This is a genomic window from Amycolatopsis melonis (assembly GCF_040064235.1).
GTDB classification, from domain to species: Bacteria; Actinomycetota; Actinomycetes; order Mycobacteriales; family Pseudonocardiaceae; genus Amycolatopsis; species Amycolatopsis melonis.
On the sequence record NZ_JBDZYD010000019.1, the window covers coordinates 117,844 to 175,514 of the forward strand.

A 57,671-nucleotide genomic window follows, 5' to 3' on the forward strand; every position below is an offset into this window, starting at 1 on the left:
CTGGGCGGCCAGATGCAGGGTGACCAGCGACGACGAGCACGCAGTGTCCACAGTGACCGCCGGGCCTTCGAGGCCGAAGGAGTAGGCGACGCGTCCGGAAAGGACACTGCCGGAGTTGCCGATGCCGACGAATCCCTCGACGCCTTCTGGCACCGTGGTCAGCCGCGCACCGTAGTCGTGGTACATCTGGCCCGCGAACACGCCGGTGCGGCTGCCGCGCAGCGTCCCAGGGTCGATCCCGGCGCTTTCGAACGCCTCCCACGACGTCTCCAGCAGCAGCCGCTGCTGCGGGTCCATGGCCAGCGCCTCGCGCGGGCTGATCCCGAAGAACGCCGCGTCGAATTCCGCTGCGTCGTAAAGGAAACCGCCCTCGCGGGTGTAGGTCGTGCCGGTGTTTCCGGGGTCGGGGTCGTAGCCGACGTCCCAGCCGCGGTCGGCCGGGAACTCGCCGATGCCGTCCCGGCCGTCGAGGACCAGCCGCCAGAGGTCGTCGGGCGAGGTGATCCCGCCCGGGTACCGGCAGCTCATGCCGACGATCGCGATCGGCTCATCGACGGCTTTCGCGATCTCCACGGCGGTTTCGGCGCGGTCGCCGGACAGCTCGGCCTCGAGGTGCGCGGCGAGCGCGGCGGGCGTGGCGTAGTCGAAGACGACGGTCGCCGCGAGCCGCAGCCCGGTGACGGTGTCGAGCCGGTTGCGCAGCTCGACCGCGGTCAGCGAGTCGAAACCGAGGTCGGAGAACGCCTGCCCGGGTTCGACCGCGGCGGCGGAGGAGTGCCCGAGCACGGCCGCGGACTCCTCGCGGACGAGGTCGAGCAGGTTCTCCGTGCGCCGCGCCTTCCGGATCGGCGCCCGGACCAGGCCGCGCAGGATGGGCGGAAGGTGCTCGCCCTGGGCACGCAGGCCGGCGTGGTCGAGCAGCACCGGCCACAGGACGGGCTCGGCGTGCGCGAGGGCGGCGTCGAACAGGTCGAGTCCGGTGGCGGTGTCGGTCGGGCGCAGGCCGGTGCGTTCGATGCGCCGCCGTTCGGCCGCGCCGAGCCCGGCGGCCATGCCGCCGTCGAGCCACGGTCCCCAGGCGAGCGACCGGGCGGGCTGCCCGTGCGCGACGCGGTGGGCGGCGAGGGCGTCGAGATAGGCGTTCGCGGCGGCGTACCCGGCCTGCCCGGCGCTGCCGAAGCCCCCGGCGACCGAGGAGAACAGCACGAGCGGCGTGTCCGGCAGGAGTTCGTGCAGGCACCGGGCAGCGTCGGCCTTCGGCCCGAGCACGGCGGCGAGGCGCTGCGGGGTCTGGTCGGCGAGCAGGCCGTCGTCGAGAACCCCGGCAGCGTGCACGACCGAGGTGACGGAGTGCTCGGCGAGCAGCGCGGCGACCGCGTCCCGATCGCCGACGTCACAGGCGGCGACGGTGACGCGGGTGCCGTTCCCGGTCAGCTCGGCGACGAGATCCTGGGCGCCCGGAGCGTCCAGTCCGCGTCGCGAGGTGAGTACGAGGTGCCGGTCGGGGGTGGCCAGCCGCCGCGCGACGGCCGCGCCGAGGGCGCCGGTGCCGCCGGTGATCAGGACGGTCCCGTCCAGGGTCAGGGGCGCACCCACGTCGGTGGCGCGGCCAAGCCGCGGAACGAGAACCCGGCCGCCCCGGACGGCGGCTTCGGGCTCGTCGGGCAGGGCGGGAAGCTCGTCGCCGGGCCCGAGATCGGCAAGGACGAACCGGCCGGGGTGCTCCTGCTGCGCGGTCCGCAGCAGGCCTCGCGCCGCGGCGGCGGCGAGGTCGGTGACGTCCTCACCGGGCCGCGTGGCCACGGCCCCGCGGGTGACGACGACCAGCCGGGAGCCGGTGTCCTCGGCGAGCCAGGCGTGCACCAGCCGAAGCGCCCTGGCGACGGCTTCGCGCAGCTCACAGGGCTCCCACTCGACTGCGACGACCGCGGGCCCCGAGCGCCCCAAGGTGGCCTTGGGTGCGCTCAGCGCACCCAAGGCGGCCTTCGGTGCATCCGGCGCACCCAGCGCGGCGTTCGGTGCGTCCAACGCACCCAATGCCACATTGGGGCGCTCTTGCCCGGCCGAGCCGGAGCCCGGAGCCTGGCCGGTGAGGTCCGCCAGTGCCCTGAAGGTGGCCTCCAGAGGCGTTTCGCTCGCCGGGACCCAGTCCAGGCGGTAGAGCGCGTGCGTCGGCGTCACCTGAGCCGCCGAAACCGGGCGCAGTGCCAGCGAACGCACGCTCGCCACGGCCCGGCCCGCCGCGTCAGCCAAGGTCAGGGCCACCGCGTCCGGGCCCGCCGGGGTCAGGCGGACCCGCAGCGACGATGCTCCCGGCGTCGTCAGGGAAACGCCCGTCCACGTGAACGGCAGGTGCGGGCCCTCGACGAAACCGCCGAGGCCGACTCCGTGCAACGCCGCGTCGAGCAGGGCCGGGTGCAGGCCGTAGCCCGCCGCCTCCGGTGCGTGGTCCGCGGGCAGGGCGACCTCGGCGAACACCGCCGCTCCCTGGCGCCAGGCCGCCTGCAGGCCCTGGAATGCCGGTCCGTAGCCGAAACCCTGCTCGGCCGCGCGGTCGTACAGGTCCTCCACCGGCACCGCGACCGCTCCCGCGGGCGGCCACTCCGTCAGGTCCTCCGCCGGTGCGGCGACCGAACCGACCGTGCCGGACGCGTGCAGTGTCCAACCGTCCCCATAGGACGAATGGATCGTCACCGGGCGGACGGTTCCGTCGAGCGGGCCGACCGTCACACGCAGGGCGGCTTCGCCGTCCAGCACCAGCGGCGCGCCGAGCGTCAGCTCCTCGACGACCGGGCAGCCCAGCTCGGCGCCCGCGCGCAGCGCCAGTTCCGCGAACGCCGCACCCGGCAGCAGCACCGTCCCGAGGACCTCGTGCTCGGCCAGCCACGGCGCCGTCCGCGCCGACAGCGCCGCGGTGAACACCGTGCCCGCCCCTGGCAGCTCGACTGCCGCTCCCAGCAGCGGGTGACCGGGCGCGGACTGCCCGAGTGCCGTCACGTCGCCCGCCGCCGGGCCGGCGTCGAGCCAGTAACGGCTGTGCTCGAACGCGTAGGCAGGCAGGTCGACCGGCGCCGACGGCCGGAAGACGTCCGCCCAGCGCGGCGAAACCCCGCGTACGTGCAGGCGGGCCACCGCGGTCAGCACCGCCGGGACCTCGGGACGGCCCGCGCGCAGCAGCGGCACGGCCCCGTCGACCAGCGCGGCCAGGACGGCGTCCGGGCCGATCTCGACGAACTCCGTGCAGCCCTGCTCACGCAGCCGGGTGACGGCGTCGGCGAACCGGACCGGCTCGCGCACCTGCCGCACCCAGTACTCCGGCGACAGCTCCCGCGATTCGTCCACAGTGGACACGAACGGCACTGCCGGTGACGCGCAGGCGAGACCGTCCAAAGCCGCGGCGAACGAGCCCAGCATCGGGTCCATCAACGCGGAGTGGAACGCGTGGCTGGTGTTGAGCCGCTTGGTCTTCGCGAACTTCGCGGCCACCGCCTCGACGGCCTCGGCGACACCGGACAGCACCACCGAGTCCGGCCCGTTGACCGCCGCGATCGACACGCCCTCCGGCAGCGGCAGGACGTCCTCTTCGGACGCCTGCACCGCGATCATCACCCCACCGGACGGCAGGGCCTGCATCAACCGGCCTCGCGCCTTGACCAGCGCGGCCGCGTCTTCGAGCGTGAGGATCCCGGCGGCGTGCGCGGCCGCGATCTCGCCGACCGAGTGCCCGGCCACGGCGCCGGGCCGGAGGCCCCACGACGCCAGCAGCCGGACCAGCGCCACCTCGACCGCGAAGATCTCCTGCTGCGCAAATTCGGTCTCCGCCGACCCCGACAGCTCCTTGACCCGCGGGTCCAGGTACCGGCACACCTCGTCGAAGGCCGCCGCGTAGGCCGGGAACGTCTCGTACAGCTCGCGACCCATCCCGGCCCGCTGTGAACCCTGCCCGGTGAACAGAAACGCGACCTTGCCACCCGCAGCCTGTCCGATGTGGACACCGAGCGCGGCCGAATCCGAGGCGATCGCGGACAGCCCGCGCAGCAACTCGTCCCGGTCGGTGCCGACGACGGCCGCCCGGTGGTCCAGGGCGGCGCGTCCGGTGGCCAGCGTCCGGGCCACAGCTTCGATCGGCTCGTCCGGCGCCGCCTCCAGCAGACGCCTCGCCTGCTCCCGCAACGCCGATTCACTCCGTGCCGAGAGCACCCACGGCACCGCGCTCCCCGAGCGCTCCAAGGCCACATTGGGGCGCTCGGGCTCCTCCAAGATCACGTGAGCGTTCGTCCCGCTGATCCCGAACGAGGACACCCCGGCCCGGCGCACCCGCGAACCGGCAGGCCACGGAACGGCCGAGGTCAGCAGCCGGACGTCGCCGGACGTCCAGTCGACGTGCGGGGTCGGCTCGTCGACGTGCAACGTCCGGGGCAGCTGCTCATGCCGCATTGCCTGCACCATCTTGATCACCCCGGCGACGCCCGCGGCCGCCTGCGTGTGCCCGAGGTTCGACTTGATCGACCCCAGCCACAGCGGCTCGGCCCGGTCCTGCCCGTAGGTCGCCAGCACGGCCTGCGCCTCGATCGGGTCACCGAGCCGCGTGCCGGTGCCGTGCGCCTCGACCGCGTCCACATCGGACGTCGAGAGCCCCGCGTTCGCCAGCGCGGACCGGATCACCCGCTGCTGCGACGGCCCGTTCGGCGCCGTGAGGCCGTTGGACGCGCCGTCGGAGTTGACCGCCGACCCGCGCACCACCGCCAGCACGCGATGCCCGTTGCGGCGGGCGTCCGACAGGCGCTCCAGGACGAGGACGCCGACGCCCTCGCCCCAGCCGGTGCCGTCGGCCGCGGCGGCGAACGACTTGCAGCGGCCGTCGGCCGCCAGGCCGCGCTGGCGCGAGAACTCGACGAACGTCGCCGGGGTCGCCATCACCGTCACGCCGCCGGCCAGCGCCAGCGAGCACTCGCCGGACCGCAACGCCTGCGCCGCCAGGTGCAACGCCACCAGCGACGACGAACACGCAGTGTCCACTGTGACCGCCGGGCCCTCCAGCCCGAACGAGTACGCGATCCGTCCGGAAAGGACACTGCCGGAGTTGCCGATGCCGAGGAACCCCTCGACGTCGGACGGCGCGGTGGTCAGGCGGGCGCCGTAGTCGTGGTACATCAGGCCCGCGAAGACGCCGGTCCGGCTGCCCCGCAGGGAGTCCGGCGCGATGCCCGCGTGCTCGAACGCCTCCCAGGACGACTCCAGCAGCAGCCGCTGCTGCGGGTCCATCGCGAGTGCCTCACGCGGGCTGATCCCGAACAGCGCCGCGTCGAACTCCGCCGCGTCGTAGAGGAAGCCGCCTTCGCGGGTGTAGGTCGTGCCCGCGTGCGCGGGGTCCGGGTCATAGCCCACGGTCCAGCCGCGGTCGGTCGGGAACTCGCCGATGCCGTCACGGCCATCCGCGACCAGCCGCCACAGGTCTTCGGGCGAGGCGATCCCGCCCGGGTAGCGGCAGCTCATGCCGACGATCGCGATCGGCTCGTCGGCCGCGACGACGGCCGCTGAGACCTCGGACACCGACGTGCCCAGCAGCTCGGCGCCGAGGTACGCGGCCAGCGCGTCCGCGCCGGGGTGGTCGAAGACCAGCGTCGACGGCAGCCGCAGCCCGGTCGCCTCGGCGAGCCGGTTGCGCAGCTCGACCGCGGTCAGCGAGTCGAACCCGAGGTCGCTGAACGCCTTCGTCGCGTCGACGCGCGCGCCCGGCTGGTGGCCGAGGACGGCCGCGGCTTCGGTCCGAACCAGCTCCAGCAGCAGTTCCTCCCGCTCGGCCGCGGGGACGGCGGCGAGCCGCTCGCCCAGCGACGACACCGGCCGGGCCCGCCGGGCCGGGGTCCGCACCAGGCCGCGCAGCAACGCCGGCACCGGGCCGGACCGGAAGGCGGCGAGGTCGAGCTGGACGGGCAGGGTCAGGGCCCGGTCGGCCGCCAGCGCCGCGTCGAACAGCGCGAGACCATCCTCAATGGACATTCCGGACGTGGCCATGCCGGTTTCCCAGGCGCCCCAGGCCAACGACGTGGCGGGCAGCCCGAGGGACCGGCGGTGCGCCGCCAGTGCGTCCAAAGTGGAGTTCGCCGCGGCATAGTTCGCCTGCCCGGCAGCACCGAAGACACCGGCGACCGAGGAGAACAGCACGAGATGGGCGTCCGGGGCGAGTTCGTGCAGCAGCCACGCGGCGTCCACTTTGGGCCGCAGCACGGCGGCGAGCCGCTCAGGGGTCAGCGCGGAAAGCACGCCGTCGTCGAGGACGCCGGCCGTGTGCACCACCGCATCGAGGCCGGGCAGCGAAGCCAGCAGCTCCGCGACGGCGTCGCGATCGGTGAAGTCGCAGGTCACAACCTCGATGCCGAGGTCGGCGAGCGCGGCCGCACCCGGGGCGGCCGGACCGCGGCGACCGGCGACGACGACGCGTCCGGCGCCCCGGTCCCGCAGGTGCCGGGCGAGGGCGGACCCGAGCGCGCCGGTGCCCCCGGTGACGAGGACGGTGTCCCAGGCCGGCGCCGCCGCGGCCGGGGCGGTGGCCCGGGCCAGGCGCGGCACGAAGACGCGGCCGTCGCGGACGGCGAACTGCGGCTCCCCCGCCGGGAACCGTGCCGGCGATGAGGCGGCGTCGACCAGTACGAACTGGTCCGGGTGCTCGGCCTGGGCGGAGCGCACGAGCCCCCACACGGCGGCACCGGCGAGGTCGGTCACGTCGTCCTCGACCGGGACCGCGCCACGGGTCACGACGACGAGACGCTCGTCGGGCTCGTGCGGCGCGGCAAGCCAGTCCTGCAGCGCGGCGAGCACCCGGGTGGTCGCGGCGTGGACCGCGGCGGGGTCCGTGCCGCCGTCCACGGTCAGGAACACCGGCCGGACGTCCTCGGCCGTCCCGCCGGGCGGCAGCTGCGGCCAGTCGACGGCGAACAGCGACTGCCGCGGCACGGCGACCGGCCGCACGGTCAGCGCTTCGACCGTCGCGACCAGCTGCCCGGCGTCGTCGGTGGCGGTGAGGGTGATCGTGTCCGGGCCGGTCGCCGAGAGCCGGACGCGCAGGGCCGACCGGCCGCGCGCGGGCACGGTCACGCCGGTCCAGCTGAACGGCACCCGGCCCGCGCCGGTGTCCGGCAGGACGCCGAGCGCCATCGCGTGCAGCGCGCTGTCGAGCAGCGCGGGGTGCAGGGCGAACTTCCCGGCGTCGTCCCCGGGCAGCGTGACCTCGGCGAAGACGTCGTCGCCGCGGCGCCAGGCCGCGCGCAGACCCTGGAACGCCGGGCCGTAGGCGAACCCGCGGTCGCCGAAGCGGGCGTAGAGGTCGTCGACGTCGACGGGTTCGGCGCCGGCGGGCGGCCACTCGGCCGGGCCCGCGGCGGGCCGGGTTCCGGTGGACAGCGTGCCGGTCGCGTGCCGGGTCCAGGGCTCGTCGAACGCCGAGCCCGCCGGGCGCGAGTAGATGCGCAGGGTGCGGGCGGGGTCGACGCTGAGCTGGATCTCGGCGCCGCCGTCCGGGAGGGTCAGCGGCGCTTCGAGGGTCAGCTCGTCGATGCGGTCGCAGCCGGCCTGCTCGGCCGCGCGCAGCGCCAGCTCGACGAACGCCGTGCCGGGCACCAGCGTCGAGCCGAGCACGACATGGTCGGTGAGCCACGGGTGCGAGCGCGGTGAAAGGACGCCGGTGCAAAGGAAACCGTCGCCGTCGGCCAGCGCCAGTGCGGCGCCCAGCAGCGGGTGGTCGGGGCGGGTGAGCCCCGCAGCGGAGACGTCGCCGGCCGCGGCGGGCGCGGCCAGCCAGAACCGCTCGTGCTCGAACGGGTAGTGCGGCAACGGAAGCCGCCGGGTGCCGCCGAAGAACGCCGGCCAGTCGACGGCCGTGCCGCGGACGTGCAGAGTCGCGAGCCCGCGGATCAGCGTGGCGGGCTCGGACCGGTCGGCCCGCAGCAGCGGGACGGCACCGTCGGTGAGCGGGGCCAGCACGGCGGCCGGGCCCAGTTCGGCGAACACCGTGACGCCCTGGGCACGCAGCCGCTCGACACCGTCGTGGAAGCGGACCGGTTCCCGCACCTGGCGGACCCAGTAACCCGCGTCCCAGGCTGCGTCGTCCTCCACAGTGGACACGCTCGGGATCGCCGGAGTGGCATAAGAAAGCCCGTCCAGGACCGCTCGGAACTCCGCGAGCATCGGGTACATCAGGGCCGAGTGGAACGCGTGGCTCGTGTTGAGGCGCTTGGTCTTCGCGAACTTCGCCGCCACCGCCTCGACCGCTTCGGCGACCCCGGACAGCACCACCGAGTCCGGGCCGTTCACCGCGGCCAGCGACACACCCTCCGGCAGCGGCAGAACGTCCTCTTCGGACGCCTGCACCGCGATCATGGCACCGCCTTCCGGCAGGGCCTGCATCAACCTGCCACGGGCCGCGACCAGTGCGCACGCGTCTTCGAGCGTGAGGACGCCGGCGACGTGCGCGGCCGCGATCTCGCCGACCGAGTGGCCGAGCAGGAAGTCCGGCCGCACCCCCCAGGATTCGAGCAGCCGGTAGAGGGCGACTTCGAGCGCGAAGATGCCCTGCTGGGCCAGCTCGGTGTCCGGCGAGCCGGACAGTTCCTTCACCCGCGGGTCGAGGTGCGCGCACACCGCGTCGAAGGCCGCCGCGTAGGCCGGGAACGTCTCGTACAGCTCGCGGCCCATCCCGGCCCGCTGCGAACCCTGGCCGGAGAACAGGAACGCGGTCTTGCCGCCGGGCTCGCCCTGGATGACGTCGAACTCGCGCAACGCCGTCCGCAGCATGTCGCCGGAGTCGGCGACCACGACGGCACGGTGCTCCAGACCACCCCGGGTGGCCAGCGCAGCACCCAGCTCCAGCAGATCGGCATCCACAGTGGACAACTGGAACGCCTGCTCCCGCAGTGCTTCCGCCGTCCGGGCGGACAGCAGGACCGGCGTGACCGGCAGGGGATTCAGCGCGGCCGGTTCGGGCGCCGGGGCCTGTTCCAGGATCACGTGGGCGTTGGTGCCGCTCATCCCGAACGACGACACGCCCGCGCGGCGCGGCCGCCCGGTCTCCGGCCACGGCGTCGTCTCGGTGAGCAGCCGGACGTTGCCTGCGGTCCAGTCGACGTGCGGGGTCGGCTCGTCGACGTGCAGGGTCTTCGGCAGGACGCCGTGGCGCAGCGCCTGGATCATCTTGATCACGCCGCCGACACCGGCGGCGGACTGGGCGTGCCCGATGTTCGACTTCAGCGACCCGAGCCACAGCGGCTGCTGCCGGTCGCGGCCGTAGGTCGCGAGGACGGCCTGCGCCTCGATCGGGTCGCCGAGGCGGGTGCCGGTGCCGTGTGCCTCGACGGCGTCCACATCGGACGGGGCGAGCCGGGCCCCGGCCAGCGCGTCGCGGATCACCCGCTGCTGCGACGGACCGTTCGGCGCGGTCAGGCCGCTGCTCGCGCCGTCCTGGTTGACCGCGGAGCCGCGGACGACGGCGAGCACTTCGTGCCCGTTGCGGCGGGCGTCGGACAGCCGTTCCAGCATCAGCAGGCCGACGCCTTCGGCCCAGCCGGTGCCGTCCGCGGCCGCGGCGAAGGACTTGCAGCGCCCGTCCGCGGCCAGCCCGCGCTGGCGGCTGAACTCGACGAACAGCGTCGGCGAGGCCAGCACCATGACGCCGCCGGCGAGCGCAAGCGAGCACTCGCCCGCGCGCAGCGCCTGCGCGGCCAGGTGCAGCGCGACCAGCGACGACGAGCACGCCGTGTCGATCGTGACGGCCGGGCCCTCCAGCCCGAACTGGTAGGCGAGGCGGCCGGAGATGACGCTGCCCGCGTTGCCCGTCAGCAGGTGGCCTTCGAGGCCTTCGGGTGCCGTGGCCCAGCCGGTTCCGTAGCCGGAGGAGGACGCGCCGACGAACACGCCGGTCCGGCCGCCGCGCAGGCTCGCCGGGTCGATGCCGGCGTCCTCGAACAACGTCCACGCCGATTCCAGCAGCAGCCGCTGCTGCGGATCCATGGCCAGCGCGGCGCGCGGCGAGATGCCGAAGAAGCCCGCGTCGAAGCCCGCGACGTCGTCGAGGAATCCGCCCGCAGCCGCGTGACTGCCGCCGCGACCGTCCGGATCGGACAGTGCGGCCAGGTCCCAGCCGCGGTCGGCCGGGAACGGCGTGACGGCGTCGCGGCCGTCCCGCACCAGCTCCCACAGGTCGTCGGGCGAGGCGACGCCGCCGGGGTACCGGCAGCTCATGCCGACGACGGCGATCGGCTCGGGTTCGCCGGACTCGACCTCCTGCAGGCGCGTGCGCGTCTGCTGCAGCTCGGCGGTCACCCGCCGGAGGTATTCGACCAGCCGGTCCTCGTTGGACACCGTCAGCTCCCCAGTGCGTTGTCGATGAAGTCGAAGAGGTCGTCGGCCGACGCCGTGGCGAGGCTGTCGGGGACGACGGCCCGTGCGGTCCCGGACCACTTGGCCAGCAGCGTCTGCAACCGGCCGTGGACGGCCGCGCGGGCGGCGTCGTCCAGTTCCGCGGCCAGCAGGCCGGTTTCCAGCCGGTCCACTTCGGACAGCAGGCGGTCCGCGTCCGGCTCGGTGCCGGTCAGCTCGCCACGCAGGTACGTGGCGAGGTCCGCGGGTGAGGCGTGGTCGAAGACCAAAGTGGACGGCAGCCGCAGCCCGGTCGCCGCGGCGATCCGGTTGCGCAGTTCCACCGCGGTCAGCGAGTCGAAGCCGACCTCGAGGAACCCGCGGCCGGGGTCGACGCCGGTGGCGTCGGCGTGCCCGAGCACGGCGGCCATGGCCTCGCGGACCAGCTCCAGCACGATGCCGTCCTGCTCGGCCGCGGTCCGCCCGGCCAGCCGCCGGGCCAGCCCGACGGCGTCGGACGGCGCCGCGGTGCGCGGCTTGGTGCGGACCAGGCCGCGCAGCAGCGGCGGGACGTCGTCCCCGCGCAGGGCGGCGGGGTCCAGCCGCATCGGGACGAGCAGGCTCGCCGCGTCCCCGGCCGCCGTGTCGAACAGCGCGAGGCCGTCCTCAGTGGACAGTGGCAGCAGCCCGGACCGGCTCATCCGGCGCCGATCGGTCTCGGTCAGCCCGGCGGCCATGCCCGTTTCCCAGGCGCCCCAGGCGAGCGAGACGGCGGGCAGCCCGGCCGCGCGGCGGTGGCGGGCGAGGCCGTCGAGGTAGGCGTTGGCGGCGGCGTAGGCACCCTGGCCGGGCGTGCCCGCGAGGCCGGACACCGACGAGAACAGGACGAACGCGGCCAAGTCGGCGTCGCGGGTCAGCTCGTGCAAGTGCCGGGCACCGTCGGCCTTCGGCCGCAGGACGGCCGCGAGGTCGTCCTCGGTGAGCCGGTCGACGGTGGCGTCGGCCAGCACGCCGGCGGCGTGGATCACCGCGGTGAGCGGCCGCTCGAGGTTCTGCAGCAGCTCGGCCAGTGCGTCGCGATCGGCGACGTCGCAGGCCACGACGGTCACCTCGGGCATGGTGCTTTCACCGCCGCGGCGGCCGGCCAGGACGACGTGTTTCGCGCCGTTGCGGACGAGGTGCCGGGCGAGCGCGGTGCCGAGCGCCCCGGTGCCGCCGGTGACGAGGACGGTGCCGTCGGGGTCGGGCCGGTGCGGGACGGTGAGGGCGAGCTTGCCGACGTGCCGCGCCTGGCTCAGGTACCGCAGGGCGTCCGGCGCGCGCCGGACGTCCCAGGCGGTGACCGGAAGCGGCCGCAGGTGCCCGGCGGCGAAGAGGCCGAGCACCTCGGTGAGCATCCGCCCGAGCCGGTCGGCCCCGGCCTCGGCGAGGTCGAAGGCCCGGTAGTTGTCGCCGTCCCGGACGTCGGTCTTGCCCATTTCGAGGAACCGGCCACCGTCGGCGAGGAGGTTCAGGGAGGCGTCGACGAACTCGCCGGTGAGCGAGTTGAGGACGACGTCCATGCGCCCGAACTGCTCGGCAAAGGCAAGGGTCCGGCTGGAGGCAAGCCGCGAGGGCTCGACCCCGAGCGCCCGCACGACGGCGTGCTTCGCCGGGCTGGCGGTGGCGTGGACATCGGCCCCGAGGTGCCGCGCAAGCTGGACGGCGGCCATGCCGACGCCACCCGCGGCCGCGTGGATGAGGACGGACTCACCGGGCTTGAGCCCAGCCAGTTCGACGAGGCCGTAGTAGGCGGTGAGGAAGGCGACCGGAGTGGTCGCGCCCTGGGCGAACGTCCAGCCGGCGGGGATGGCGGCGACGAGCCGGTGGTCGGTGGTCGCGTGGGTGGCGAACGTGCCGCCGGGGAAGAGGCCGAAGACGCGGTCGCCGGGTTGGGCGGAGGTGACGTCGGCGCCGACTTCGGTGACGACGCCCGCGGCTTCCTGGCCGAGGGGGACGGGGCCGCCGGGGTATTGGCCGAGGACGTTGAGGACGTCACGGAAGTTGACCCCCGCGGCACGGACGGCGATGCGGACCTCGCCGGCGCCGAGGGATTGCCTGGCGGAAGCTGAACTACCGGCAGGCGACTGCGCTGCGGTGCCCTCGGCGAGCGGCAGCGTCCCCGCCGCCACTCCGCCGCCGCTGGGCTGTGCCGCGATGCCGTCCACCGTGCCCGGCTGGGTGATCGTCAGCTGCCACTCGCCCTCCGGCAGCTCCAGTGCCGTCTCCGGGCCGCGGGCGATGCGAGGCGCCAGGATCCTCCCGCCGCGGATTGCCAGCTGGGGCTCTCCGTCCGGCAGGAGGGGCAGCGGTGTCTCCTCCTCCAGGTCGACCAGCCGGAAGCGGCCCGGGTGCTCCGCCTGCGCCGACCGCACCAGCCCCCATGCCGCCGCCGCGGCGAGGTTCGGGACCGTGTCGCCTTCGGCCGCCGCGATTGCTCCGCGGGTTACGAACACCAGCTCCTGGTCGCGGTCGTCGGCCAGCCATGACCGGATTGCCGCCAGGACCGTGGCCGTCGTCGTCGGGATGTCCGACGGCTCCACCGGCAGGACCACCGAGTCCACTGTGGATTCACCCGTGACTTCCGGCCACTCCAGGTGGAACAGCGCGTCACGGACCTGCCCGAACTGATCCGGCGACACCGGACGCAGCACCAGCGACGTCACCGTCAGCACCGGACGGCCCTCGCCGTCGGCCACCGTCAGCGCGACCGTGTCCGGGGCGACCGGCGCCAGCCGGACCCGCAGCGACGACGCACCGATGCCGTGGCGGGTTACGCCGGACCACGTGAACGGCAGGCGGCCCTGGCCGTCGTCCGGCAGCAAACCCAGGCCCAGGCCGTGCAGGGCCGCGTCCAGCAGCGCCGGGTGCAGGCCGAAGCGGGCCGCCGGGTCGCGGTCGGACGGCGGCAGGGCCACCTCCGCGAACACCTCGCCGTCGCGGGTCCAGGCCGCATGCAGTCCCTGGAACGACGGCCCGTACGTGAAGCCTCGATCCTCGAAGCCCGGGTAGATCTCCGTCACGTCCACTTCGGACGCTCCGGCGGGCGGCCACTCGCCGAGTTCTTCGGCGGCAAGCGGTTCCGGCGACAGCACGCCGGTCGCGTGCCGGGTCCACGGCGCAGTGTCGTCGTGGCGGGAATGCACGGTGACCGGGCGGCGGCCGTCGTCGCCGGCCGGGCCGACCGCCACCTGGACGCGGACCGTGCCGGTCAGGGCCAGGGGTGCCGCGATCGTCAGTTCCTCCAGCGTCGGGCAGCCCGCCTCCGCACCCGCCCGCAGGGCGAGTTCCACGAACGCGGTCCCGGGCAGGATGACCGTGCCATGCACGGCGTGCCCGGACAGCCACGGCGACGTCCGGGTCGACAGCGCGCCGGTCAGCACCCAGCCGCCCTCGGGCAGCTCCACCGCCGCGCCGAGCAGCGGGTGGCCGGTCGGGGCCTGGCCGAGCGCGTCGACGTCCCCGGCCGCGGCGGTGTCCAGCCAGTACCGCTCGTGCTGGAACGCATACGTCGGAAGGTCCGTACGCACCGGCCCGGGGCCGAAGAACCGCGGCCAGTCGGCCGCCAGGTGCGCCAGCGCGGTCACGACGGCGGTGACTTCCGGACGTCCGGCGACCAGCGTCGGCACAGCATCCTCGACCATCGGGGTGAGCACGGCATCCGGTCCGATCTCGACGAACGTCCGCGCGCCCTGCTCCTTCGCCTTGGCGACCGCGTCGGCGAACCGGACCGGCTCGCGGACCTGCCGCACCCAGTACTCTCCCGGCGCCTCCTCCACAGTGGACACAAACGGAATCACCGGCTCAGCCGTGGTCAGGCCGTCGATCGCCGCAGCGAACTCCGCCAGCATCGGATCCATCAACGCCGAATGGAACGCGTGGCTGGTGTTGAGCCGCTTGGTCTTCGCGAACCTTCCCGCCACCTCGGTCACCGCGTCCTCCACACCGGACAACACCACTGAGTCCGGTCCGTTCACCGCAGCAAGCGAGACACCCTCCGGCAGCGTCAGAACGTCCTCTTCGGACGCCTGCACCGCGATCATCACGCCACCTTCGGGCAGTGCCTGCATCAGCCGACCGCGGGCTGCGACCAGCGTCGCCGCGTCCTCAAGGGACAACATCCCCGCGACATGCGCTGCGGCGATCTCGCCGACCGAGTGTCCGATGACGAAGTCCGGCCGCACGCCCCACGACTCCAGCAGGCGGAACAACGCCACTTCCAACGCGAAGATCTCCTGCTGAGCGAGTTCCGTCTGGGCCGAACCCGAGAGTTCCTTCACCCGCGGATCCAGATACGCACAGGCCGCATCAAACGCCTCGGCATACACCGGAAACGCCTCGTACAGCTCGCGACCCATCCCGGGACGCTGCGAACCCTGGCCGGTGAAGAGGAACGCCACCTTCCCATCGGCCCCGGGTCGCACCACCTCGGCGACCGGACGTCCCTCGGCCAACCCGGTCAGCCCCCGCCGGAAGCCGTCGAGGTCGGACGCGAGCACGACGGCCCGGCACTCGAGCGATGCCCGGGCCGTGGCCAGCGTCCGCCCAGTCTCGACGATGTCCGGCCCGGTCCCGGCGAACTCCAGCAGCCGCGCGGCCTGCGCCCGCAACGCCCCTTCACTCCGCGCCGAAATCGCCCACGGCACCGCGCTCCCCGAACGCCCCAATGTGGCCTTGGGTGCGCTCAACGCACCGAAGGCCGCCTTGGGGCGCTCTGGCGACTCCTCAAGGATGATGTGAGCGTTCGTCCCGCTGATCCCGAACGAGGACACCCCTGCCCGGCGCACCCGGGAACCGGCGGACCACGGAACCGGCGAGGTCAGCAGCCGGACATCACCGGACGTCCAGTCCACATGGGACGACGGCGTGTCCACGTTCAACGTCCGAGGCAGCTGCTCATGCCGCATCGCCTGAACCATCTTGATCACACCCGCGACACCAGCGGCCGCCTGCGTGTGCCCAAGGTTCGACTTCACCGAACCCAGCCACAGCGGCTCCGACCGGTCCTGCCCGTACGTGGCCAGCAGAGCCTGCGCCTCGATCGGGTCCCCGAGCCGCGTCCCCGTGCCGTGTGCCTCCACGACGTCCACATCGGACGGTGACAGTCCCGCATTCGCCAGCGCCGACCGGATCACGCGCTGCTGCGACGGCCCGTTCGGCGCCGTCAGGCCGTTGGACGCGCCGTCCTGGTTGACCGCCGAGCCGCGCAGGACCGCCAGGACCGGGTGGCCGAGCCGCTGGGCGTCGGACAGGCGCTCCACCAGCAGCAGTCCCGCGCCTTCGCCCCAGGCCGTGCCGTCGGCGGCGTCCGCGAACGGCTTGCACCGGCCGTCCGCGGACAGGCCGCGCTGGCGCGAGAACTCGACGAAGCCGATCGGCGTCGACATCACCGTCACGCCCCCGGCCAGCGCCAGCGAGCACTCGCCGGAACGCAAGGCCTGCGCCGCGAGGTGCAGCGCCACCAGCGACGACGAACACGCAGTGTCCACTGTGACCGCCGGGCCTTCGAGGCCGAACGCGTAGGCAATCCGGCCGGAGAACACGCTGGCCGCACTGCCCGTGCCGAGGTAGCCCTCGACCTGCTCGCGGGCGTTCATCAGCAGGGTGCTGTAGTCCTGGCCGTTGGTGCCGACGAACACGCCGACGCGGCTGCCGCGCAGCGCGGCCGGGTCGAGCCCGGCGCGTTCGAACGCCTCCCACGTCGTCTCCAGCAGCAGCCGCTGCTGCGGGTCCATCGCCAGCGCCTCGCGGGGGCTGATCCCGAAGAACGCCGCGTCGAAGCCGGTGACGTCGTCCACAAAGGACCCGTGCCGGACGTAGGACCGGCCAGGGGTTTCCGGATCGGGGTCGTACACGGCGTCGACGTCCCAGCCGCGGTCGGCCGGGAACGGCGTGACCGTGTCGCGGCCCGCCGCCAGCAGGTCCCACAGCTCTTCGGGCGAGCCGACGCCGCCGGGGAACCGGCAGCTCATCGCGACGATCGCGATCGGCTCGTCGACGGCTCCGCGTTCGGCGACGTCCTCGGTGACGTCGTCGCCGCCGAAGTGCGACGCCAGGTGCCGGACCAGCGCGGCCGGGCTCGGGTGGTCGAAGACCAGGGTGGCGGGCAGCCGCAGGCCGACCGCCGCACCCAGCTTGTTCCGCAGCTCGACCGCGGTCAGCGAGTCGAACCCGAGGTCGCGCAGCGCCCGCGCCGGGTCGATCCGCCCGGGCTCGGCGAACCCGAGCACGGCGGCGATCTGTGTCCGGACGATCTCCAGCAGCCGCCGGTCGCGCTCCGCGGGTGCCAGGCCCGCCAGGCCGGCATCGGCGACGTCGGTGCGGGCGTGCCGGATCTCCGGGAGGTCGGCCAGCAGCGGGCTCGGGTCGGCGGCCGTCCAGTCGACGTCGGCGACGACGACGGCCGTGTCGTCGAGGTCCAAGACGCGCTGGAGGCCGTCGAGGGCCAGCTCCGGCGGCATCGGCGGGACCCCGCGCTGCTGCAGGCGGGCTTCGAGGGCGCCGTCGGCCATGCCGCCGCCCGCCCAGTGGCCCCAGCCGATCGACGTCGCCGGCAGGCCGAGGCCGCGGCGGTAGCGCGCGAAGGCGTCGAGGAACGCGTTCCCGGGCGCGTAGTTGCCCTGGCCCGCGCCGCCGAACACCCCGGCGAGGGAGGAGAACAGCACGAACGCGTCGAGGTCGAGGTCCCGGGTCAGCTCGTGCAGCGTCAGCGCGGCTTCGGCCTTGACCCGCAGCACGCGGCCGACCTGGTCGAGAGTCAGTTCGTCGAGGACGGCGTCGTCGAGGACGGCCGCGGTGTGGATCACCGCGCGCAGCGGTGCGTCCGCGGGCAGGGCGTCGAGCAGCGCGCCGAGCGCGGCGCGGTCGGCGGCGTCGCACGCGGCGACGGTGACCCGCGAGCCGAGCGCGGTGAGTTCGGCTTCCAGCTCCGCCGCGCCCTCGGCGCCGGCGCCGCTGCGGCTGACCAGCAGCAGGTGGGGCGCGCCCTGGGCGGCGAGCCGGCGGGCGACGTGGGCGCCGAGCGCGCCGGTGCCGCCGGTGATCAGGACCGTCCCTTCCGGACGCCAGCTGCGCCGGGCCGTCGTGGTGGCGGGCCGGGTGAGGCGGCGTGCGAAGACGCCTTCGGGCCGGACGGCCAGTTCGTCCTCGGGGCCGGTCAGCGCGCCGAGGAAGAGGTCGACGACGGCGTCGTCCGCGTCGGCGGGCAGGTCGGCGACACCGCCCCAGCGGGCGGGCTGTTCCTGGCGGACGACCCGGCCGAGCCCCCAGACGAGAGCCTGCTCGGGATCGGTGACGGGGTCCGCGGCGCCCGTCGAGACCGCGCCACGGGTGACCATCCACAGAGGAACGTCGGCCTGGACGAGTGCCAGTGCGGTCGCGAGACCGGCGGGGACGTCCGGGTGGCCCGGCGTGCGCCCGGCCGGGGCGACGGCGACGACACCGCGGACGCCGGTGAAGTCACCCGGCTCGGCCGCGCGGACCACCTCGGCGCCGTGCCGGGCGAGACCGAGCGCGATGCGGTCGGCGAGTTCGTTGTCCGGGCCGCACACGACCCATGTTCCGTCCAAGGCGGACTGTCCTACCGGGACGAGCCGCCAGGTGACCTCGAAACGCAGGTCGTCCGCGGTCGTGCGGCGCCGCGGTGCGGCGGGCTCGGACCAGTAGCGGTCCCGCTGGAAGGGGTAGGTGGGGAGGGTGACGCGGCGGGTGCCGGTGCCCGCGAAGAACCCGGCCCAGTCGACCTCCGCGCCACGCGCGAACGCCTCGCCGAGCGACGTGACCAGGCGGGTCAGGCCGCCGTCGTCACGCCGGAGGGTGCCGACCGCGGCGGCGGCCGCACCGGCCTGCTCGATCGTCTCCTCGACACCGGCGGTGAGCACCGGATGGGCACTGCACTCGACGAAGACCGTCGCCCGGTTCGCCAGCAGTGTCGTGACGGCCTGGTCGAATCGGACGGGTTCGCGCAGGTTGCGGTACCAGTACGCGGCGTCCAGCCCGGACGTCTCCAGCACCTGCCCGGTGACCGCGGAGACGAACGGGATCCGCCCGGCCCGGGGCCGCACCGGCGCGAGCGCCGACGCCAGTTCTTCGGCCAGCAGCTCCACCTGAGCCGAGTGGGACGCGTAGTCGACGGCGATCCGGCGGGCCCGCACGTCCACCGACGCCAGCAGCTCGTCGAGGGCGCCGGCTTCGCCGGACACGACGACCGACGACGGGCCGTTGACCGCGGCCACGGAGATCCGCCCGGCCCAGGGCGCGATCAGCTCTTCCGCCCGCGACGGCGAAGTGCCCAGCGACACCATGCCGCCGAGGCCGGACAGCCGCAGGATCGCCTTGCTCCGCAACGCGACGACCCGGGCACCGTCCTCAAGCGACAGTCCACCCGCGACGACGGCCGCGGCGATCTCACCCTGCGAGTGCCCCACCACGGCAGCGGGCTCGACGCCGTGGGAGCGCCAGACCTCGGCCAGCGACACCATCACGGCCCATAGCACCGGCTGGACCACGTCGACGCGCTGGAGGTCGCCGTCGAGAGCGTCCAGGAGGTTCCAGTCCACGAAGGACTCCAGGGCGGCCGCGCACTCCGCCATCCGGGCGGCGAACACCGGCGAGGATTCCAGGAGTTCGCGGCCCATCCCCGCCCACTGCGAGCCCTGGCCGGGGAAGACGAAGACGACGTCACCCGGGTTCGCCGGGGTGCTCACGCCGTCGGCGACCGCGGCGAGCCCGGCCGCGTCGAGAACCACGGCGCGGTGCTCGCGCACCGAGCGGGTGGTGGCCAGCGCGCGGCCGACGTCCACCGGGTCGTCCTCGCTGCTCTGGAGGGCCCGCGCGAGGTCGCGCAGGGCGGGGCCGGTCTTGGCCGACAGGACCCACGGCACCACCGGCAGGTCCCCGGACTGCTCGGGCTCCTCGGCGGGCACTGCCTCGATGACGACGTGGGCGTTGGTGCCGCTGACCCCGAACGACGAGACCCCGGCTCGCCGCGGCGTGTCCGTCTCCGGCCACGGCACGGCCTCGGTGAGCAGCCGGACCTGACCGGAGTTCCAGTCCACATGCGACGACGGCGCGTCGACGTGCAAGGTCTGAGGCAGCACGCCGTGCCGCATTGCCTCGACCATCTTGATCACGCCGCCGACGCCGGCCGCAGCCTGTGTGTGCCCGATGTTGGACTTGAGCGAACCGAGCCACAGTGGACGATCCCGGTCCTGCCCGTAAGTCGCGAGCAGCGCTTCGGCTTCGATCGGGTCGCCCAGGGTCGTGCCGGTGCCGTGTGCCTCGACGACATCCACATCGGACGGAGACAGCCGCGCGGCCGCCAGTGCCGCCCGGATCACCCGCTGCTGGGACGGGCCGTTGGGCGCGGTGAGGCCGTTGGACGCGCCGTCGGAGTTCACCGCCGAGCCGCGAAGCACGGCGAGCACCGGGTGGCCGTGGCGGCGGGCGTCGGAAAGCCTTTCCAGCAACAGCATTCCGGCGCCTTCGCCCCAGGCGGTGCCATCGGCGGCCTCGGCGAACGCCTTGCAGCGGCCGTCGGCGGCGAGGCCGCCCTGCTGGCTGAACTCGACGAACCCCTCGGGCGTGGTCATCACGGTGACACCGCCTGCGAGGGCGAGCGTGCACTCGCCCGCGCGCAGGGCCTGGGCGGCAAGATGCATCGCGACGAGCGACGACGAGCAGGCCGTGTCGACCGTCAGCGCCGGGCCTTCGAGACCGAAGGTGTAGGCGATCCGGCCGGAGAACACGCTGGCCGCGCTGCCGGTCAGCAGATATCCCGACAGGGCCTCGATCTGCTCCTCGGACGGGCCGGAAATCTGGGCCATACCGCCGACGAACACGCCGGTGCGGCTGCCGCGCAGGGCGTCGACCGGCAGGCCGGCGCGCTCGAACGTCTCGTGCGCGACCTCCAGCAGCAGCCGCTGCTGCGGGTCCATCGCGACGGCTTCGCGCGGCGAAATGCCGAAGAACTCCGGATCGAACTCGGCGGCGTCCGGAAGGAACCCGCCCTCGCGGACGTAGCTGTGCCCGGGCTGCGCGTCACCGGGCCGGTAGAGGCGCGCGGTGTCCCAGCCGCGGTCGGCCGGGAAGCCGGAAATGGCGTCGGTTCCGTCGGCGACGAGCTGCCACAGGCGTTCGGGCGTGTCCGCGCCACCGGGGTACCGGCAGGCCATGCCGACGATCGCGATCGGCTCGCCCGCCTTCTCCTCGGCATCACGCAGCCGGGCGCGGACGTCGTGCAGGTCCGCGGTGACACGCTTGAGGAAGTAGCGGAGCTTGTCTTCACTCGACATGGAGGGTCCTCGGGAAACAGGTTGTCGGTGGGCGCGTCATGAGATGCCGAACTCGGTACCGAGCAGGCGGAACATCTCGTCGTCGTCGGCGGAGTCGAGGCGGTCGGTGATCGATTCGCGGTCCTCGCGCCACTGGGCGAGCAGGACTTCGAGGCGGGCCACCACGCGGGCGCGGTCCTCCGGGCCGGCGGCGGCCAGCCCGGTTTCGAGCCGGTCCAGCTCGCCGTCGAACCGGTCGGCCGCGGGCTCGACCCGGGTGCGCAGGTGCGCGGCCAGTGCTTCGGCCGTCGGGTGGTCGAAGACCAGCGTGCTCGGCAGGCTGAGCCCGGTCGCCCGGGACAGGCCGTTGCGCAGCTCGACCGAGGCCAGCGAGTCGAGGCCGAGGTCGCGCAGCGGCTGGCGGACATCGATCGCCTCCGGCGCGGAATGTCCGAGCACCACGGCGATTTCACCGCGGACGATGTCGAGCAGCAGCCGGTCCAGTTCGGACCCTTCGGCGCTGCGCAGGATCTCCGCGGCCGCGCTCTCCGGCACGACCTCGGCCGCGAGGACGTCGCGGACCTCCGGCAGCTCGCCGAGCAGCGGGCTCGGGCGCTGGGCGGTGAACGCCGGTACGAACCGCGTCCAGTCGACGTCCGCGACGACGACCGCGGGCTCGTCCCGTTCCACCGCCGCGACCAGCTCGGCGACCGCCTTTTCCGGTGGCAGCCCGGGAACTCCGCGCCGCGCCATCTGGATTCCGGCCTCGCCCTCGGCCATGCCCGGACCGGCCCACGGCCCCCACGCGATCGACGTCGCGGTCAGGCCACGCGCCCGGCGCGACGCGGCAACGGCGTCGAGCGCCGCGTTGGCCGCGGAGTATGCGCCCTGGCCGCCGCTGCCCCAGGTGGCGGCGATCGAGGAGAAGAGCACGAACGCGTCGAGCGGAGTGTCGCCGAGCAGGGCGTCGAGGTTCGCCGCGCCGAGCACCTTGGCCGACCGGACCCGGGCGAACTCCGCCGGATCGGTGTCCTTCAGGTAGTCCGGGTCGGCCGCGCCGGCGGCGTGGACGACGGCGGTGGGCGGGAACTCGGCGAGCAGCGCGGCCAGGGCGTCCCGGTCGGCGACGTCGCACGCGCGGACGGTGACCTGCGCGCCGAGGGCGGTGAGGTCGTCGACGAGCCCGGGCGCGGCCTGGCCGCGACGGCTGGTCAGCACCAGGTGGTCGGCACCGTCGGCGGCCAGGCGCCGGGCGACGTGACCGCCGAGCGCGCCGGTGCCGCCGGTGATCAGGACCGTGCCGCGCGGCCGCCAGTCGCGGACTTTCTGGCCGGCCGCCCGCACGAGACGTCGCGCGTACACCCCGGACGGCCGGATCGCGAGCTGGTCCTCGGCGCCGCCGAACACCAGGTCGGCGCCGTCGCCGAGGTCGACGCACCCGCCCCAGCGGCGCGGGTGCTCCAGGCCCACCACGCGGCCGAGGCCCCAGATCTCGGCCGCGGCGGGGTCGACCGGCTCACCCGGCTGGACCTGGACGGCGTTGCGCGTGACGCACCACAGCGGCGCCTCGCGGCTCGCGTCGCCGAGGGCCTGGACCAGCACGAGAACCTGCTGGACGTCGGTGAGCAGCGACAGCACGCCGTCCGTCTCCGGCAGCAGCGCGGCGAGGCCGTCCCGGCCGATCCCGGCGGGCACTTCCAGCACCGTGACGTCTTCGGGGAGGCGGGCGTCGCTGCCTTCGGGGACGACCGCCAGCCACCGGCCTTCCGGGGTGGCCGGGCGGTCGACCGGCTGCCAGGTGACGTGGTAACGCCAGTCCGTGGTTCCGCCGTCGGCATCGCCGCGCCAGCGGGCCAGCGCGGGCAGCACGGCGTCCACAGTGGACTTGTCGACCCCGAGAGTATCGGCGAGGCCGGTGCCGTCGCCGTCGCGGACGGCGGCCCAGAACCGGTCGCCGGCCGGGTCGGCCGCGGGCGGGGTGCCCGGGGCGAGCCAGTAGCGCTCGCGCTCGAACGGATACGTCGGGAGTTCGACCGGCGTCGACGCGGTGCCGAGCAGCTTGCTCCACTGTGGACCGTTGCCGCGGACGTGCAGGCGGGCCAGCGCGGTGAGCAGCGTCTCCGGTTCGGGCCGGTCCGCGCGCAGTACCGGGACCGCACCGTCGACCAGTGCCGACAACACGGCGTCCGGGCCGATCTCGACGAACGTCGTGACGCCCTGGGCACGCAGGGTTTCGATGCCGTCCGCGAACCGGACGGTGCCGGTGACCTGCCCGGCCCAGTAATCCGCCGTCTCCGGGTTCGCGCCGCCGGTGGGCACGAACGGCAGCGTCGGCTGCCGAAAGGACACGGTTTCCAGTGCCGCGCGAAAGTCCGGCAGCATCGGGGTCATCAGCGGCGAGTGGAACGCGTGACTGGTGTTCAGGCGCTTGGTCTTGGCGAACTTCGCCGCGTACCCGGAGACGGCGGTCTCGTCTCCGGACAGCACCACCGCGTCGGCGGCGTTCACCGCGGCCAGTGCGACGCCGTCCGGCAGCGGCAGAGCGTCCTCTTCGGACGCCTGGATGGCGATCATCACGCCGCCCTCCGGGAGCGCCTGCATCAGCCGTCCGCGGGTGGTGACCAGCGTGCGGGCGTCGTCGAGGGACAGGATCCCGGCGACGTGGGCCGCGGCGATCTCGCCGACGGAGTGCCCGAGGACGGCGTCCGGGCGGATGCCCCAGCTGTCGAGGAGCCGCACCAGCGCGACCTCGATCGCGAAGATGGCCTGCTGGGCGAACTCGGTGCCGTCCAGCTCGGGACGTCCCGCGAAGACGATCTCCCGGACCTGCGGGTCGGGACACGCGGCGTCGAAGGCCGCCGCGAAGACGGGGAACGCGTCGTACAGCTCGCGGCCCATCCCGGCCCGCTGGGAACCCTGGCCGGTGAACAGGAACGCCGTCTTGCCGGGCTGCGTGACCCCGGTGATGGCGCCGCGGCCGTCGCGGATCGCGGTGAGCGCGGCGACGCGCTCCTCGGGCGTGGCCGCGAGGACGACGGCCCGGTGGTCGAAGGCCGCGCGCCCGGATGCGAGGACGCGCGCGGCTTCCAGTGGATCGGCCTCGACGTCCAGCAGCTGCCCGGCTTGGGCCCGAAGCGCGCTCTCGGTCTTGCCCGAGAGCACCCACGGCACCGGACCGGCGAAGTCGGCGGCAGGCGCGGAACCCTCCGGCGGCGCCTCCAGGATCACGTGCGCGTTGGTGCCGGAGACCCCGAACGAGGAGACCCCGGCCCGGCGCGGACGTCCCGTCTCCGGCCACGGCTGGGCCTCGGCCAGGAGCGACACCGCACCGGTCGTCCAGTCCACTTTGGAGGTGGGCGTTTCCAGGTGGAGGGTCTTCGGCAGCACGCCGTGGCGCATGGCCTCGATCATCTTGATGATGCCGCCGACGCCGGACGCCGCCTGCGCGTGCCCGATGTTGGACTTCAGCGAGCCCAGCCACAGCGGTACCGAACGGTCCTGGCCGTAGGTGGCCAGGACGGCCTGCGCCTCGATCGGGTCGCCCAGGACCGTTCCGGTGCCGTGCGCCTCGACGGCGTCGACGTCCGAAGTGGACAATCCGGCGTTGGCGAGTGCCTGGCGGATCACCCGCTGCTGGGACGGGCCGTTGGGTGCGGTGAGGCCGTTGGACGCGCCGTCGGAGTTCACGGCCGACCCGGCGAGCACCGCCAGCACCGGGTGCCCGTGGCGGCGTGCGTCCGAAAGACGTTCCAGCAGCAGCATTCCCGCGCCTTCGGCCCAGGCCGTGCCGTCGGCGGAGTCCGCAAAGGACTTGATCCGGCCGTCCGGGGCGAGGCCGCGCTGGCGGCTGAACTCGACGAACGCGCCCGGGCTCGACATCACCGTGACCCCGCCGGCAAGAGCCAGGCCGCATTCGCCCGCCCGCAGGGACTGCGCGGCCAGGTGCAGCGCGACCAGCGACGACGAACACGCCGTGTCGACGGTCAGCGTCGGTCCTTCGAAGCCGAACGTGTAGGCGATGCGGCCGGACAGGACGCTGGCCGCGGTGCCGGTGCCGAGGTTGCCGCCGACGTGCTCGGGCGCCTCGTGCAGCGGCGGGCCGTAGTCCTGCGAGGCGGTGCCGGCGAAGACGCCGACGGCGTGCCCGCGGACCGCGCGCGGGTCGATGCCCGCGTGCTCGAACGTCTCCCAGGCGACCTCCAGCAGCAGCCGCTGCTGCGGGTCCATCGCCAGCGCCTCGCGCGGGCTGACGCCGAAGAACGCGGCGTCGAACCCGGCGGCGTCGGCCAGGAACCCGCCGTGCGCAACGTAAGTCCGGCCGGGACGGCCGGGTTCCGGGTCGTGGATACCGTCGAGGTCCCAGCCGCGGTCGGCGGGGAACGCGCTGATCGCGTCGGTGCCGGACAGCACGAGGTCCCACAGCTGGGCCGGGGACGCGACACCGCCCGGGTAGCGGCAGCCCATGCCGACGACGACGATCGGGTCGTCGGAGCCGGCGTGCGCGATCGGGGTCTCCGAGGCGCCCTCGCCGGCCAGCCACGCGGCCAGCGCGGCGGGCGTCGGGTGGTCGAAGACGAGGGTCGCGGGCAGCGTGAGCCCGGTCGCCGCGCCCAGCCGGGAGCTGAGTTCGACCGCGGTCAGCGAGTCGAAGCCCAGGTCGGCGAACGCGCGGTCGGCGTCGAGGGCCTCGGCGTGGCCCAGCACCGCCGCGGCCTGGGCGCGGACCAGGTCGGTCAGGCTGACGCCGTCCTGCACCGCGGGCGTGGCCACGCGCTTCGGGGTCCCGAGCCAGTAGTGCTCGTGCTGGAAGGCATACGTCGGCAGGTCGGTGTGCCGGGCGCCGGTCCCGGCGAAGAACGCGGGCCAGTCGACCGGGACGCCGTGGGTGTGCAGGGTGGCGGCCGCGGTCAGCAGCGTGGTGGCCTCGTCGCGGTCCGGGCGCAGCGCGACCGCGGTCACGGCTTCGGTGAGGCCGCGCGCGATGGCGGTGAGGACGCCGTCGGGGCCGAGTTCCAGGTAGGCCGTGACCTCCTGCCCGGCCAGTGCCGCGACGGCGTCGGCGAACCGGACCGGCTCCCGGACCTGCGCGGTCCAGTGGTCCACTGTGGACACGTCGGCGAGCTGGCCGGTGCGGGTGGACACCAGCGGGACGGACGGCGGGCGGAAGTCCAGGCTCCGCAAGGTATCCGCCAGCGGGGCGAGGACCGGGTCCATGGCGGCGGAGTGGAACGCGTGGCTGGTGGTCAGGCGGCGGGTCCGGCGGCCCTGCGCGGCCCAGTGGGCCACGGCAGCCGCGACGGCGTCCCCGGGACCGGAGACGACGACCGCGGACGGTCCGTTGACGGCGGCGATGTCGACGCCCGGCGTCCCGGCGACCTCGGCTTCGCTCGCCTCGATCGCGGCCATGGCCCCGCCCGCGGGCACGGCGGCCATGAGGCGGCCGCGCGCGGCGACCAGCGTCGCGGCGTCGGCGAGGCTGAGCACCCCGGCGACGTGGGCGGCGGTGATCTCGCCGAGCGAGTGCCCGGCGACGACGTCCGGCCGGATGCCCCACGACTCGACGAGCCGGGCCAGCGCGACCTCGACGGCGAACAGCCCGGCCTGGGCGTAGTCGGTCCGGTCGAGCAGGGTGTCGACCTCGGCGAAGACGACGTCCTTGAGCGGCGGCGCGCCCTCCCAGCGGGCGTCGATCTCCGCACAGACGGCGTCGAACGCAGCGGCGAAGACGGGGAAGGCGGCGTGGAGGTCGCGGCCCATGCCCGGCCGCTGCGCACCCTGGCCGGTGAAGAAGAAGGCGAGCTTGGTCTCGGCGCGAGCCTTGCCCTGGACGAGCCCGGCGGCGGGGAGGTCCCCGGCGAGCGCGGACAGCCCGGCGTCGAGGTCGCCGACGACCACGGCCCGATGCTCCAGGTGGGCCCTTGTGGTGGCGAGCGAATAGGCGACGTCGACGCTCGGCTCGGTGCCCGCCAGCTTGGCGGCCTGTCCCCGGAGGGCTTCGGGCGACTTGGCGCTCAGCAGCCAGGGACCCGATGTCGCCTTGGCTGCGCTCGGGGCCACATTGGGGTGCTCTGGCGACTCCTCGACGATCACGTGCGCGTTCGTGCCGGAGACCCCGAAGGAGGAGACTCCGGCGCGGCGGAGACGGTCGCCCGCGGGCCAGGGCTGGGGAGATGTCAGGAGGGAGACCGCGCCCGCGGACCAGTCGACGTGCGGGGACCGCTCGTCCGCGTGCAGGGTGCGCGGCAGGACGCCGGCGCGCAGGGCCATGACCGTCTTGATGATTCCGCCGATGCCCGCCGCGGCCTGGGCGTGGCCGATGTTGGACTTCAGCGAGCCCAGCCACAGCGGCACCGGACGGTCCTGGCCATAGGTGGCCAGGACCGCCTGCGCCTCGATCGGGTCGCCGAGCACCGTGCCGGTGCCGTGCGCCTCGACGGCGTCCACATCGGACGGCAGGAGCCGGGCATCCGCCAGTGCCGCGCGGATCACCCGCTGCTGGGCGGGACCGCTGGGCGCGGTGAGGCCGTTGGACGCGCCGTCGGAGTTGACCGCCGATCCGGCCAGTACCGCCAGCACGCGGTGGCCCTGCGCCTGCGCGTCCGACAGCCGTTCCAGCACCAGGACGCCGACGCCCTCGGCCCAGCCGGTGCCGTCCGCGCCGGCGCCGAAGGACTTGCAGCGGCCGTCCGGGGCGAGGCCGCGCTGGCGGCTGAACTCGACGAACCCGCCGGGCGTGCTCATCACCGACACCCCGGCGGCCAGCGCCAGGCTGCTCTCCCCCGCACGCAGCGACCGCATCGCCAGGTGCACCGCGACCAGCGACGCCGAACACGCCGTGTCGACGGTGATCGCCGGACCCTCCAGGCCGAACGCGTAGGCGATTCGTCCGGAAAGGACACTCGCGGCCAGCCCGGTCAGCAGGTGCCCCTCGACGTCGGCGGGTGCCTCGTGCAGCCGGGGCCCGTAGTCCTGGCCGTTGGTGCCCGCGAAGACGCCGGTCCGGCTGCCGCGCACGGAGTCCGGCGCGATCCCGGCCCGTTCGAACGCCTCCCAGGCGGCTTCGAGCAGCAGCCGCTGCTGCGGGTCCATGGCCGTGGCTTCGCGCGGGCTGAGGTCGAACAGCGCGGCGTCGAACCCGGCGACGTCGTCGAGGAAACCGCCGTGGCGGACGTAGCTGGTGCCGGACGCCGACTCCGTGCCGAAGAGTTTCGCCAGGTCCCAGCCGCGGTCGGAGGGGAACTCCGTGACGGCGTCGCGGCCTTCGTCGACGAGTGCCCACAGGTCTTCCGGGCTCCGGACGCCGCCGGGGAACCGGCAGCTCATCCCGACGACGGCGATCGGCTCGTGCGCGCGGTCCTCCAGCTCGCGGACGCGGCCGCGGGCCTCGCGCAGGTCGCCGGTGGCGCGCTTGAGGTAGTCGAGGAGCTTCTGTTCGTTCGTCACTTGGCGGCACCCAGTTCCGTGTCGAGCAGCGCGAACATCTCGTCCGCGGTGGCGGCGTCCAGGTCCGCGGTGCCCGGGCCCGCCGCGACCAGCGTCCGGAGCCGGGTCAGGACGTGGTCGCGCGCGGCGCCGTCGAGGTCGCGCAGGCCGGATTCGAGCGCGTCGAGGTGGCGGTCCAGGCCGCCGTCCGGCTCGCCCGCGAGCGAAATCCGCAGGTGGTCGGCCAGCGCGGCGGCGGTCGGGTGGTCGAACACGACCGTCACCGGCAGGTCCAGCCCGGTCGCCGCGGCGAGCCGGTTGCGCAGCTGGACGCCCGCCGCGGAGTCGAAGCCCAGTTCGCGGAACGAACCCGACGGCTCGACGTCGTCGGCGGAGGCGTGCCCGAGCACGGCCGCCGCTGCGGACCGGACCAGCTTCACCAGGTCCCGCCGGTCCGGCACGTTCCCCTGGAAGTGCAGGGTCTCCGCGGCACTTTCACGTGAAAGTGGCGGGGTGGCGGTGAGCCAGTAGTCGCGGTGGTCGAACGCGTAGGTGGGCAGGTCGATCCGGCGGCCGGGCGGCAGGGCCCAGTCGACGTCGACGCCGCGGACGGCCAGTTCGGCCAGCGACAGCCGGACGCGGCCGAGGCCGCCGTCGCCGCGGCGAAGCGCGCCGGCGACGACCGCGTCCGGCGCCGTCTGCTGCATGCCCAGCGTCAGCACCGGGTGCGGGCTCAGCTCGGCGAACGCGGTCCGGCCCTGATCCAGCAGCGTGCGCAGGGCCGGGTCGAACAGGACCGGCTCGCGCAGGTTGGTGAACCAGTACCGCGCGTCGAGCCCGGTGGTGTCGAACACCGACGCGGTGACCGTGGAGACGAACGGGATCTCGGCCGCGCGCGGCCGGATCGGGGCGAGGTCGGCCAGCAGCCGCTCACGTAGCGAGTCGACCTGCGCGGAGTGCGACGCGTAGTCCACCGGGATCCGCTTGGCGTGCTCACCGCAGCGCTCGACCAGCGCGGTCAGCGCGTCCGGCTCGCCGGACACGACGACGGACGCGGCGCCGTTGACGGCGGCGATCGAAAGCCCCGGCGTCAGCAGCTTTTCGACTTCGTCCACCGGCAGGCGCACCGAGACCATGCCGCCCTGCCCGGACAGCGAAGCCAGCGCCCGGCTGCGTAGCGCGACCACCCGTGCACCATCCGAAAGGGACAGTGCACCCGCGACACACGCGGCGGCGATCTCGCCCTGGCTGTGGCCGAGCACGGCCGCGGGCCGGACGCCGTGGGCCTGCCACAGCGCCGCCAGTGACACCATCACGGCCCACAGCGCGGGCTGGACGACGTCGACGCGGTCGAGTTCGTCACCGCGGCGCAGGACCCGGATCAGGTCGAAGTCGGTGAACGGCACCAGCGCCGCCGCGCACTCGGTCAGCCGGGCGGCGAACGCCGGGGACGTGTCGAGCAGCTCGCGGCCCATCCCCGCCCACTGCGAACCCTGACCCGGGAAGACGAACACCGCGTCCGGACCCGCGTCGGCGAGCCCGGTGACCACAGTGGACGCGTCCTCGCCCGCCGCGAGGGCGGCCAGACCCCGGCGCCGTTCCTCCGGGGACGAGCCGAGCACGACGGCCCGGCGCTCGAACCGGCTGCGCGAAGCCAGCAGCGAGTGGGCGACGTCGACCGCAGGAGAGTCCACATGTGACAGCAGGCGCGCCGCCTGCCCACGCAGGGCGGCAGCGCTGCGGGCGGAGAGAACCCACGGCGCGTCCGGAACGTCCGGAGCGGCTTCGGCGGGTTCGGCTGGGGGTGCCTCTTCGAGGATGACGTGCGCGTTGGTGCCGCTGACGCCGAACGACGAGATCCCGGCCCGGCGCGGCCGCTCACCGGCGGGCCACGGCCGCGGCTCGGTCAGCAGGGACACCGCCCCGGCGGTCCAGTCCACGTGCGGCGACGGCTCGTCGGCGTGCAACGTCTTCGGCAGCAGGCCGTGCCGCAGCGCCAGGATCATCTTCAGCACCCCGGCGACCCCGGCCGCGGCCTGGGTGTGGCCGAGGTTCGACTTGACCGAACCCAGCCACAGCGGCGCCGGGCGGTCCTGCCCGTAGGCCGCCAGCACCGCCTGCGCCTCGATCGGGTCGCCCAGGGCGGTGCCGGTGCCGTGCGCTTCGACGACGTCCACATCGGACGGAGACAGCCGCGCGTCGGCGAGGGCCTGGGCGATGACCCGCTGCTGCGCGGGCCCGTTCGGCGCGGTGAGGCCGTTGGACGCGCCGTCGGAGTTCACCGCCGAGCCGCGGACCACGGCCAGCACCGGGTGCCCGTTCCGGCGGGCGTCGGAAAGCCGTTCCAACAGCAGGACCCCGGCGCCCTCGGCGAACCCGGTGCCGTCGGCCCCGGCGCCGAAGGCCTTGCAGCGGCCGTCGGCGGAAAGCCCGCGCTGGCGCGAGAATTCGACGAACACCGACGGCGTCGCGAGGACCGTCGAACCTCCGGCAAGGGCGAGGGTGCACTCGCCGCGGCGCAGTGCCTGGACCGCCAGGTGCACCGCGACCAGCGACGACGAGCACGCGGTGTCCAGGGTCAGCGCCGGGCCTTCGAAGCCGAAGGTGTAGGCGATCCGGCCCGAGGCCAGCGAGCCGGAGGTGCCCATCAGGACGCGGCCGGCGAGATCGGCGTCGGCCGCGCCGGTGCCGTAGTCGGAGTACATGGTGCCGGCGAACACGCCGGTCCGGCTGCCGCGCAGCGACTGCGGGTCGATGCCGGCACGCTCGATGGCCTCCCAGGCGACCTCCAGCAGCAGCCGGTGCTGCGGGTCGGTGACCTCGGCCGCGGCCGGGGAGATGCCGAAGAACCCGGCGTCGAACGCCCCCGGCGCGTCGAGGAACCCGCCGTGGCGGGTGCTGGAGTGACCCGGCTCGTCGGGCCGGTGCAGGCTGTCGACGTCCCAGCCGCGGCCGTCGGGGAACTCGGTGATCGCGTCGGTGCCCTCGGCCAGGAGGCGCCACAGGTCCTCGGGCGTCGAGACGCCGCCGGGGTAGCGGCAGCCGGTGCCGACCACGGCGATCGGCTCTTCCGCGGCCCGCAGCTGTTCGCGGGCCTGGTGCAGTTCGAGGGTGACCCAGCGGAGGTTCTCCAGCACGCGGTCGTCGTGCTCAGCCATGGTTGCCCAGCTCCTTGGAGATGAAGTCGAGTAGTTCGTCGGCCGAAGCGGTCAGCAGGCGCTGCGCCGGGTCGTCGGGCACCGGCTCGGGGCGCCGCAGCCGCGCGCCGAGGGCGTCGAGCCGTGCGAGGACCGTGGCCAGCACGGACTCGTCGGCGTCGTCGAGGGCACTTTCGAGCCGGTCCACCTGGTCGAGCACCGCCGGGCGGGCCGGTTCGGCGGCCAGCTCGCGTTCGAGCAGCGCGGCCACCGCGGACGGCGTCGGGTGGTCGAACACGAGCGTCGCGGGCAGCCGCACGCCGGTCGCGGCGGTCAGCCGGTTGCGCAGCTCGACCGCGGTGAGCGAGTCGAAGCCGAGCCCGGCGAACGGCTGGGCCGGGTCGATCGCGCCGGTCCCCTGGTGCCCGAGCACCGCGGCGACCTCGCCGCGGACCAGCTCAGCCAGTACCTTCGGCAGGTCGGCGGCCGGGACGTCGGCCAGCCTGACCTGGGCCTTCGGCGGGGTTGCCGGGGCGCGGACCAGGCCGCGCAGCAGCGGCGGGATCTCGCGCAGCCGCGCCGCCGACGTCTCCAGCCGGACCGGGTACAGCACCGCGTCCCCGGCCGCCCAGGCCGCGTCGAACAGGTCGAGGCCCTGGCGGCTGGACAGCGGCAACACGCCGGTGCGGCTCAGCCTGCCGAGGTCGGTGCGGTCGAGGCCGCCGGTCATCGTGCTCGCCTCGGCCCACAGGCCCCAGCCGAGCGACAGCGCGGGCAGCCCGCGGGACCGGCGGTGGCGGGCGAGGGCGTCGAGGAAGGCGTTCGCGGCGGCGTAGTTGGCCTGGCCCGCCGTGCCGAGGGTGCCCGCGACCGACGAGAACAGGACGAAACTGCGCAGCGGCAGGGTTTCGGTCAGCTCGTGCAGGTGGCGGGCGGCGTCGACCTTGGGCCGCAGCACGGTGTCCAGCTGCTCGGGCGTCAGCGCGGTGACCGTCGCGTCGGCGAGGACACCGGCCGCGTGGACGACGGACGTCAGCGGGTGCTCGGCCGGGATCGCCGCGAGGACCTCGGCGAGCCGGTCGCGATCGGCGGCGTCGGCGGCGACGACCTCGGCGGCCGAGCCCAGCTCTTCCAGTTCGGCGACCAGTTCCGCCGCGCCCTCGGCGGCCGCGCCGCGACGGCTGAGCAGCAGCAGGTGACGGGCGCCGTGGGCGAGCACGAGATGCCGGGCGACGAGACGGCCGAGGGTGCCGAGCGCGCCGGTGACGAGCACCGTGCCGTCGACGTCGAGCAGCGGTTCCGTGGCGGCGCGGACCTCGGCACGGGCCAGCACCGGGACGTACGCGACGCCTTCCCGCACGGCGAGCTGGCTTTCCCCGGTGGCGAGCGCGGCGGGCAGGACTTCTTGCGACCGCGGGTCGTCGTCGACGTCGGCCAGGACGATCCGGCCCGGGTGTTCCGCCTGCGCCGAGCGCAGCAGGCCCTGCACCGCGGCCGCCGTCAGGTTGCCCTCGGTCGCTCCGCGGGTCAGCACGACGAGCCGGTCGTCGCCGGGCCGGTCCAGCCACTCGCGCACGACTTCCAGCTGCCGGACCAGGACTTCCCGGACGTCCTCCCCCGCCTCGACCGGTCGTGAGTGGTAATTCGAGTCAGAACCCGAAAGGTCGACCGGCTGCCAGGCGAGCCGGTACAGCGAGTCGGAACCGGCGGCGAGCTGCGCGGGCGAGAACGGGCGCAGGGTCAGGGCTTCCGCGGTGAGCACCGGGCGGCCGTCCTCGTCGTCGACCGTGAGCGACACCGCGTCCGGGCCCGCCGGGGAGAGCCGGGCGCGCAGGGCACCGGCGCCGGACGCGTGGACGGTGACGCCGGACCAGGCGAAAGGCAGGCGCGGGACGTCGTCGGCGAAGAACCCGCCGAGCCGGACCGCCTGCGCGGCGGCGTCGAGCAGGGCCGGGTGCACCACGAACGTGCCCGGCTCGCCCGGCCGGACCTCGACGTGCACGTCGTCGCCGGACCGCCAGGCGCGGGACAGGCCCTGGAAGGCGGGGCCGTAGTCGAAGCCGTCTTCGGCCGCGGCGACGTAGAACTTCTCGACGTCGATCTCGGTCCCAGACGGCGGCCACGCCAGCGGCGGACGGCCCTCGGCGGCCGGGGCGAGCGTCCCGGACGCGTGGCGCGTCCACGGCGCGTCGCCGTCCTCGGCGCGGGCGAAGATCCGCAGGGTGTTGCCGGTGACGGTGACCTGCAGGAGCACGGCGCCGTGGCTCGGCAGCACGAGCGGCGCTTCGACGGTCAGGTCCGCGACCGCGGCGCCGGTTTCGCGGGCCGCGTGCAGGGCGAGGTCGAGGAACGCGGTGCCGGGCAGCAGCGGCGTGCCGAGCACGGCGTGGTCGGCCAGCCACGGCAGGGTCCGCAGCGAGACGCGGCCGGTGAACAGCCGGACGTCGGAGTCGGCGAGCCGGGCCGCCGCGGCCAGCAGCGGATGCCCGGCCGGGTCGAGACCGAGGCCTTCGGCACCGGGCGCCGTCTCGGCGGCGTCGAGCCAGAAACGCTCCCGCTGGAACGGGTAGTTCGGCAGGGTGACGTGCGGGCCGTCCGGCAGCGCCCAGTCGACCGGCACGCCGTGGACGTGCGCCTCGCCGAGCGCGGCGAGCACGCGATCGGGACCACCGTCGTGGCGCCTGAGCGTGCCGAGCGCGGTGGCCGTCTCGGTGAGGGCGCCGACGAGGACCGGGTGCGGGCTGCACTCGACGAAGACGTCGTCCGCGAGCTTTTCGACGGTCTGCTCGAACTCGACCGGCCGGCGGAGGTTGCGGTACCAGTACGCGGCGTCCAGCTCGGCGGTGTCGAGGCGGTCGCCGGTCACGGTCGAGAAGAACGGGATCTCGCCGGAGCGCGGCCGGACCGGCGCCAGGACGCGGGCCAGCTCGTCCTCGAGGAGTTCGACGTGGGCGGAGTGCGAGGCGTAGTCGACCGCGATCCGCTTGGCCTGGACGTCCGAGGCCAGCAGTTCGTCCAGCGCCCCGGCGTCGCCGGAGACCACGGTCGAGGTGGCGCCGTTGACGACGGCGACGGTCAGGCCGTCCCAGCGCGCGATCAGCTCCCGGACGCGTTCCACCGGCGCGGCCACGGACACCATGCCCCCGCGTCCGGACAGGGCGAGCAACGCCTTGCTGCGCAGGGCGACGACGCGAGCACCGTCCTCAAGAGACAGTCCACCCGCGACGACGGCGGCGGCGATCTCACCCTGGGAGTGCCCGACGACCGCGGCGGGCTCGACTCCGTGCGAGCGCCAGACGGCGGCGAGCGACACCATCATCGCCCACAGCGCGGGCTGGACGACGTCGACGCGCTTGAGGGCTTCGGCGTCGTCGAGGACTTCCAGGAGATCCCAGTCCACAAAGGACCTCAGGGCGGTCGCGCACTCGGCCATCCGCTCGGCGAAGACGGGGGACGCGGTGAGAAGTTCGCGGCCCATCCCGGCCCACTGCGCGCCCTGGCCGGGGAAGACGAACACGACCTTCCGGCCCGGCCGCGCGACTCCGGCGCCGGTGCCGCGCTCGGCCAGCTCGGTGAGCCCGGCCTTCAGGTCACCGGTCACGACGGCCCGGTGCTCGAACCGCGCCCGCTTGACCAGCGCCCGGGCTACCCCGACCTGGTCGGTGTCCACGTACGCGAGCAGCTGCCGGGCCTGCTCACGCAGGGCGGATTCGGTGCGGGCCGAGAGCACCCACGGCACCGGCTTTGCGGCAACGGGAGCAGGCTTCGGTTCCGGAACACCTTCGAGAATCACGTGGGCGTTGGTCCCGCTGATCCCGAACGACGAGATTGCCGCACGACGCGGGCGCGTCACCTCGGGCCAGTCCTCGTTCTCCGTCAGGAGGGAGACGGCGCCCGCCGTCCAGTCGACGTGCGGGGACGGCTCGTCGATGTGCAGCGTGCGCGGCAGCACGCCGTGCTGCATGGCCTGGACCATCTTGACCACCGCGCCGACGCCGGCCGCCGCCTGGGTGTGGCCGATGTTGGACTTCAGCGAGCCCAGCCGCAGCGGCACCTCGCGGTCCTGGCCGTAGGTTTCCAGGACCGCCTGAGCCTCGATCGGGTCGCCGAGCGGGGTGCCCGTGCCGTGCGCCTCGACGACGTCGACGTCCGAAGTGGACAGCCCGGCCGCGGCCAGTGCCGCGCGGATCACGCGTTGCTGCGACGGCCCGTTGGGTGCGGTCAGGCCGTTGGACGCGCCGTCGGAGTTGATCGCCGAGCCGCGCAGCACCGCCAGTACCGGGTGGCCGTGGCGGCGCGCGTCGGACAGGCGCTCCAGCAGGAGCATCCCGGCGCCCTCGGCCCACGCCGTGCCGTCGGCGGCGGCCGCGAACGGCTTGCACCGGCCGTCCGGGGCGAGGGCGCGCTGGCGGCTGAACTCCACGAACGAACCCGGCGTGGCCATCACCGCGACCCCGCCCGCCAGCGCCAGTCCGCACTCCCCCTGCCGCAGCGCCTGCGCGGCGAGGTGCAGAGCGACCAGCGACGACGAACACGCCGTGTCCACCGTGACGGCGGGTCCCTCGAAGCCGAACGTGTAGGCGACGCGGCCGGAGACGACGCTGCCCGAACCGCCGGTGAACGAGTAGCCCTCGGCCTCCTCGGGCAGCGGCGCCAGGCGCGCGGTGTAGTCGTGGTACATCGCGCCCGCGAACACACCGGTGCGGCTGCCGCGCAGCGCCAGCGGGTCGATCCCCGCGTTTTCCAAGGCCTCCCAAGAGGTTTCCAGCAGCAGGCGCTGCTGCGGGTCCATCGCGGTCGCCTCGCGCGGGCTGATGCCGAAGAACTCCGCGTCGAACCGGCCCGCGTCGTGCAGGAACCCGCCACGCGTGGTGTACGTCCGGCCGGGCCGGTCGGGATCGGCGTCGTACAGCGCCTCGACGTCCCAGCCGCGGTCGCCGGGGAACTCGCTGATCGCGTCGCGGCCCTCGACGACCAGCCGCCACAGCTCGCCGGGCGTGGTGACCCCGCCGGGGAACCGGCAGGCCATGCCGACGATCGCGATCGGGTCACCCGCCACCGCGGCAGGCGTGGCCGTCGCCGCGGTTTCGGTGGTCCCAGCCAGTTCCGCGTGCAGCCGGTCGATCACCGCGGCCGGGCTCGGGTGGTCGAACAGCAGCGTGGCCGGCAGCCGCAGGCCGGTCGCGGCGGCGAGCCGGTTGCGCAGCTCGACCGAGGTCAGCGAGTCGAAGCCGATCTCCTTGAACGCCCGGCCGGGCTCCACCGCGGCCGGGTTGCCCAGCCCGAGCACCGCCGCGACCTCGGCGCGGACCAGGTCGGCGAGCCCGTCGAGCGTCACCGACCGGGCCGTCGTGGCGCGCCCGGCACGCAGGCGCACGACACCGCGCAGCAGCGACGGCACCACGCCCGCGGCACGCAGCCCGGCCTCGTCGACCCGCAGGGGCACCAGCACGGCGTCTCCGCCGCCACGGCTGACGTCGAACAGGTCCAGAGCGTCCGAGGTGGACAGGGTGCCGACGCCGGTGCGGGACATCCGGGTCCGGTCCGCCGCGGCGAGCCCGCCGCCCATGCCGTCGGCGGTCTCCCACAGGCCCCAGGCCAGCGCCGTCGCCGGCAGCCCGGCGGCACGGCGGTGCGCGGCCAGCGCGTCGAGGAAGGTGTTGGCGGCCGCGTAGTTCGCCTGGCCCGCCGTGCCGAGCAGCCCGGAGACCGAGGAGAACAGCACGAATTCCGTCAGGTCCCCGGTCAGCTCGTGCAGGTTCCAGGCGGCGTCGACCTTCGCACGCAGGACGTCGTCGAGCTGCCGCGCGGTGAGTGTCTCGATCGGACCGTCGGCGAGGACACCGGCGGCGTGCACGACGGCGGTCACCGGGTGCTCGGCCAGCAGCGCAGCGAGGGCGTCGCGGTCGGCGACGTCGCAGGCGGCGAGGGTGACGCGCGTGCCGAGGCGTTCCAGCTCCGCGGCCAGGTCTTCGGCGCCCGGCGCGGCGGGGCCGCGGCGGCTGACCAGCAGCAGGTGCGAGGTCCCCTGGTCGGCGAGCCGCCGGGCCAGCGCGCGGCCGAGGCCGCCGGTCGCGCCGGTGACCAAGACGGTGCCGTCCGTGGCGGGAGCCGCGTCGGGCACGGTGGCCCGGGCGAGCCGCGGGACGAACACCACGCCGTCCCGGTACGCCAGTTCCGGCTCGCCGGTGGCGGCCGCGACGGCGATCTCGTCCGGCGTCAGGTCGGTGCCGGTGTCGAGGAGCACGAACCGGCCGGGGTGCTCGGTCTGCGCCGAGCGGACCAGGCCGCGCACTCCGGCGTGGGCGAGGTCGCCGGTCAGGAAGACGAGCCGGGCGCCGTCGAACCGGGCGTCGCCGAGCCAGGCCCGGATCAGGGCGAGCGCGTGGTTCGTGGCGGTGCGGACCTGCTCGGGCACCGCGCCTGTGCCGGTCGCGGGCCGCACCGCCACGAAGTCGGGGATCTCGCTGAGGGCATCGAGATCGGTGACGATGGTGCACCGGGACGTCGTCGCGGGCGCGGGCACCGGCGTCCAGGTGACGCGGTAGAGGTCGTCGCGGGCGACGGTCGCCGTCAGCTGGCCGGTGGCGACCGGACGCAGTGCCAGCGCACCGATCGAGGCAACCGGGGCACCATTTGCGTCCACAATGGACATACCGGTGTCCGGGGTGTACCGCACGCGGATCGCGCTCGCCCCGGTGGCGTGCAGGCGGACGTCGTGCCAGGAGAACGGGATCCGGCCCGGCTCCACATCGGACGGATCGCCGAACGCGACCACGTGCAGGGCACCGTCGAGCAGCGCCGGGTGCAGGCCGTAGCCCGCGGCTTCGGCCACGCGATGCCCGGGCAGCGCGACCTCGGCGAACAGCTCGTCGCCGTGCCGCCAGACCGCACGCAGCGTCCGGAACTCCGGGCCGTAGCCGAACCCGGCGCCGGCAATGCGTTCGTACCGGCCGTCGAGGTCGACGCGCTCGGCACCCTCGGGCGGCCAGACCGGTTCCGGCGCGGGCGTGACCCCGCCCGCGGAGACGAATCCGGCGGCGTTGCGGGTCCAGCCGTCGGTCATCGACGGCTGGTCGGGCCGCGACGAGACGGCGACCGCGCGGCGGCCGTCCGCGTCGGGCGCGCCGAGGGACACCTGGAGCTGGACGCGGCCGCCGGCGGGCAGCACGAGCGGCGTCTCCTGGACCAGCTCGTCGAGCCGGTCGCAGCCCGCCTGCCCGGCCGCGAGCAGCGCCAGTTCCACGAAAGCGCTGCCGGGCAGCAGGTTCCTGCCGAGCACGACGTGCTCGGCCAGCCACGGCTGGGTGCGCGTCGACAGGACGCCGGTGAACAGGACGCCGTCGGTGCCCGCGACCTCGGCGCCGCCGCCGAGCAGCGGATGCCCGGTCGGGGTCAGCCCCGCGGCCGCGGCGTCCGCGGCCAGGGAGCGCGGCGGCAGCCAGAACCGCTGCCGCTCGAACGGATAGGTCGGCAGATCCGCGGTTTCCGTGCTCGGGACGGCGGGACCGAGCAGGGCCAGCGTCGCGGAGACGGCCTGGACGTCGTCGCGGTCCGCGCGCAGCGTCGGGAAGAACTCGCCGCCGGGCAGGCAGTCGCGGGCCATGGCGGTCAGGACGCCGTCGGGGCCGAGTTCGGCGAAGGTCGTGACCCCGGCGTCGGCCAGCCGGGCGACGGTCGCGGCGAAGCGGACGGTGTCGCGGACGTGCCGGACCCAGAACTCCGCGGTGCCGGGGTCGCCGTCGACGGCGAGCGGGATGCGCGCCGGGTGGTAGGTGACGGACCCGGCGACCGCGCGGAAGGCGTCGAGCATGCCGTCCATGGCCGGGGAGTGGAAGGCGTGGCTGACGTTGAGCCGCCGCGTCCGCCTGCCCTTTCCGGCGAAGTGCGTTTCGATGGCTTCGACCGCGGCTTCGGCACCGGCGACGACCACGGCCGTGGGACCGTTGACGGCGGCGAGCGCGACCTCGGGGGTCAGCGGGACCTCGTCCTCGGCGGCTTCGACAGCGAGCATCGCGCCACCGCCGGGGAGGGCGTCCATGAGTGCGCCCCGGGCAGCGACGAGCCGGGCGGCGTCGGCGAGGTCCAGGATCCCGGCGATGTGCGCGGCGGCGAGCTCGCCGATGGAGTGCCCGGCGACGAAGTCGGGCACGACGCCGTGGTGTTCGAAAAGGCGGAACAGCGCGACTTCGACGGCGAAGAGCGCGGGCTGGGTGTAGGCGGTGCGGTCGAGAAGCGTGGTGTCGTCGGCGAAGACGACCGTCTTCAGTGGACGGTCGAGGTACGGGCCGAAGGCGGCGAAGACGTCGTCGAGGGCTTCGGCGAAGACGGGGTCGGCCTCGTAGAGCGGCTGGGCCATGCGGGCGCGCTGGGAACCCTGGCCGGTGCAGAGGAAGGCGAGCTTGCCCGCCGGGACCCGGTGGATGCCGGTGCCGTGGTCGGCCAGCGCGGCGAGAGCGTCTCCGCCGTCGACCGCGGCGCGGTACTCGAACCGGGTCCGCGCGGCGAGCGTCGCGGCCACGGCTCCGCTCGGGAGGTCATGCGCGGCGAGGTGATCCCGCAGGTCGCGGGCCTGACGGCGGAGGGCCTCGGGAGTCTTGGCGCTCAGCAGCCAGGGACCCGAGCGCCCCAATGTGGCCTTGGGTGCGTTGGGGCGCTCTGGCGACTCCAAGATCACGTGGGCGTTCGTGCCGCTGATGCCGAACGACGAGACTGCGCCGCGGCGGGGGCGGTCGGCGGGCCAGGCGACCGGCTCGGTGAGGAGGCGGACGTCGCCGGAGGACCAGTCCACGTGCGGGGTCGGGTGGTCCGCGTGCAGCGTCTTCGGGAGCCGCTCGTGCTGCAGGGCCAGCACCAGCTTGAGCACGCCGCCGATCCCGGCCGCGGCCTGCGCGTGGCCGATGTTCGACTTCAGCGAGCCCAGCCAGAGCGGCACGTCCCGGTCCTGGCCGTAGGTCGCCAGGATCGCCTGCGCCTCGATCGGGTCGCCGAGGACCGTGCCGGTGCCGTGGGCTTCCACGACGTCGACGTCCGAAGTGGACAAACCGGCGTCGGCCAGTGCCGCGCGGATGACGCGACGCTGGGCCGGGCCGCTCGGAGCCGTCAGGCCGTTGGACGCGCCGTCGGAGTTGACCGCCGTGCCGCGGACCAGCGCCAGCACCGGGTGCCCGTGGCGGCGCGCGTCCGACAGCCGCTCCAGCAGGACGACGCCGGCGCCTTCGGCCCAGCCCGTGCCGGACGCCTCGGCCGAGAACGCGCGGCAGCGGCCGTCAGCCGACAGGCCGCCCTGCTTGGCGAACTCCACGAACATGCCCGGGGCGGACATCACCGTGACGCCGCCGGCCAGTGCCAGGCTGCACTCGCCCGCGCGCAGCGAGCGCACCGCCAGGTGCAGTGCCACCAGCGACGACGAACACGCGGTGTCCACTGTGATCGCCGGGCCCTCCAGCCCGAAGACGTGCGCGACGCGGCCGGAGATCAGGCTCGGCGTCGTGCCGGTGAGCAGGTGCCCGTCCTCGGCTTCGTGCAGCCGCGGGCCGTACTCGTGGGACGTCGCGCCGAGGAAGACGCCGTCGCGGTGGCCGCGGACCGTCTCCGGCCGGATGCCCACCCGCTCGTAGGCCTCCCACGCCGCCTGCAGCACCAGCCGCTGCTGCGGATCCATGGCCAGCGCCTCGCGCGGGCTGATGCCGAAGAACGCGGGGTCGAACTCGGCCGCGCCGTCGAGGAAACCGCCGTCGCGGACGGCGTCGCTGTCCCAGCCGCGGTCCGCGGGCGGCGCCGACACCGCGTCGCGGCCCTCGTCGACCAGCCGCCAGAGGTCCTCGGGCGTGCGGACGTCGCCGGGAAACCGGCAGGCCATGGCCACGATGGCGATCGGCTCGTCGGCAGCGGCGGACACCGTGTCGTCCGCGGCTTCGGCGGACCCCGCCAGGTGCGCGGCGACCGCCTCCGGCGTCGGGAACTCGAACAGCAGCGTCGAGGGCAGCGCGCGGCCGGTCGCCTCCGCGAGCCGGTCACGCAGCTCCAGTCCGGTCAGCGAGTCGACGCCGAGGTCGCGGAACGTCCTGGCCGGGTCCACATCGGACGGCGTGGCGTACTCGAGGACGGCCGCGACTTCCGCACGCACCAGGTCGAGTGGAACGAGCGGGTCCCCAGCTCCACGGGCGGGGACCCGCTCGGCAACCGGACCGGCGGTCAGGATGTCCCGCCGGTCCGGCAGCTGGGACGGCAGCCAGTAGCTGTCGCGCTGGAAGGGATAAGTAGGCAGTTCAACGCGGTTTCCGTGCCAGGGCTCAAAGATCGCCGCCCAGCCGACGTCGCGGCCGGTGACGTGCAGTGCCGCCAGGGCACGCAGCAGCGCGGCGGTTTCGGAACGGGCACCTCGCTGGGCCGGGACGACCTCGGCGCCGGGAACGGTGGCGCGGACCTGCTCGGTGAGCACGCCGGCCGGGCCGATCTCGACGAAGACCGTCACGCCCGCGGCTTCGAGCGTCCGGACACCGTCGGCGAAGCGCACGGCCTCGCGGGCGTGCCGCACCCAGTATCCGGCGGTGCCCAGCTCGGCCGTCGCGATCCGTCCGGTCACATTGGACACCACCGGGATGACGGCGTCCGCATAGGACACTCCGGCCGCGACCCTGCCGAACTCGGCGAGCATCGGCTCGATCCGCGCCGAGTGGAAGGCGTGGCTGACGGTGAGCCGCTTGGTCCGGTGCCCGCGCGCCGCCAGCGTGTCCGCCGCGGCCAGCACGGCGTCCTCGTCCCCGGAAAGCACGACCGCGGCGGGCCCGTTCACCGCCGCGAGCGAGACACGCTCGCCCAGCAGCGGCCGGACGTCCGCTTCCGCGGCCTCGACCGCGACCATCGCGCCACCGGTGGGCAGCGCCTGCATCAGCGCGCCGCGGGCGGCGACCAGCCGGGCCGCGTCGGCGAGCGAGAACACCCCGGCGACGTGCGCGGCGGCCAGCTCGCCGACCGAATGCCCGGCGACGAAATCCGGCCGCACCCCGGCCGCTTCGAACAGCCGGAACAGCGCCACCTCGAAGGCGAACAGCCCGGCCTGGGTGTACTCGGTCCGGTCGATCGCGTCCTCGCCGACAACTTCGGCGAGCGGCCGGTCGAGCAGGCCGTCGAAGGCGGCGCACGCGGTCTCGAAGGCCTGGGCGAACGCGGGGAAGGCTTCGGCCAGCTCCCGGCCCATCCCGGCGCGCTGGCTGCCCTGGCCGCTGAAGAGGAAGGCGAGCGCACCGCGTTCGGCCACCCGGCCCCGGACGATCTCGTGCGCGCTGCCGCCCGCGGTCAGGGTGTCCAGCCCGCGCAGCAGCGCCGCCCGGTCGCGGCCGACGACGACGGCGCGGTGCTCGTGGTGCTTCCGCGTGGTGGCCAGGGACAGCCCGGCGTCCACCACGTCTACTTCAGACAGTCTATTGTGGAGCTGTTCGGCCTGGTCGCGCAGGGCGTCCGCGGTCCTGGCCGAGAGCAGCCACGGCAGGGCGTGCGGCACGTCGGTGGTGACCCGCGTGCGTTCCGGGGCTTCCTGCACGACGAGGTGGCAGTTGGTGCCGCCCATGCCGAACGACGACACCCCGGCGACCAGCGGACGGCCGGTGCCGGGCCAGTCCGACAGCGTCGTCTGCACCCGCAACCCAAGCTCCTCCAGCGGAATCGCGGGGTTGGGCGTCTCGAAGCCGAGACTCGGCGGCAGCTTCCGGTGCCGCAGCGCGAGCACCACCTTGACCAGCCCGGTGATCCCGGCAGCGGCCTCGGTGTGGCCGACGTTCGCCTTCGCCGAGCCGACGGCCAGTGGCGCATCGGGACGGCCGAGGACCCGGCCCAGCGCGGCGGCCTCGACGGGGTCGCCCGCCTTGGTGCCGGTGCCGTGCAGCTCGACGTACTGGACGTCCCGCGGGTCGAGCTTTTCGTAGGCCAGCCGGAGGACTTCGGCCTGCCCGTCGGCGTCCGGCGCGGTGAGGCCGGTGCCGCCGCCGTCGTTGCCGACAGCGCCGCCGAGGATCACCGCGTGCACGAGATCGCCGTCGGCGAGGGCCTGGTCCAGGGGCTTGAGGACGACGGCCGCGCCCCCCTCGCCCCGCACGAAACCGTTGGCGCGCGCGTCGAAGACGTGGGCGGAGCCGTCGGGGGAAAGGCCGCCGAAGCGTTCGGCGAGCACGGCGTTCTCGGGCAGGAGGTTGAGGTGCACACCGCCGGCGATGGCGACCGTGCATTCGCCGCGCCGCAGGCTTTCCACGGCCTGGTACACGGCGACCAGCGACGACGACTGTCCCGAGTCGACGGTGAAGCTGGGACCACGCAGGCCGAGCGCGTAGGAGACACGGTTGGCGATCAGGCCGCGGCGGACCCCGGCCATCGAGTGCCGGGTGACGGCGTCCGCGCCGGCGCGGTCGAGCAGCGTGGCGTAGTCGTCGGAGGCGGCGCCGAGGAAGACACCGGTCCGCGGCCCCGGTTCGAGACCGGCGTTTTCCACGGCCTCCCAGGCCAGTTCGAGCATCAGCCGCTGCTGCGGGTCGATCGCGGCGGCCTCGCGCGGCGAGATCCCGAAGAAGGCGGGGTCGAAGTCCGCAACGCGATCGAGGTACGCCGCCGGCGGCGCGCCGGGGAAGGTGACGCGGCCGGCGGGCGGCGCCCCGATCGCGCTGCGGCCGTCGCGCAGCAGGGCCCAGAACCCGTCCGGGTCCCCGGCCGAGGGCAGCCGGCAGGACAGGCCGACGATCGCGATCCCGTCCGGCATGGGCCCTCCTTCTCGGTTTTCCTGCGGTACAAGGGCAAAGTTAGAAGGGACGGCTTCCGCTTCGCTTCCGCCGCCGCCCGCGGCCCTGAAAGTCACCGGCCGCAACGGAAGTGAGGCGTTCCGTAGCGCCCTGCGCGGACACGAAGAAGGGGACTGTCCGGATCGGACAGTCCCCTTCGGTACGCGGATCAGGCGCCCGGCGGTGGTGGCACGGTCGCCCAGAAGTCGCACTGGCTGCGGGTTGCCAGGTCGATCTTCTGGTTGCCGCCCGCGGACGCGAGGTCCAGCGACAGCGCGTCGCGGGCCGTTCCCGTCGTGAACCGCGGCCACGCGGGCAGACCCGCCGTGTTCGGGTCGCCGGTGCGGGCGAACGTCGCCCAGTAGCGGACCATCTGGTCGGCCAGTGCCTGCTGCTCGGCGTTGAGCGTCGCGCCGGTGAACTTCGGGAAGAGGTAGTTCAGTTCCGCGCCGTGCTCGGCACCCTCGTCGAAGCCGGGGATGTCGACCACCGGCGGGGCCGTGCGGTCGGAGAACTGGTAGACGAACAGCTTGGCCTGCCCGGCGATCGCGGCGCGGTAGGCCGTCACGTGCTGGCAGGTGGCGAGCTGGTCGTCGCCGGCGTCGCTGAGCACCGCCGAGAGCGCCAGCCCCGGCGTCGGGTAGGCGGACGCGGGATAGCGCGCCAGTACCCGGTCGGCGTCCACGCCGAAGGTGTTCCGGATGATCTGCGGGTACGACTCGGCCGTCACCGGGTTGCCCGAGGCGTCGTACTGGATGCTGACGATCATCCGCATCTCGTCGCGGTTGTTGCCCCACAGCATGGGGACGCGGTTGAACTTGCCCTGCCGGAACGCGTCGATCGGCTGCAGTGGCTGTTCGCTGCCGCCCACGACCGGGCCCTGCGGCAACGGCGGCCACGCCTGCATCAGCGCCTTGACGTCGGTCTTGCCGCGCAGGCAGGCCGCCGCGGTGGCGGCGTCGGTGCAGCCGAACTGCGTTGCGACGGTCGTGCCCATCGTCTCGGCCGCGTCCTTGGTCAGCAGCGGCGACCCGCAGCTGTAGGTCTGGCCGACGGCGCGCTGGAACAGCCCCGCCGACGCGGGCGAGGTGAGGTGGATGCACGCGGCACCGGCACCGGCGGACTGGCCCGCGATGGTGACGTTGCCCGGGTTGCCGCCGAAGCCTGCGATGTTGCGCTGCACCCACTTCAGCGACGCACGCTGGTCCTGGATGCCGAAGTTGCCGGACTGCACGCCGGGCGTCTCGCCGTCCAGCGACGGCAGCGCGAGGAAGCCCAGCACGCCGACGCGGTAGTTGACGGTGACGACCACGACGTCACCCTGCGCGGCCAGGCGCGCGGCGTCGTAGGTGGAGCTGGTGCCGTTCTGGAAGCCACCGCCGTAGAACCACACGACGACCGGCTTGACCCCGGACGTCTTCGGCGCGAAGACGTTCAGGTACAGGCAATCCTCCTGATAGGACTCGACGATCCCGCCGAGCCCGCCCAGCTGCGCGCACTGGCTGCGGAACTGCGTGCCGTCGAGCACGCCGTCCCACGCCTTCGCCGCCTGCGGCGCCCGCCAGCGCAGCGGCCCGACCGGCGGGGCGGCGTACGGGATGCCCTTGAAGGTCACCAGGTCGGTGGCCGCGGTCCCGCGCACGACGCCGGTCTCGGTCAGCGCCAGATCACCGACGTAGGCGGCGGCCGGCCCCGCGAGGCCGGTCACCGCGAGCGCCACCACGGCACCGGCCGCGGCGAAGGCTCTACCCCATCTCATCGAAACTCCGAAAGTTCTCTCACCGGAAGGGACGAGCGAAAGGTAGATGTGGACACTTCCAATCCGCTTCCCCGCGGGCAAGAGCGCCCCAAGGTGGCCTTCGGTGCGTTGAACGCACCGAAGGCCACCTTCGGGCGCTCGGGTCAAAGCCGGGCGAGGGTCTCCCGGGCCTGGGATTCGAGGGCGGGCAGCCCGGCCGCGCGGGTCAGCGCCTCCGCACACAGGCGACGCGCTTCGCCGCCGCGGCCCAGCCCGGCGTGGGCGCGGGACAGCTCCAGCAGGCAGCGCACCTCGATCAGCCGGAGCCCGCCGCCGCGGGCCAGGTCCAGTGCCTCCGCCCCGACCAGCAGCACCTCGGCGTGGTCGCCGCGGGCCGCGTGGACCGCCGCCATCCCGGACAGCGCTTCGGCCACGTGCCACGGCGAGCCCCAGTGCCGGGCCACCGCCACCGCCTCCTGCTGGTGGCGCACCGCCGCGGCCGTCTCGCCCAGTGCCGCCTCCGCCTGCGCCAGCGCGTTGAGCGCTCCGACCTCGGTTTCGCGGTTCTGCTCCTGCCGGGCGATCTCCAGCCCCTGCATGGCCTGCACGCGGGCCTGCTCGAACTCGCCGAGGTCGAGCGAGACCAGGCTCAGCCCGCACAGCGCCGAGCCCTGCCCGTACGGGTGGGAGTGCGCCTTGTGCAGCTCGAACGCCCTGGTCAGCGAACTGCGCGCGTCCGGGAGGTCGTCCTGCAGCCGCTGGACGACGCCGATGCCGACCAGCACCACCGCCTCCCCCAGCTGGTAGCCCTCGTCGACGGCGATCTCGAGTGCCTCGTCGAGGCAGGCGCGGGCCGCGTCGAGCAGGCACCGCTGCCGGTGGACCGATGCCAGGTTGTTCAGCACGCTCACCTGGCCGAGCCGGTAGCCACACTGCCGCTGCAGCTCCAGCGCGCGCTCGAACTGCGAAGCCGCCTCCTCGAACCGGCCTGCCACGCGCAGCGCGATGGCCGAGGCGTTGAGCGCGGCGGCCTTGCCCTCCGGCCAGTCCACCCGCTCGAACACGCGCAACGCCGTGGTCATCCACTCGATGGCCTGCTCGTGCCGTTCCCGGTGGACGAACGCCAGCCCGATGCTCTGCGCGGTCACCGCCTCCACCGCAGGCACGTCCAGGCGGCGGGCCGCGGCCAGGACCGTCGTCGCGAGATCGACCCACTCCACCCGGCGTCCACGGTGGTAGAAGGACGCGCGCACGGCGTCGGCGAGATACCAGGCGACCGGGTACGGCCCCTCGGTCACCGCCTGGGTGACGACGGCGGAGAGATTCTCGTGCTCGGCGTCGAGCCAGGCCGCGGCCTCGGCGGAGTCGGCGAAGGAGAGCGGGTTCGCCGGCACCACCGCCGGTTCGCGCGGCAGCCGCGGGTCGTGCCGCCGCCCGAAGATCCGCTCGGCCGCGTCCGCGCCCGAGAGGTACAGCTCGACGAACCGGCGCCACGCGCGGGCCCGCGCCGCGGCGGGCTCGTCCGCGTGGGCCTGGCGCAGCGCGAACGCCCGCAGCAGGTCATGCAGCCGGTAGCGGCCGGTCACGTGCTGCTCGACCAGGTGCGCCGCGGCCAGCAGCCGCAGCTGCCGCGTCACCGTCTCGACCGGGTCGCCGGTCAGCGCCGCGGCCCCGCGGGCGGTGAAGTCCGGGCAGCCGACCAGGCCGAGCAGCCGGAACAGCCGGCGCAGCGGGGGCGCCAGCGCTTCGTAGGAGACGGCGAACGCCCGCGTCACGGCGCTTTCGTCGGAGCCGTCGAGCACGAGCCGCCGGAGCCGGTCGCCCTTGGCCAGGTCGGCGGCCATCGCGGCGACCGTGGTGTCCGGGCCGGTCGCGATGTTCGCGGCCGCGATCCGCAGTGCCAGCGGCAGGTGCCCGCACAGCCGCGCCAGCTCCCCGGCCGCCACCGGCTCGGCGGCCACCCGGCACTCGCCGAGGACGCCGCCGAGCAGGGCCCGCGAGTCGGCGTCGGTGAGCGCGCCGAGGCCGAGGGAGAACGCGCCGAACTCGGCGACCAGCCTGCCGAGCCGGTGCCTGCTGGTGACCAGCACGGTCCCGGTCGGCGGCAGCAGCGGCAGCACCTGCTCGGCGTCGCGTGCGTTGTCCAGCACCAGCAGCACCTGCCGGTCGGCCAGCAGTGAGCGGTAGAGCCCGGCCTGCGCGTCGACGTCCTCCGGGATGCGCCGCGGGTCGGCACCCAGCGCCCGCAGCAGCTGCGCCAGCGCGACCGCGGGCTCCATCGGCTCGCGGTCGGCGTCGAAGCCACGCAGGTTGACGTAGAGCTGCCCGTCCGGGAAGCGGTCGCGGACGCGGTGCGCCCAGTGCAGCGCGAGCGCGGTCTTCCCGACGCCAGGGATGCCGTGCACGATCCAGACGTCCGAGGCGTACGCCCCGGCCCGCGCGGCGAGCTGGCCGTCCAGCTGCGCCAGCTGCTCGGTCCGCCCCGCGAAGCCGCGGACGTCCCGCGGCAGCTCGGCGGGCCGCGACGGCGTGACGACCTCGGCGGCCGCGGGCACCGGCGGCTCGTCGCCGGTCCCGCTGAGCACCTGCAGGTGCATGGCCCGCAGCCGCTCCCCGGGCTCGACGCCCAGCTCGGCGTCGAGGCGTTCGCGGGTCGCGGTGTAGACCTCCAGCGCCTCGGGCGTGCGTCCGGAGCGCTGCAGCGCGAGCATCAGCTGCTCCTGCAGCCGCTCGCCGAACGGGTACTCGTCGACGAAGTGCCGCAGCTCCCGCACCACGTGCGTGTGCCGTCCGGTGGCCAGCTCGGCGTCGAACAACGTCTCGAGCGCACCCATCCGCTGCTCGGCCAGCAGCTGGCCGCTGCGCCGCACCAGCGCGTCGGTCACCCCGCCCAGCGGCGGACCCTGCCACAGCTCCAGTACCGCGCGCAGGCGCTCGACCCCGCGGCGCAGCTCGCCGCCGTCGATGAGCCTGCGGGCGTCCTTGGTGACGTCGTCGAAGAGGTCGACGTCCAGCTCGCCGGGCCGGACCTCGATGAGGTAGCCGGGTTCGCGGCGGACGATCACCTCGCGGCCGAGCAGCTTCCGCAGTTCCCAGACGCGGACCTGCAGCTGCCCGCGCGCGCTGGCAGGCGGGCGGTCCTCCCAGAGCATCTCGATCAGCTGGTCTTCGGAGACGACCTGGTTGGCGTTGAGCAGCAGCGCGGCCAGCACCGTCCGCTGCTTCGGGCCGCCGAGCCGCGCGGGCCCGTCGGTGCCGACGGCCGAAACCGGGCCGAGCAGCCGGTACTTCAGGTCCGCGAACGCCGGCAGCGTCAGCACGGGAGCGTGGCCGGACGGCCGGTTCCGCACCGGCTCGGGCACGTAGGCGAGGTCGTCGACGGTCACCGGCGGCTCCCGGCTCGCCGGAGGATCAGCGGTCTCCGTTCTTCGTGGTTCGTCATGCGGGCATCCGCCTTCCCCAGTAAAGTTCAGCCCCAGTAACGGAAAGTGTTCAATCTGTCACCACGTGATCCCCCAGCCGGGTGAAGGACACTTCTCGTCGAGCCGAACGTGCCAGCGGCCCGGAGCACGGTCAACGGGGCTGAAAACGTTTCGCGCCTGCCCGAAACGTCGTCCGGCGGCCTTGCACGGTAAACCTCCGCGGCATCGGGACGGGGCCAGCGAAAACCCGCCCCACCAGGGCTACCCTTGGCCGGGTAAAGGAGGCGCCGGCGATGTTGAAAATTCACTTCACGGATGCGGACCTGCCGAAGGTGACCATCGCCGAGGACGCCGATCCGATGTGGGAACTGCTGATGAGCAGCTACCGGATCCGGCGGCCGGAAGGCGAGCCGCTCTTCGGCCGCTGGCGCCGGGGATCACGCTCCGCAGTCCCGGAGTCCGGGCGGCTGCTGATGTCGGCTGTCCCGCCCTACGGCTACTGCCCCGACTTCCTCACCCCGGCAGGCGCCCGCACGATCGGCGAAGGGGTTTCGGCGGTGCTCGAAACGCCCGAGCGGGCGCTGGCGGGCGACGTCGCCGAGCTGGCGGCCCAGGGCACCCGCGTCCCGCCGTGGCTGCGCCGCCTCGCCGACGGCGAACCCCGCGAACTGCACCGGCTCGGGACGGCACTGCACGACTACTACCGCCAGTGCGTCGCCCCGGACTGGCCGACGGTCCGCCGCGCGGTGGCCCGAGACCGCCGCCGCCTGCAGTCCAGCCTGGACCGCGGCGGGCCACAGCTGCTGCTCTCGACGTTGCACCCGGACATCACGTGGTCCCCGCCGGTGCTGCGGGTGCGCTTCCCCGTCGACCAGGAACTCCACCTCAACGGCCGCGGGCTCCGGCTGATCCCGACGTTCTTCGCGCACGGCATGCCGACGACGTACAAGGACCCGGCCCTCCCGCCGGTGCTGGTGTACTCGATCAGCCACCGCCGCTTCGACAGCGACGCGGAGCCGGGCCCGTCACTGGCGGCGCTGCTGGGCCACACGCGGGCCAGGGTGCTGATGACAGTGGCGATCAGCCGCTGCAACACGAGCGAGCTGGCCGAGCTGACCGGAATTTCACTGGCGACGGCGAGCCAGCACGCGTCGGTGCTGCGGGCGAGCGGGCTGATCACCAGCGCGCGGTCCGGGAAGTCGCAGATCCACGAGATCACCCCGCTGGGGCTGGGTGTGATCCGGGCGAGCTGAAAGACGCTTTCGTCTCGTCCGGTGCAGCGAAAGGGACTTTCGTCGCGCCAGACGCCAGGAAAGCGCCTTTCAGCACGCGTCCACGGGCGGACCGGCCTCCGGTGGTCGTTCCGGACACTCCGGAGCCGTGTTAGCCTGTGGCCGTGCAGCGCCCGATGACGTCCTCGCGACTCGTAGCCCGGCGCGCCGGCTGAACCCAGGTCGCCGGCGCGCAGTCCGGCGATCGCGTTTTCCGGGACCTGGCCCGTTCCCCCGTTCACGTCTTTCCCGGGAGATCAGCCATGTCCAGTCCCACGTTTCCCGCCACCCGGACGGCCCTGCTGCGCCGCCGGATCGCCACCTACTTCGTCGGCGGCGCCGAGCAGATCCCGCAACTGGTCCGCGCACTCGACGGGCGCCTGGTCCACGAGCTGTCCGTCGACGTCAAGGACGGCGTCCGGGAGAGCAGCATGGTCTGCGCGGTCCTGCTGGCCGCCGAGGAGATCGAGCCCCTGCTCGACGGACTGCGCGCGCTGCCCGCGGTCGTCTCCGCCGAACTCGCCTGAGTTTGCCGCACCCGCGCCCGGGTAACCGGACGCGTGCTGCGGCTCGGGTTCCCGGTGATCGGCGTTTCGGACGTCCCGCGCGCCACGGCGTTCTGGTCGGCGGCGCTGGGCCTCGTCCCCATCGGCGAGTGGGCGTCGTGCTGGCCGATCCGGACGGCAACCGGTTCTGCGTCGTGGACCTCAGCCGGGCGCCGTCCACCGCCTAGGCTGACGGCATGGAGGAACCTCCGGCCCGCCTGACCACGAAGCCGAGCTGGCTGCTGAGCCAGCTGGCCGTGCACGCCCACCGGCTCACCGCCGACGGGTTCGCGGCGGCGGGCGCGCGCGGCTACCACTACCGCATCCTCGCCGCGCTCGCGGAGTTCGGCGTGGCCAGCCAGGCCGAACTGGGCCGCCGCTGCACGATGGACCGCAGCGACGTCGTCGCGGCCGTCAACGAGCTGGCCGAACGGGGTTTCGTCCAGCGAACACCCGACCCCGCCGACCGCAGGCGCAACCAGGTGACGCTCACCCAGACAGGCGAGAACCACCTGCGGCAGCTGGACGAGACGCTGGACCGCGCACAGGACGACCTGCTCGGCCCGCTCCCCGACGCCGACCGGCAGACCCTGATCCGGCTGCTCGGCCGGCTGCTTGCCCACCACCAGCGGGGTTAGCGGTCTGCCGCAGCTCGTCGTGAGTGGCAATTAGGGTTAGAACCCGAATTACCACTCACGACCGCCCGGCCGCTGGTGGTTGCCGCGGCGGACAGGCGCCGGGGCAAACGTGGCCGCCGAGCTGGGTCAGGGGTGGCAGCCGATGCCCGTCGCGACCCGACCGGCGATCGTCGCGCCGCGTTGGGTCAGAGGCGGCAGCCGATGCCCGTCGCGACCCGACCGGCGATCGTCGCGCCGCGTTGGGTCAGAGGCGGCAGCCGATGCCCGTCGCGATCCGACCGGCGATCGTCGCGCCGCACTCGGTCAGGGGCGGCGGCCGATGCCCGTTGCGATCTCGTGCAGCCTGCGCCGGGGCCGGTCCGGGGCCAGCGGGGCCGTGTCCGCTCCCGCTCCCGACCGCAGTCCGGCGAGGAACTCCCGTACCGTCGACGCCGCGTCGTGCCGTGGCTGCCAGTCCAATTCGGACTCCGCCCTTCCCGTATCCAGCAAAGGAAGCCGCAGCACCGCGTCGAACAGGCCTGGGGACGCCGGTACCGCGTGCACCCGCCAGGCCGCGCTCACCGCCGCGCGGACCGCCGCCGGCGGGAGCGGGATCGTCCGGGCGCCCAGCAGCTGGGCCACGTACCGGGGCGTCACCACCGGGGCCGTCGCGATGTTGAACGCTCCGCGGACCGGGCGCGTCAGCGTGCGGCGGACCGCGTCGGCCAGATCATCTGTGTGCACCACCTGGAAACGCAGTCCCGGGATGTCCGGCAGCACCGGCACCAGCCCCGGCCGGACCAGCGAGCCCGGCAGGAACGGGCCCGCGAACAGCCGGCGCTGCTCGGTCGCCGCGCTGCGCTGGAACACGAAGCCCGGTCGGAGGCGGACCACCTCCAGCTTCGGGTGGCGGTGCTCGAACGCGTCGAGATACCGCTCCACATAGGACTTTTCGCGCGTGTACGCCGCGCCGGGCCAGCCGTGGGTCGGCCAGTCCTCGGTGACCGGCTCGTCGTCCTCGCGCGGCGAATACGCGCCGACCGACGACGCGTACACCAGCTTCGGCACCCCCGCCGTCGCCGCCGCGTCGAACACCCGCAGCGACCCCAGGACGTTCGCGCGCCATGTGCGTTCCGGCCGGTGGGTCGGCTGGAACAGCCACGCCAGATGCACCACCGCGTCGGCGCCGCGGAAGTGCGGTACCAGGTCGTCGCGTTCGACGTCGGCCGTGACGCTGTCCTCCGCCGGGCGTCGCGCGAGTCCCACGACGCTCTCGACCTGCGGATCCGCCCGCAACGCGCGGACGACTCCGGTCCCGATGTTGCCCGTTGCCCCGGTCACCACGATGCGCATCCGGCCCGGTTACCCCCGGCCCGGACGGACAACCCTGCTATCTTCGGCAGGGAGATCAACGCGGAGGAGACCTGGTCGTGGCAGGTGACGTCGACATCTCCGGGTAGCCCCGGAGTGCGCAGGCCCCCGGCAGTGCCGGTGCGGGCCGCCCTCGACGTCCCCTTTTCCGCACGCATCCTCGCGAGGTCTTCGCCATGTCCGAAATCGTGCTGTCCGGCCTGTCCTTCTCCTGGCCCGACGACACCCCCGTCTTCGACCGCCTGTCCGCCACGTTCCCGGGCGGCCGCACCGGTCTCGTCGCCCCCAACGGGTCCGGCAAGACCACCCTGCTCAAGCTCGTCGCCGGCGTGCTGACGCCGTCCGCGGGCAGTGTCACCGCCGCCGGCGTGCTCGGCTACCTCCCGCAGGACCTGCCGCTGACCGGCGAGCCGTCGGTGGCCGAGGTCCTCGGCGTCGCCCCGGTCCTGCACGCCATCGCCGCCGTCGAATCCGGGGACGCCGGCGAAGCGCACTTCACCACCATCGGCACCGACTGGGACATCGAGGAACGCACCCGCGCCCAGCTCGACCGGCTCGGCCTCGCCGACGTGACGCTCGACCGCACGCTGGACACGCTCAGCGGCGGCCAGATCGTCTCGCTCGGCCTCGCCGCCCAGCTGCTCAAGCGCCCGGACGTGCTGCTGCTGGACGAACCCACCAACAACCTCGACCTCGAGGCGCGGCGCAAGCTCTACACCGTGCTCGACGACTGGTCCGGCTGCCTGCTCGTGGTCAGCCACGACCGCGCGCTGCTCGACCGGATGGACCGCATCGCCGAGCTGGACCGCGGCGAAATCCGGTTCCACGGCGGAAACTTCACCGCCTACGAAGAAGCCGTCCGTGCCGCCCGCGAAGTCGCGGAGAAGAACATCCGCACCGCCGAACAGGAAGTCAAACGCGAGAAGCGGGAGATGCAGCAGGCCCGCGAACGCGCCGCCCGCCGCGCCAGCACGGCGTCACGCAATCTCGGCAACGCCGGGCTGCCGAAGATCTTCGCCGGCACCATGAAACGCAACGCCCAGGAGTCGGCGGCCAAGACGGACGGCACGCACGCGGCACGCGTCGGCGCGGCCAAGGCCCGGCTCGACCAGGCCGAGCGCGAACTGCGGCCCGAGCAGAAGATCAGCCTGCAGCTGCCGCAGACGGAGGTGCCGTCGGGGCGGACGCTGTTCCTCGGCGAGAACCTGCGGGTGCGGGACCTTTTCGGCGACGGCGTCGACCTGGCGATCCGCGGCCCCGAGCGGATCGCGCTCACCGGCCCGAACGGTGCCGGGAAGTCGACCCTGCTGCGGCTGCTCAAGGGCGATCTCGAACCCGAGAGCGGGACCGTCACCCGGGCCGATGGCCGGATCGCGTTCCTCTCGCAGCGCCTGGACCTGCTGGACGACGACCGCAGCGTCGCCGAGAACCTGGCCGCGGCCGCGCCGGCGCTGCCCGCCGCGCAGCGGATGAACCTGCTGGCCCGCTTCCTGTTCCGCGGCTCCCGCGCGCACCTGCCGGTCGGCGTGCTCTCCGGCGGGGAACGGCTGCGGGCCACGCTCGCCTGCGTCCTGTTCGCCGAACCGGCGCCGCAGCTGCTGCTGCTCGACGAGCCGACGAACAACCTCGACCTGGTCAGCACCGGGCAGCTGGAGAGCGCGCTGACGGCGTTCCGCGGCGCGTTCGTCGTCGTCAGCCACGACGAGCGGTTCCTCGGCGAGATCGGGATCGACCGGTGGCTGCGGCTGGCGGACGGGCGGCTGCGATGACGTACACCGATGACGTCGTGCGACGGTCGCCGCGCCCGGACGCGGATTCCTAGCGTGGTGACGTCACCCGCTGAAAGGAAGACCATGTCCGAAGTGACCTACACCGCCGTCGCCACCTCCACCGCGGAAGGCCGCAACGGGGGCCGCGCGACCTCCGACGACGGCGCGCTCGACGTCACCCTCGCCGTGCCGAAGGCCTTCGGCGGCGCGGGCGACGGCACCAACCCGGAGCAGCTGTTCGCGGCGGGCTGGGCCTCGTGCTTCGTCGGCGCCGTGCGCCGGGTCGCGGGCGCGAAGAAGGTGCCGCTGAACGACCTCGCCGTGGTCGCGGAGGTCACCCTGCACCACGACACCGAGGCGGGCGAGTTCAAGCTCAGCGCCGTGCTGCACCTGGAGGCCACGGGCATCGACCAGGCCACGGCCGACGAGCTGGTCCGGGGCGCGCACCAGGTGTGCCCGTACTCGAAGGCCACGCGCGGCAACATCGAGGTCACCCTCGACGCGACGGTCGCCTGATGAAGCGCACCATCGGTGCACTGGCCGCGGCGGCGATCGTCGGGGCGGGCGTGCTCACCGCCGCCTCCCCCGGCGTCGCCGCCGTGCCCGCGCACCCGAAGCCGACGGTCGTGCTGGTGCACGGCGCGTTCGAGGACGCGTCCGCGTGGGCGTCGGTCACGCGGACGCTGCTGGCTGAGCACTACCCGGTGGTCGCGCCCGCCGTCCCGTTGCGTGGCGTCGCGGCGGATGTCGCTGCGCTGCAAGGAGTTCTCGACGCCGTGCCGGGGCCGAAGATCCTCGTCGGGCACTCGTACGGCGGCCTGCTGATCAGCGAGCTGGCCGGACGGACGGCGGACGTGAAGGCGCTGGTGTACGCGGCGGCGTTCATCCCGGAGGCGGGTGAGACGGCCGGGCAGCTGAACGCCCAGTTCCCGGGTTCGCTCATCGGACCGTCGACGACGCACACGGTGGGCCCGGAACTGTTCGTCAACGCGGCGAGCTACCCCTCGCTGTTCGCCGCGGGGCTGCCGGCACTGGACACGGCCGTCGCGGCGGCCGGGCAGCGGCCGATCCTGGCGTCGGCGTTCGACGAGAAGATCGCCGCCACGGCACCGGCGGGCATCCGGAAGTACGCCCTGGTCGCCACGCGCGACAAGGCGATTCCCCCGGCGGCGGAACGGTTCGAGGCCCGCCGCGCGCACGCGGCGATCACCGAGGTCGACTCCCCGCACGCGATCGCCGCCGCGGCACCCGACGCCGTCGTCGACGTCATCCACCGCGCGTCCCGCTGAAAGCGGTGAATGGCCCATTGACGGACGTGGAGTCCGTGAATGGGCCATTCACGGCCCTACAGGTGGGCGGCGTCGATGACTGCCTGGGCGAACGGGTGCGGGGCTTCCTGCGGGACGTTGTGGCCGATGCCGTCGAAGACGCGGTGCTCGTACTTGCCGGTGAACTTCGACCGGTAGGCCTTGCCGTCCTTGGCCGGGCCGTCGAAGTCGCTGCCGATCGTGATCGACGGGACGCCGATGGTCGCGCCCGCGGCCAGTTTCTGCTCGTACTGGTCGTACTGCGGCTCGCCGGGGGCCAGGCTCAGCCGCCAGCGGTAGTTGTGGATGACGATCGCGACGTGGTCGGGGTTGTCGAACGCCGCGGCGCTGCGGTCGTAGGTCGCGTCGTCGAAGTTCCACGACGGCGAGGCGTTCTTCCAGATCAGCTTGTTGAAGTCGTGGCGGTTGGCCGCGTAGCCGGCGCGGCCGCGCTCGGTCGCGAAGTAGTACTGGTACCACCAGCCCAGCTCGGCCGCCGGGGCGAGCGGCTGCTGGTTGGCCTTGAGGTTCGTGACGATGTACCCGCTCACCGCGACGATCGCCGTGCACCGCTGCGGCCACAGCGCGGCGATGATGTCGACCGTCCGGCCACCCCAGTCGTAGCCGCCGAGGACGGCCTTGTCGATCTTGAGCGTGTCCATCAGGGCGATGACGTCGAGCGCGACCGCCGTCTGCTGGCCGTTGCGGACCGTCGCGGCGGACTTGAACGCCGTCGGGCCGTAGCCACGCAGGAACGGGACGATCACCCGGTAACCCGCGTCGGCCAGGATCGGCGCGACGTCGACGTAGCTGTACGGGTCGTACGGCCAGCCGTGCAGCAGCACGACGGGCTGGCCGGTCGCCGGGCCGAACTCGTAGTACGCCATGGTCACCAGCCCGGCGTCGGCGTGCTTGACCTCGCCGAGTGAGGTGTGCGCGCCCGAGCCTGCCCGCAGATCGGGGCCCGGCTGGGCTGAAGGGGTGGCAGCGTTCGACGAGCACGCGGCCAGCGACGTCGCCGCCAGTCCCGCCGCGAACACCTGGCCGAATCGTCTCCTGCTGATCATCTGGACGCTCCTGTGCGAAAGACCGTGGGACTTTCACGACGTTAGGAAGCGTCCGGTGACCTTCGCGCCCGTCAGGTGACGCAGCCGGTGTACGTCATCCTTCGAGCGTCCTGAGCATGGCCGCCAGCTCGGCCCGGGAGCTGACGCCCAGCTTGGGGAAGATCCGGTGCAGGTGGGTGCCGACCGTCCGGTGCGAAAGGTACAGCCGCTGCCCGATCTCGCGGTTCGTCAGCCCGTCGGCGGCCAGCTGCGCGATGCTCAGCTCGTGCGGGGTCAGCTTGTCGCGGGCGTCCGGGCCGCGGTTCGGGCTCGACTCGCCCGCGCTGCGCAGCTCGCGCCGGGCGCGCTCGGCCCACGCCGTCATGCCCAGCGCGTCGAAGGTCTCGCGGGCGGTGCGCAGGTGCGTCCGCGACTCGACGACCCGCCGCTGCCGCCGCAGCCACTCGCCGAACGCCAGGTGGACGCGGCCGCGTTCGGCGGGCCAGCCGGTCAGGTCGGCCCGCAGTGCTTCGGCGAACAGCTCGTCACCCGGCTCCAGCACAGCACGCGCGTACCGCAGGCCGATGTGCAGG

At 74.1% G+C, this 57,671-nt stretch carries 15 protein-coding genes and 1 pseudogene (2 of these 16 only partly in view); 6 read left to right on the forward strand and 10 right to left on the reverse strand.

The genetic code is table 11. The features are described from left to right. The 7 genes and pseudogenes from ABJI51_RS40180 to ABJI51_RS40210 all read right to left on the reverse strand — a co-directional run. Window positions 1-10,356, reverse strand: partial view of an SDR family NAD(P)-dependent oxidoreductase gene (locus tag ABJI51_RS40180; protein WP_348956418.1) — the 5' portion only. 4,518 nt of this gene lie to the left of the window's left edge; 10,356 of the gene's 14,874 nt are visible here — the first part of the coding sequence; the start codon lies at window positions 10,354-10,356; its stop codon lies beyond the left edge, outside the window. A 2-nt stretch (window positions 10,357-10,358) separates the two neighbouring features. Beyond that, a complete protein-coding gene (locus ABJI51_RS40185) occupies window positions 10,359-20,684 on the reverse strand; it encodes an SDR family NAD(P)-dependent oxidoreductase (RefSeq protein ID WP_348956419.1) in 10,326 nt (3,441 codons plus the stop codon). Window positions 20,685-20,807: 123 nt separating this feature from the next. After that, window positions 20,808-28,106, reverse strand: a pseudogene (locus ABJI51_RS40190) (type I polyketide synthase); the annotation flags it as partial. Continuing rightward, window positions 28,103-31,243, reverse strand: coding sequence for a type I polyketide synthase (locus tag ABJI51_RS40195; protein ID WP_348956421.1), 3,141 nt, complete (start codon window positions 31,241-31,243; stop codon window positions 28,103-28,105). The pseudogene ABJI51_RS40190 and the gene ABJI51_RS40195, both read right to left, overlap by 4 nt. Next, window positions 31,236-43,973, reverse strand: a complete 12,738-nt coding sequence (locus ABJI51_RS40200; RefSeq protein WP_348956422.1) for an SDR family NAD(P)-dependent oxidoreductase — start codon at window positions 43,971-43,973, stop codon at window positions 31,236-31,238. Before ABJI51_RS40200 ends, ABJI51_RS40195 begins: the two co-directional genes overlap by 8 nt. Window positions 43,974-44,161: 188 nt before the next feature. Beyond that, window positions 44,162-45,751 (reverse strand): carboxylesterase/lipase family protein, encoded by a 1,590-nt coding sequence (locus ABJI51_RS40205; RefSeq protein ID WP_348956423.1) that lies wholly within the window; start codon window positions 45,749-45,751, stop codon window positions 44,162-44,164. A 143-nt stretch (window positions 45,752-45,894) separates the two neighbouring features. Continuing rightward, a complete protein-coding gene (locus ABJI51_RS40210) occupies window positions 45,895-49,116 on the reverse strand; it encodes an AfsR/SARP family transcriptional regulator (RefSeq protein ID WP_348956424.1) in 3,222 nt (1,073 codons plus the stop codon). Between the two features lie 329 nt (window positions 49,117-49,445). Between ABJI51_RS40210 and ABJI51_RS40215 the strand changes: the two genes are divergently transcribed. The 3 genes from ABJI51_RS40215 (at window position 49,446) to ABJI51_RS40225 (ending at window position 51,606) form a co-directional block, all read left to right on the forward strand. Beyond that, window positions 49,446-50,405, forward strand: coding sequence for an ArsR/SmtB family transcription factor (locus ABJI51_RS40215; RefSeq protein ID WP_348956425.1), 960 nt, complete (start codon window positions 49,446-49,448; stop codon window positions 50,403-50,405). Window positions 50,406-50,686: 281 nt separating this feature from the next. Beyond that, window positions 50,687-50,950, forward strand: a complete 264-nt coding sequence (locus ABJI51_RS40220; RefSeq protein WP_348956426.1) for a hypothetical protein — start codon at window positions 50,687-50,689, stop codon at window positions 50,948-50,950. A 215-nt stretch (window positions 50,951-51,165) separates the two neighbouring features. Continuing rightward, window positions 51,166-51,606 carry a MarR family winged helix-turn-helix transcriptional regulator gene (locus tag ABJI51_RS40225; protein ID WP_348956427.1) on the forward strand — a complete coding sequence of 147 codons (441 nt, stop codon included), beginning with the start codon at window positions 51,166-51,168 and terminating at the stop codon, window positions 51,604-51,606. 303 nt (window positions 51,607-51,909) lie between these two features. Here the strand turns inward: ABJI51_RS40225 and ABJI51_RS40230 are convergent, their stop codons facing one another. After that, window positions 51,910-52,938, reverse strand: coding sequence for an NAD-dependent epimerase/dehydratase family protein (locus ABJI51_RS40230; RefSeq protein WP_348956428.1), 1,029 nt, complete (start codon window positions 52,936-52,938; stop codon window positions 51,910-51,912). A gap of 194 nt (window positions 52,939-53,132) precedes the next feature. Between ABJI51_RS40230 and ABJI51_RS40235 the strand changes: the two genes are divergently transcribed. The 3 genes from ABJI51_RS40235 to ABJI51_RS40245 all read left to right on the forward strand — a co-directional run bounded on the left by ABJI51_RS40235 (window position 53,133) and on the right by ABJI51_RS40245 (window position 56,014). Continuing rightward, window positions 53,133-54,725, forward strand: a complete 1,593-nt coding sequence (locus ABJI51_RS40235) for an ABC-F family ATP-binding cassette domain-containing protein (RefSeq protein WP_348956429.1) — start codon at window positions 53,133-53,135, stop codon at window positions 54,723-54,725. Window positions 54,726-54,809: 84 nt separating this feature from the next. After that, window positions 54,810-55,241, forward strand: coding sequence for an organic hydroperoxide resistance protein (locus ABJI51_RS40240; protein ID WP_348956430.1), 432 nt, complete (start codon window positions 54,810-54,812; stop codon window positions 55,239-55,241). Beyond that, on the forward strand, window positions 55,241-56,014 hold the full coding sequence (locus tag ABJI51_RS40245) for an alpha/beta fold hydrolase (protein WP_348956431.1): 774 nt from the start codon (window positions 55,241-55,243) through the stop codon (window positions 56,012-56,014). Before ABJI51_RS40240 ends, ABJI51_RS40245 begins: the two co-directional genes overlap by 1 nt. A 56-nt stretch (window positions 56,015-56,070) precedes the next feature. Here ABJI51_RS40245 and ABJI51_RS40250 read toward each other — a convergent pair whose 3' ends face one another. Both ABJI51_RS40250 and ABJI51_RS40255 read right to left on the reverse strand, forming a co-directional pair. Beyond that, window positions 56,071-57,099, reverse strand: a complete 1,029-nt coding sequence (locus tag ABJI51_RS40250; protein WP_348956432.1) for an alpha/beta fold hydrolase — start codon at window positions 57,097-57,099, stop codon at window positions 56,071-56,073. A gap of 94 nt (window positions 57,100-57,193) precedes the next feature. Next, window positions 57,194-57,671, reverse strand: the 3' portion of a protein-coding gene (locus ABJI51_RS40255; protein WP_348956433.1) for an AAA family ATPase. The gene runs 2,546 nt beyond the window's last position; 478 of the gene's 3,024 nt are visible here — the last part of the coding sequence; the start codon falls outside the window, past its right edge — the gene reads right to left on this strand; the stop codon is at window positions 57,194-57,196.

Bases quoted from the DNA above. Each gene is read 5' to 3' on its own strand.
- ABJI51_RS40200 (WP_348956422.1), bottom strand. From the start codon at position 43,973: ATGCCGGACGGGATCGCGATCGTCGGCCTGTCCTGCCGGCTGCCCTCG.
- ABJI51_RS40205 (WP_348956423.1), bottom strand. From the start codon at position 45,751: ATGAGATGGGGTAGAGCCTTCGCCGCGGCCGGTGCCGTGGTGGCGCTC.
- ABJI51_RS40225 (WP_348956427.1), top strand. From the start codon at position 51,166: ATGGAGGAACCTCCGGCCCGCCTGACCACGAAGCCGAGCTGGCTGCTG.
- ABJI51_RS40220 (WP_348956426.1), top strand. From the start codon at position 50,687: ATGTCCAGTCCCACGTTTCCCGCCACCCGGACGGCCCTGCTGCGCCGC.
- ABJI51_RS40195 (WP_348956421.1), bottom strand. From the start codon at position 31,243: ATGGCTGAGCACGACGACCGCGTGCTGGAGAACCTCCGCTGGGTCACC.
- ABJI51_RS40215 (WP_348956425.1), top strand. From the start codon at position 49,446: ATGTTGAAAATTCACTTCACGGATGCGGACCTGCCGAAGGTGACCATC.
- ABJI51_RS40230 (WP_348956428.1), bottom strand. From the start codon at position 52,938: ATGCGCATCGTGGTGACCGGGGCAACGGGCAACATCGGGACCGGAGTC.
- ABJI51_RS40240 (WP_348956430.1), top strand. From the start codon at position 54,810: ATGTCCGAAGTGACCTACACCGCCGTCGCCACCTCCACCGCGGAAGGC.
- ABJI51_RS40185 (WP_348956419.1), bottom strand. From the start codon at position 20,684: ATGTCGAGTGAAGACAAGCTCCGCTACTTCCTCAAGCGTGTCACCGCG.
- ABJI51_RS40250 (WP_348956432.1), bottom strand. From the start codon at position 57,099: ATGATCAGCAGGAGACGATTCGGCCAGGTGTTCGCGGCGGGACTGGCG.
- ABJI51_RS40235 (WP_348956429.1), top strand. From the start codon at position 53,133: ATGTCCGAAATCGTGCTGTCCGGCCTGTCCTTCTCCTGGCCCGACGAC.
- ABJI51_RS40245 (WP_348956431.1), top strand. From the start codon at position 55,241: ATGAAGCGCACCATCGGTGCACTGGCCGCGGCGGCGATCGTCGGGGCG.